Below are 44,113 nucleotides of genomic sequence, written 5' to 3' on the forward strand. Positions count from 1 at the left end.
GTGATTATGACAAGCGAAAAACAAGCTACTCCTGTAAACACTGCAAATCCAGCGTTTCCGCTATCCCGACGCTTCTCCGTCGCGCCGATGATGGACTGGACCGACCACCACTGCCGCTACTTCATGCGCAAGCTCTCAAAGCATGCCGTGCTCTACACCGAGATGGTCACCACCGGCGCCTTGCTGCATGGCGACCGTGAGCGGTTCCTGCGGCATGATGAAAGCGAGCATCCGTTGGCATTGCAGTTGGGTGGCAGTACGGCGGCGGATCTGGCTGCGTGTTCGCGTCTGGCGGAAGAGGCGGGGTATGACGAGGTCAATCTGAACGTCGGTTGCCCGAGTGACCGGGTGCAGAACAACATGATCGGTGCGTGCCTGATGGCGCATCCTGCGCTGGTGGCGGATTGCGTCAAGGCGATGCGCGATGCGGTTGGTATTCCGGTTACGGTCAAGCACCGGATCGGTATCAATGGCCGTGACAGCTACGCCGAGTTGTGTGATTTCGTCGGCAAGGTTCAGGAGGCGGGTTGCCAGAGTTTCACGGTTCACGCGCGTATCGCAATTCTCGAAGGACTGTCTCCCAAGGAAAACCGCGATATTCCGCCACTGCGTTACGACGTGGTCGCGCAGTTGAAGTCTGACTTTCCTGACCTGGAGATTGTGCTCAACGGCGGCATCAAGACGCTGGAGCAGTGCAGTGAGCATTTGCAGTCGTTCGATGGCGTCATGCTGGGGCGTGAGGCTTATCACAACCCGTATCTGTTGGCGCATGTCGATCAGCAGTTGTTCGGCAGCACGGCGCCGGTCATCAGTCGTTACGACGCGTTGGAGTCGATGCGGCCGTACATTGCGGAGCACATTGCCAGCGGCGGCAATATGCACCACGTCACCCGGCATATGCTCGGTCTGGGCCTGGGTTTCCCTGGTGCGCGACGCTTCCGGCAGTTGCTGTCGGTTGACATACACAAGGCCGAAAACCCGATGCTGTTGCTGGATCAGGCCGCGGCGTTTCTGCAGGGGCATTGATCGCATGTGCCGTGAATTGATCTGAGTTGAGCCGAATCAAAGGAAACGCTTATTCCAGTAGCGGCGTTATCGGGCTGCGGTTATGTTGAGCGCATAACCCAACAAGGAAAACGCCCATGCACAAAGTTCTGGTTCCTTTCGACGGCTCCGAGCACGCCATGCGTGCCTTGGGCTATGTCATCGAGTTGTCTGGCGAGCTCACCAAGTCGCTCGAGGTACATATCCTGAATGTGCAGGCCAGCCCCATCGATTACAGCCTTTATCTGGCTCCCGACATGATTGATGGCGTCAAGGCCGGCTTGACCAATGAAGGCAAGCGGGTGCTGGCTGATGCGGTTGCATTGTTGACTGCTGCTGGTGTGCCGTTTCAGGCCCACGTCGATCTGGGCAACGTGGCAGAACAGGTCGAGGCTGAGGTTCAGCGGCTCGGCTGCGACGCCGTGGTCATGGGCACCCGCGGGCTCGGTAACTTTGGCGGCCTGCTGCTGGGCTCCGTGGCCACGCGGGTGATCCACGAAGCATCGGTGCCGGTGACGCTGATCAAATAATCACTGCTGCGCCAGCGTTCGCGGCTGGCGCAGCAGTTCGATATTTTCCGCAGGCACCAGCTCGCGCAGCGATTTGTACAGCGCTCGGGTCTCCAGCAGGTTCCAGATGCGCAGCATGGTTTCCAGGGCATCCAGCGGCTTGCTGATGAAATCCCGCGCGCCCAGCGCCAGAGCGCGCAGGCGGGTATCGCGTGTCGCGTCGGCGGTCAGCACCATGATCGGCAGGTAGTCATTGGCCGGTATGCGCCGGTTGAGCTGCTCCAGCACCGCAAAGCCATCGAATTCGGGCATGTGCAGATCGAGCACAACCAGGTCGGGCTCGAAGCTGTTGAACAGATCCAGCGTGCGCAACGGCTCGGTGCTGCTCAGGACGTTGGTCAGCCCCTCGCGGGCAAGCAGTTGCTCCATCAGATCGAGGTTGGGCCGTTGGTCATCAATGATCAGAATGCGAAAGTCGCCGGTCATGTGGGCTCCGGTAAATACTGGTCCAGGAGGGCAAGAAACACCGGCACCTGGATGGGTTTGATCACAATGGCCGTGGCTCCGGCCTGTTTCAGTTCGCGATGGGCTTTATCACTGGTGTCGGCAGTGATCATCAGCACCGGTGTGTGAGCAGTAGCCGGCAGGCGTCGCAGACGTTGCAGCACCTCAAGCCCCTTGATGTCCGGCAGGCTGAGGTCGAGAAGAATCAGCTGTGGCGCATGCTGGCGCGCCAGATCAAGCCCCAGCTGGCCCTGCATGCTCGACAGCAACTGGATACCCGGTCTGCGTTGCAGCAGCGTTTCAATCAAGGCCATGCTCGACAGATTGTCTTCGATGCACAGCAGCTTGCCATGATAGGCCGGGCGGGCAGGCGAGCGGACATCCGGCGTTATCTCGAGAGCAGTGTCAGCTTGACGCGGCAGTTTGGCGGCGGGCGGCTGCACCCGCACAAGCGGCAGCGCGAGTATGAACCGGCAGCCCACGTCCGGTGTGTTCTGTACGGACAGCGTGCCGTGCATCATCTCCAGCATGCTTTTGCTCAGCGCCAGTCCCAGCCCGGTGCCTTCGACGCTCGGGTTGGCGTCCAGCCGCTCGAACGGCTTGAACAGCTGTCCGATACGCTCCGGCGCAATCCCGTAGCCGGTGTCCACTACGCTGACCGTCACCTGCTCGGTAGTCTGCTCGATTTCAATCCGCACCTGGCCAGCGGGCCGATTGTATTTGATCGCGTTGGACAGCAGGTTCAACAACACCTGAATCAAGCGCTGGCGATCAGCGACCACGCCGATCTCGTCAGGCAGATTCGGCAAGGGCTTCAACTCGATATTGGCGTCGGCAGCCATCGGCGAGACCAGCACCAGGGCTTCTTCAAGCACGCTCGACAGAGATACGGGCTCGAGGACCAGGGAAACATGCCCGGCTTCGATTCTGGCGATATCGAGTACTTCATTGATCAGCTTCAGCAAATGCTGGCCCGCTCGCAGAATATGACCGATTTGCGGGCGCTGGCTGGCGGGCGAGTCCATGTCCAGCAACTGGGCAAAGCCCAGAATCGAGTTCAGCGGTGTGCGCAGTTCATGACTCATGCGCGACAGGAATTCACTTTTGGCCCGGCTGGCGCGTTCGGCTTCCTCACGCGCAGTACCCAGAGCAATTTCGGCAACGCGACGATCACTGATGTCACGGGTGATCTTGGAAAAACCGCGCAGCTCGTCATTGCTGTCGTATTGCGCGGTGATCACCACACTGGCCCAGAAACGGCTGCCGTCCTTGCGTTGGCGCCAGCCTTCCTCGGTATACCGGCCGTTGACGGTGGCCTCATGCAATGCCATGTCGGGGTGTTGCGGACATTCCTGCTGCAGATAGAACACAGAAAAGTGCTGGCCGATGATCTCTTGTTCCGTGTAGCCCTTGATACGCTCGGCTCCTGCGTTCCAGGTGGTGATGTAGCCATTGCGGTCCAGCGCGAAGATGCCGTAGTCCTTGACCCCTTCGATGATCAGCCGCAAACGCTCCTCGTTGTCGCGCAGTGCGCGTTCACGTTCGGCCAGCAGCTGGCCGGCCTCGACCAGACGGGTGCCGAGCTGGCCGATCTCGTCCTTTTCAGGCGGTTGGGGCAGCAGCGGATGCCCGAGCGCCAGACGCTGGGCGTTGCGCTGCACCTGATGCACCCTGGCGACGATGCCTTTGGACAGCATCAACACGGCAAGAATGGCACCGAAGATGCCGCAGGCTGCGGCCAGCAGAGTCGATAGCAGCAGGCGCTCGCGAGTGGCTGCCGCAGCCTCGGTACGTTCGGCGAGCAGCGCGTCTTCACGCTCGCGCATGATGCCGATGCGTTCGCGCAACTGGTCGAGCACGTACTTGTTTTCGATCAGGATGCGGGCGACGGTTTCTTGATCTTGCCTATCCATCGAGCGCAGTTTTTCCAGGCCTTCGACCTTGGTGTTGATCAGCGGCTCGATGGCTTTCAGGTGTTCGCGCATCTGCTCGTCACGCACATTGGTGTTGAGCCGGGTCAGCGCCGCCTCGATCAGCGGTTGCGCGTTGAGGTAGCCGGGCAGGAAGTCTTCCCGGTGAGTCAGCAGGTAGCCACGTACGCTGGCCGCACCTTCTGCGATCTGCGTATGAAGGGTCTGAATGTCGCCTTGCACAAGCAGCACGCGCCTTACGTCCTCCTCTGCCTGAGCGGTCTGGCGCTCGGCGATATAGATCAGCACCAGCGAGAACATGAGAATCGCCAGTGGCAGCGAAATGGCCACCAGCGCCTTGCCGCGTAGCGGAAGGTCTTCCCAGCGACTGCTGGCGTTTGCGGTCATTGCCAGTCGCTCGTTGATTGGCTCACCAGCCCCAGCGCCACACCGCGTACCGCCGCCTGAGTGCGGTCCGAGGCGCCGAGTTTGCCGATGACCTTTTCCACGTGGGCCTTGGCCGTCCCGGTGGTGATGCCAAGTTTTTCGCCGATTTCCCGATTGCTGAAGCCGCCCGCCACCAGCCCGAGCACCTGGCGTTCACGCGGGGTGAGGGTTTCCGGCAGGGCTGCGCCACTGGTATTGCGTTCGGTCATGCGCCGCAGCAGGCGCGCGCTGACGGCGCTGTTCAGTGCTTCTTCACCACGCGCCACGCGTTGCAGGCCGTCGATCACTTCGTCGCGGCTGGCATCCTTGAGCAGATAGCCCACCGCGCCCGCGCTGATGGCGGCTTCCAGGTGATCGGTGCTGTCGTCCATGGTGAAAATCACCACTTTCAGATCCGGCATGCGCTGCTGGAGAATCCGCGCAGCGCCCAGCCCGTTAAGCACCGGCATACGGATGTCGAGGATGGCGATGTCCGGTTGCAGCTCCTGGCACAGATCGATGGCTTGCTGGCCGTCGGCCGCCTGACCGACCACTTCGAACTCCGGATGCCCCGCCAGCAGTGAGACGAACCCGGTACGCGTCACTTCATGATCGTCCGCCAAAACCAGTCGTACAGTGTCAGTCATGTCATTGCCTTGTCTGCGGTAAAAGGAACGATGGCGCGCAGTCGGGTGCCGTGCCCGGGCCGACTGACGCAGGTCAGACGGCCGCCGAGCAGGCTGGCGCGCTCTTGCATGGCCACCAGGCCCAGTTTCTGCACGCCTTTGTCATTGAACGGTTTTTGGGTGACGAAACCACTGCCGTTGTCTTCGAGCAGCAGTGAAATGTGCTCTTCACTCAGTTCCAGAGCCAATTCTACGTTGCTCGCAGCGGCGTGTTTGAGCACATTGTTGATGCCTTCCTGGGCAATACGGAACAGGGCGATTTCCAGGTGGCTGGGCAGGCGGGTCAGGGAGCGCGACTGCCAGTGCACCGCGATTCCGGCTTCGCGCAACCGGTCAGCTTCCTTGTCGACCGCCTGCAGCAGGCCGAAATCGTCCAGCACGCTTGGCCGCAAGCCACTGATCAGTTGGCGACCTTCGCCCACGCAGTGCTGCGCCAGCTTGAGAATGGCCTGCAGATCGGCGTCCAGCGGCTCAGGCAGATCAGGACAGCGACCGGCAAAACCCTGCAGCCGCTGGTGCAGCCCGGCCAGGGTCTGGGCCAGCCCATCATGCAGGTCGTAGGCCACGCGTTTGCGTTCGTCTTCCTGAGCGGTGAACAACTGGCGGACCAGCTCGGACATGGTCTGTTCTCTGACCACCAGCGCATCAAGCAGCCGATTGTTCTCCAGGTGTGCCGCCAGCAACGTCGCCAGCAATTGCAGCGACTCGATGTCCTCATTGTCCGGCGTATTGATGCCCACGCTGTTGGCCAGCAGCAGGGTGCCAAAAGAGCCTTCGTCGGCGCCGCGCAACGGTAACAGCAGCATGCACGGCAGGTCGGCATCGGGCCGCTCCAGCCACTGCGGGCCGATGGCCAGCGGGTCGGCAGCGGTCTCAAGTGTCGCCAGGCGTTCTGCACTGCCATGACGGGCGGTGGTCTGCACACCGGTGTCGGCGCTCCATTCCAGCAGCAGGCCATGGTCCATCGCCACGAATGCGCACGCGCGGTGCAGCACGCGCTGGCGCATGGCCTGAGGTGGCAGATGGGTCAGCTCCTGGCCGGTATCCACCAGCAGGCGAAGCCGTGCGGCACGGCTTTGCGACTGGCGATACTGGTTACGAATGGCCAGTGCGCTTGCCGGATCATGGGGGGGGCTTTGCATGGGATGCTCCAGCGAGGGTTGATGCCCGCGCGGGCATAACAGAAGTAAGGCTATTAGAACTGTATCAGGAGGTGAAGCCTATCTGCCGATCGGCATACACAGTTAACCCCGGTTGGCCGATGGCGAGCCGTGGCGGGGAGGGCAAAGTGGCACTCACTGAATCCCTGAACAGATCCCCGTAGGAGAGTAGCGATGAAAATGAAATTGACCGCCCTGGCCCTGTTGCTGGCTGTGAGTGCGCCGATGGTCCACGCCGCCGCCGAGCCTTCCGGCTATACCTACCGCATGGTGGCCGAGACCCCAAGCAACGTGAACGACAAGGAGATCGCCAGTCTGTTCGACCGCTGGAACAAGGCCCTGAAGACCGGCAGCTCGCAGACTGTGGTGTCGCTCTATGCACCGGACGCAGTTCTGCAGCCGACCGTTTCGAACAAGGTCCGGGCAACGCCTGCGGAGATCAAGGACTACTTCGATCACTTCCTGGCGCTCAAGCCGGCCGGTGAGATCAACTACCGGGAAATCCGCCGCCTGGGTCCGGATGCAGCGGTGGACAGTGGTGTCTACACGTTCACCCTGACCGCCGCTGACGGCAAGAAGAGCACAGTCCAGGCGCGCTATACCTTTCTGTACCACCGCGTCGGCAACGAGTGGAAGATTCTCAACCACCATTCCTCGGCGATGCCGGAAGTACAGCCCGAGTATCAGGTCAGCCGCTGATCTGTTATCCGCCAGGCGGAAAACAAAAAATCCGGAGCCAGTGCTCCGGATTTTTTTGCCTGTCTGAACCGCTCGCTCTCAGGCTTCGGCCTGTGCGCCATTGACCTTGCGGCAATGAATCAGCGCATCGCGAATCATGAAGTTGACCAGCGTCGGCGACACACCCAGTTCCTTGGCAATGTCCTTTTGCGGCACGCCGTGCAGGCGGTACATCTCGAATGCATAGCGAGTGCGGGGCGGCAGCTCGGTCAGGGCATCGGCAATTTTCTCCAGGCTGGAGAAGTTGATGTGCGAGATTTCCGGCGAGGCACCTTGAATCACCACGTTCAGCCCCTCGGCCTCCGGGCCGGTGTATTTCTGTTCGAGCGCCTGTTTGCGGTAATGATCGATGGCCAGGTTGCGCACGATCTGAAACAGGTAACTGAGCTGGGCCTTGAAGGTCAGCGTGGCCTGAGGTGCCGAGCGCAGTCTGAAAAAGGCATCCTGCACGACGTCTTCGGCGCGCGAGCGACAACCCACGATGCGGGCCGCAATCTTGACCAGCAGCAAGTAGTTATCGACGAAGGCCTGGAGTAAGGGTGAGTCGCACTTACTTGTGATTACGTGTTCCGTCATGGAATTCACCTTGCTGCTTCAACAATGGAGGGGAGGGCCGCATGGAGGGGCAGCACCGTCACATGGGGCGACAAATTAGCCTTAATGATAATTATTGTCAAATGCGAAATCCAATCAGTGTACTTTAAAAGGGCGCTTTCATCGTGCCTGTTCTCGCTGCGTGCATCCGCCTAATTATTTGCAGACGCCATCCGTTCTCATTGGTGACAGGCCCGACCACGGTTGCGGCCAGGGAATACCTCAGGAGAACCCCATGCGTTCCGATCACGCGCATCGCCGCCTTTACATCCGCGCCCACAGACAGGCGGTTTCGATATGAGCACGCCGGTGAGCCTGACGCTGTTCTGTCTGCCTTATTCCGGGGCCAGCGCGATGTTCTACAGCCCTTGGCGGCGCAAATTGCCGGAGTGGCTGAACGTGCGCCCGCTGGAGCTTCCCGGTCGTGGCATGCGCATGGACGAGCCCTTGCAGATCGACATCGTGCAACTGGCCAATCATCTGGCCGACGAAATCAGCGCCGAGCTGGACAAGCCCTATGCGTTGTTTGGCCACAGTCTGGGCGGGCTGCTGGCCTTTGAGCTGGCGCACGCCTTGCGCGAGCGCGGTCTGCCCGCACCGCTGGCGCTGTTCGCATCAGCGACTGCCGGTCCGGTGCGCCGCGATGTCAGCGAATACGTCGCCGCCAAGACCGATGCGCAACTGATCGACCGGCTGCGCACGCTCAAGGGCACCAGCGAAAACGTCATCGCCAATCAGGAACTCATGCAGTTGATGCTGCCGATCCTGCGCGCCGATTTTCTGCTCTGCGGCAGCTTTGTGTACGGCAGGCGCGAGCCGCTCAGCGTGCCGATCCATGTATTTGGCGGCAAACAGGACAGCATCAGCGTCGAGGAACTGCTCGACTGGCAGGAAGAGACCCGCACCGGATTCTCTCTGGACATGTTCGAGGGCCATCACTTTTATCTGGTCGACGAGCAAACACAGCTGCTCCGTCTGCTGCGGCGCTATTGCGAACAGCACCTGGCCCGCTGGCGCAACAGCACCTCACGGCAAATGAACCGGGCCGCCGGTTGACCCTGTTTGCCTCGCGCGCGGCCTCTTTGCAGGGCGCGCGTCTTTTTTGAAATTCAGATTTTATCTGGCACGCCGAATCTAGCAGGAACCCCATCATGGATGCGTTTGAACTCCCCGACACTCTGGCTCAGGCTCTTCAGCGTCGCGCCTTGCACACGCCGGATCGGCTGGCGCTGCGTTTTCTCACCGATGAGAAAGACCAGGGCCTGGTGTTGACCTACCGTGATCTGGACCTGCGCGCGCGGACCATCGCTGCTGAGCTGCAACGTCAGGCCGTGCCGGGGGATCGGGCGATTCTGCTGTTCCATAGCGGGCCGGACTATGTCGCGGCGTTCTTCGGCTGCCTGTATGCCGGGGTCATTGCCGTGCCGGCTTATCCGCCGGAATCCAACCGTCGCCATCACCAGGAGCGCCTGCTGTCGATCATCGCCGATGCCGAGCCGCGTCTGCTGCTGACCGGTTCCGATTTGCAGCCGGCCTTGCTGCAGATGGATGAGTTGACCGCCGCCGATGCGCCGCCACTGCTCTGTGTCGACACGTTGCCTGCTGCCCCGGCACGAGACTGGCAGGGCCCGCAGTTGCAGGCCGACGACATCGCATTCCTGCAATACACCTCGGGCTCGACCGCGCTGCCCAAGGGCGTGCAGGTCACGCATGGCAATCTGGTCGCCAACGAGTTACTGATCCGCCACGGCTTCGGCATCGACCTCAACCCGGACGACGTGATTGTCAGCTGGCTGCCGCTGTACCACGACATGGGCCTGATCGGCGGCTTGTTGCAGCCGATTTTCAGTGGTGTCCCGTGCATCCTGATGGCCCCCGCGTACTTCCTTGCCCGGCCATTGCGCTGGCTGGAAGCGATCAGTGAATACGGCGGCACCATCAGCGGTGGGCCTGACTTTGCCTACCAGCTGTGCAGCGCACGGGTCAGCGAGTCAGCGCTGGAGCGTCTGGACTTGAGTCGCTGGCGCGTGGCGTATTCGGGCTCCGAGCCGATTCGCGAAGACAGCCTGAGGGCATTTGCCGAGAAATTCGCCAGTTGTGGCTTCACGCCTGACAGCTTCATGGCGTCCTACGGCCTGGCCGAAGCCACGCTGTATGTGGCCGGGGGCAAGCGCGGCAAGGGTATTCCATCGCTGCGCCTGAATGCACAGGCGCTGGCGCGCAACGTCGTAGAACCGGGCGACGGTCAGCCGGTCATGAGCTGCGGCACAGGCCAGCCAGGGCATGGCGTACTGATTGCCGACCCGGCCAGCCTGCAGGTGCTCGACGAAAATCAGGTTGGCGAAGTCTGGGCCAGCGGGCCGAGCATCGCCCACGGCTATTGGCGCAACCCTGAGGCCACCGCCAAGGCATTCGTGCAGCATGCCGGGCAGACCTGGCTGCGCACCGGCGACCTGGGTTTTCAGCGTCACGGCGAGCTGTACATCACCGGTCGCTTGAAGGACATGCTGATTGTTCGTGGCCATAACCTGTACCCGCAGGACATCGAAAAGCTCATCGAGAGTGAGGTGGATGTCGTGCGCAAAGGCCGTGTGGCGGCGTTTGCCGTCACTCAGGACGGTAACGAAGGCATCGGCATTGCTGCTGAAATCAGTCGCAGCGTGCAGAAAAGCCTCACGCCCGAAGCGTTGATTAAAATCATCCGGCAGACCGTGGCCGAGGCGTTTCAGGAAGCGCCGAGTGTCGTGGTGCTGCTCAATCCGGGCGCGCTGCCCAAGACCTCCAGCGGCAAATTGCAACGCTCGGCCTGCCGCACGCGTCTGGCCGACGGCAGCCTGGACAGCTACGCGGTGTTCCCCGCGAGCGATACCACTCTTTCAGGCTGTGCCCCAAGCCGCGGCTCGGACCTGCAAGCGCAGATTGCCACAGTCTGGTGCGAGCAGTTGCAGTGTGAGCAGGTCAGTGCCGACGACCATTTCTTCCTGCTGGGCGGCAACTCGATTATCGCGACTCAGGTGGTGGCCCGCCTGCGCGAAGCGCTGGGGATCGACCTGAACCTGCGACTGCTCTTTGAAGCGCCGACGCTGGCGGCCTTCGCGGCGCAGGTCGAAGCGCTGCAGGTCGCCGCCTTGCAAGGCGACAGCCAGACGCAGAGCGCCATCGTCCGATTGCCCGGCAACGAGCATCTGCCACAGTCCATGGCCCAGAACCGCCTGTGGTTCCTCTGGCAGCTCGATCCGCACAGCAGCGCCTACAACATTCCCGGTGGGCTTCACTTGCGCGGTGAACTCGACAGCACTGCATTGCGCACCAGCTTCCAACGCCTGATCGAGCGTCATGAATCGCTGCGTACGCGCTTCTACGAACAGGGCGGTGTGGCCCTGCAACGTATCGACGCGCCCAGTGAATTCCACCTCGACACCCTCGATATCAGCGATCTGCCCAGCACCGAGCGTCAGGCACGGGCCGTGGAAATTCGCGAACAGCAGGCGCGTCTGCCGTTTGATCTGCAACATGGTCCATTGCTGCGCGTCACGTTGTTGCAACTGGACGAAGAAGAGCATCAATTGCTGGTCACGCTGCACCACATCATTGCCGATGGCTGGTCGCTGAATGTGCTGATCGACGAGTTCTCGCGCCTTTATGCCTCGGCCGTTCAGGGCCAGACCCTGGAGCTGACACCGTTACCGCTACGTTATGCCGATTACGGCCAATGGCAGCGCGAATGGCTGGCGAACGGCGAGGCCGAGCGTCAGTTGGCTTACTGGCAGCAGCAACTGGGTGATGAACAACCGGTCCTGACGCTGAACACCGACCATCCGCGTTCGGCCCGTCAGCAGCACAGCGCTTCGCGCTACAGCCTGCGCTTGACTGCCGAACTGAGCACCGCCGTGCGCAACACCGCGCAAGCCTGGCAGTCGACGTCGTTCATGTTCCTGCTGGCAGGGTTCCAGACCCTGTTGCATCGTTACAGCGGGCAAGCCGACATTCGTATCGGTGTGCCCGGCGCCAATCGGCCACGCCATGAAACCCAGGGCCTGATCGGCTTCTTCATCAACACCCTGGTGCTGCGCGCAGAGCTGGACCCGCGTCTGCCATTCTCGACCCTGCTGGCTCAGACCCGGCAGGCGGCGCTTGAAGCCCAGGCCCATCAGGACGTGCCGTTCGAGCAACTGGTCGAAGCGTTTCCGCAGGCGCGCGAGCACGGTCTGTTTCAAGTCATGTTCAACCATCAGCAACGCGACCTCGGCGCACTGCGTCGTTTGCCGGGGCTGCTGGCCGAAGAGCTGCCGTGGCACAGCCGCGAGGCCAAGTTCGATCTGCAACTGCACAGCGAGGAGGACCGCAATGGTCGCCTGACGCTGTCTTTCGATTACGCTGACGAACTGTTCGAGCACGACACCATCGTCGCCATGGCTCGGCACTATGTACGGCTGCTGGCGCAGGTCAGCCAGCAGGCACAGCTCGCGCTGGGTGATGTGCAACTGCTCAGCGCCGAGGAGCAGGAGCAACAGGCGCAATGGAGCGCCGCGCCTTGCGCAGCGGCCACGTTGTGGTTGCCTGATCTGCTGGACCGCCAGGCGCGGCAGACCCCGGAACGTATTGCGCTGGTGTGGGAGGGTGGCAGCCTCGACTTCACCGGCCTGCACACGCAGGCCAACCGCCTGGCGCATTACCTGCGCGACAAGGGCGTTGGTCCGGACATCAAGGTGGCGATCGCCGCCGAGCGTTCGCCGCAGCTGTTGATCGGGCTGCTGGCGATCCTCAAGGCGGGCGGGGCGTACGTGCCGCTGGACCCGGACTATCCGATGGATCGACTCGCCTACATGCTCCAGGACAGCGGGGTCGAACTGCTGTTGACCCAGAGCCATCTGCTGGGCGACCTGCCGAGCGCCGAAGGCGTGTGCACGGTCGCGATGGATAGGCTGCACCTGGACAACTGGCCGGTCAGCGCGCCGCGTCTGAACCTGCACGGCGACAACCTGGCGTACGTGATTTATACCTCCGGCTCGACCGGTCAGCCCAAAGGCGTCGGCAACACCCATGCGGCACTGGCCGAACGCCTGCAATGGATGCAGGACACCTACGCGCTGGATGAAAGCGACGTGCTGATGCAGAAGGCACCGATCAGCTTCGACGTCTCGGTGTGGGAGTGCTTCTGGCCACTGATCACCGGCTGCCGTCTGCTGCTGGCAGGCCCTGGTGAACACCGCGACCCGCAGCGCATCGCGCAGCTGATCAACGCGTATTCGGTCACCACGCTGCACTTCGTGCCGCCGCTGCTGCAACTGTTCATCGATGAGCCGCTGGCGCAACAGTGCAGCAGCCTGCGTCGGCTGTTCTCTGGCGGCGAAGCATTGCCCGGCGAGCTGCGCAACCGGGTGCTGGAGCAACTGCCCGGCGTACAGTTGCACAACCGCTATGGCCCGACTGAAACCGCGATCAACGTCACCCACTGGCAGTGCCGGATCAGCGACGGCCTGCGTTCGCCGATCGGCCGTCCGCTGGGCAATGTGCTGTGCCGGGTGCTGGACAGCGAACTGAATCCGCTGCCACGCGGGGTGGCCGGTGAGTTGTGCATCGGCGGCATCGGTCTGGCGCGCGGTTATCTGAAGCGTCCCGGGCTGACCGCCGAGCGCTTTGTCGCCGATCCGCTGGGGCAAGTGGGTGAGCGCCTGTACCGCACAGGGGACCTGGTACGCTGGGGCACTGATGGCGCGCTGGAATACCTTGGCCGTCTGGATCAGCAGGTCAAACTGCGCGGTTTTCGCGTCGAACCACAAGAGATCGAAGCCCGCCTGCTGGCCCAGCCAGGCGTAGGCCAGGCAGCCGTGCTGCTGCGCGAAACCGTTGCCGGGCCGCAACTGATCGGTTACTACACCGCCGAAGCAGGGCAGAGCGTCGAGGCCGAGCGGATCAAGTCGGCGCTGGCCCTGGAACTGCCGGATTACATGGTCCCGGCGCAGCTGGTGCGTCTCGACAGCATGCCCCTGAGCCCGAGCGGCAAGCTGGATCGCCGCGCCTTGCCCGAGCCGCAATGGCAGACCCGCGAGCACGTAGAGCCGCAGACCGATCTGCAAAAACAGATCGCCGCTGTCTGGCGACAGGTGCTGGGTGTGCCGCGTGTCGGCCTGCGCGATGATTTCTTCGAACTGGGCGGGCACTCGTTATTGGCCACGCAGATCATTTCCCGCGTGCGGCAGGCGTGCGACATCGACCTGCCGTTGCGGGCGCTGTTCGAAGCCAGCGAGCTGGGCGCGTTTGCCGAACAGGTTGAGTGCATTCAGCAGTCAGGCGCACGCAGCAGCCTGCAGCCGATTGCCCGTGTCGACCGCAGCCAGCCGGTGCCGCTGTCCTATTCCCAGCAGCGCATGTGGTTCCTCTGGCAAATGGAGCCGGACAGCCCGGCCTACAACGTCGGCGGCATGGCGCGCCTGAAAGGCGTGCTGAACATCGAGTGTTTCGAGGCAGCGCTGCAAGCCTTGATTCTGCGCCACGAAACCCTGCGCACCACGTTCCCGAGCGTCAACGGCGTAGCGTGCCAGAAGGTCAGCGAGCAGTCCGGCCTGTGCGTGCAATGGCAGGACTACTCGGCATTGCCCGCCGAGCTTCGTCAGCAGCGCATTCAGGCGCTGGCCGACAGTGAGGCGCACCAGCCCTTCGATCTGGAAACCGGACCGTTGCTGCGCGCGTGTCTGGTCAAGTCGAGCGACCTTGAGCATTACTTCGTCCTGACCCTGCACCACATCGTCACCGAAGGCTGGGCGATGGACATTTTCGCCCGCGAACTGGGACAGCTTTACGAGGCCTTCCTCGAAGGACGACCTTCGCCGCTGGAACCGCTGGCAGTGCACTACCTGGATTACAGCGTCTGGCAACGGCAGTGGATGGAAGCCGGTGAACGCCAGCGCCAGCTCGATTACTGGACCGCACAGCTGGGCAACGAGCACCCATTACTGGAGCTGCCTGCGGACCGGCCGCGTCCGCCGGTGCAAAGCCATCAGGGCGAACTGTATCGCTTCGACCTGAACGCCGACCTGGCCGCAAAAGTTCGTGCATTCAATGCCCGCAATGGCCTGACCCTGTTCATGACCATGACCGCCACCCTGGCGGTATTGCTCTACCGCTACAGCGGCCAGAACGACCTGCGCATCGGCGCACCGGTGGCCAACCGCATCCGTCCGGAAAGCGAAGGGCTGATCGGCGCGTTCCTCAATACCCAGGTGCTGCGCGTGCAGCTTGACGGGCAGATGAGCGTCGCCCAGTTGTTCGAACAGGTTCGCCACACGGTGATCGAAGGCCAGTCACATCAGGACCTGCCGTTCGATCATCTGGTCGAAGCCCTGCAACCGCCACGCAGCGCCGCCTACAACCCGCTGTTTCAGGTGATGTGCAACGTGCAGCGCTGGGAATTCCAGCAGAGTCGCGAACTGGCGGGCATGACCGTCGAGTACCTGGTCAACGATGCGCGGGCCACCAAGTTCGACCTCAATCTGGAAGTCACCGAGCTGGATCACCGACTGGGTTGCTGCCTGACCTACAGCACCGATCTGTTCGACGAACCGCGCATCGCGCAGATGGCCGAGCACTGGCTGAACCTGCTGCAGGCGCTGCTCGCTGATCCACAACAACGCCTGAGTGAATTGCCGCTGCTGCAGGACACAGAGCGTCAGCAACTGCTCGACAGCCTCGGCGTCGAAGCGGGTGAGCAGCGGCTCGACCAGTGCATTCATAGCCTGTTCGCCGAACAGGCACAACGGCGTGCAGACGCGCCGGCGCTGACCTTCGCCGGGCAAACCCTCAGTTACGCCGAGCTGGACGCCAAGGCCAACCAATTGGCCTGGATGCTCCGCGAGCGCGGCGTCGGCCCGCAGGTTCGCGTCGGTCTGGCGCTGCCTCGCTCGCTGGACATGGTCGTCGGCCTGCTGGCGATCATCAAGGCTGGCGGTGCCTACGTGCCGCTCGACCCGGAATACCCGCTGGAACGCCTGCACTACATGATCGAAGACAGCGGAGTCGGGCTGCTGCTGAGCGATCGTGCCCTGTTTGCCGCATTGGGTGAGTTGCCTGAGGGTGTTGCCCGCTGGTGCCTGGAAGATGATCAGCCATTGCTGGCGTCCTGCCCAACCTGTGAGCTGCCGTTCATCAACCTGCCGCAGCACCAGGCGTACCTGATCTACACCTCCGGATCGACCGGCAAACCCAAAGGCGTGGTGGTGTCCCACGGTGAAATCGCCATGCATTGCCAGGCGGTGATCCGGCGCTTCGACATGCGCCCTGACGACTGCGAGCTGCATTTCTATTCGATAAATTTCGATGCCGCCACCGAGCGCCTGCTGGTGCCCTTGCTCAGCGGTGCACGCGTGGTGCTGCGTGCTCAGGGGCAGTGGGACGCCGAAGAAATCTGCACGCTGATTCGCCAGCAGCAGGTCAATATTCTCGGCTTCACGCCCAGCTATGGCAGCCAGTTGGCGCAGTGGCTGGCAACCCAGGGCCAGACCCTGCCGGTGCGCATGTGCATCACCGGCGGCGAAGCGCTGACCGGCGAACACCTGCAACGTATCCGTGCAGTGTTCCAGCCCGAGCTGTTGTTCAATGCTTATGGCCCGACCGAAACCGTGGTCATGCCGCTGGCCAGCCTGGCCCCGCAGCAACTGGAGGAGGGCGAAGCCAGCGTGCCGATCGGTCGCGTGGTCGGCGCAAGGGTGGCGTACATTCTCGACGCCGATCTGGCGCTGGTGCCCCAGGGCGCGAGCGGTGAGCTGTACATCGGCGGAGCGGGCCTTGCGCAGGGCTATCACCAGCGCCCCGGCATGACTGCCGAACGCTTCGTGGCCGATCCATTCGCCAGCAAAGGCGGGCGTCTGTACCGCACCGGCGATCTGGTGCGCCAGCGCGCCGACGGTTTGGTGGAATACCTGGGGCGTATCGACCATCAGGTGAAGATTCGCGGCTTCCGCATCGAGCTGGGTGAAATCGAGACCCGTCTGCTGGAGCATGCAGCGATCCGCGAAGCCATTGTGCTGGCGCTGGACACGCCGTCGGGCAAGCAACTGGCGGGCTATCTGGTCAGCGATGTGGCCGGGCAGGGCGACGAGCAGCAGACGCAATTGCGTGAAGCGCTCAAATCGCACCTCAAGGCGCAACTGCCGGACTATATGGTGCCGACCCACCTGATCCTGCTCGACAGCATGCCGCTGACCGCCAACGGCAAACTCGACCGCCGCGCCTTGCCTGCACCAGACCCGGAACTCAATCGTCAACACTACGTAGCGCCCGCCAGTGAGCTGGAACAGCAGTTGGCGGCAATCTGGTGTGCGGTGCTGAACGTGGAAAAAGTCGGCCTCAACGACAACTTCTTTGAACTGGGCGGCGATTCGATCCTGTCGATTCAGGTGGTCAGCCGGGCGCGTCAGTCGGGCATTCATTTCAGCCCGCGTGATCTGTTCCAGCACCAGACCGTACAGACCCTGGCCGCCGTGGCGACCACTCGCGAATTGATTCAGGCCGAGCAGGGCCAGCTTGACGGTGCTTGCGGCCTGACGCCGATTCAGCACTGGTTTTTCGACACGCCTATCCCCGAGCGTCAGCACTGGAACCAGTCGCTGCTGCTGGAGCCGCTCAGCGCCCTGGACCCGAACCTGCTGGAGCAGGCGTTGCGTGCGCTACTCGAACAACACGATGCCCTGCGCCTGAGTTTCACCGAGCACGAGGGTACGTGGCAGGCAGAACACCGCGCAGTGACCGCCGACACCCTGTTGATTCGGGCGCGGGTCACCGACATGGCCGAATGCGCAGCCCTGTACGCCGACACCCAGCGCAGTCTCGATCTGCAAGACGGTCCGCTGCTGCGCGCCTTGCTGGTCGATGGGCCGCAGGGCCGGCAACGGTTGCTGATGGTGATTCATCACCTGGTGATCGATGGCGTGTCGTGGCGTGTGCTGCTCGACGATCTGCAAAACGCTTATCGTCAACTGCGCGACGCGGCGTCTGTGCGCTTTACGGCGAAGACCAGCGCCTTCCGCGACTGGGCCGCGCGTCTGCAGGCCTATGCAGGCAATGAATCGTTACGTGAAGAACTGCAGCTGTGGCAGCGCCAGCTGGGCGGTCCTGCGACGACTCTGCCGTGCCATAACCCGCAGGGCGGTCAGCAGAATCTGCATGCGCAGACGGTCAGCGTGCGACTGGATGCCGAACGTACCCGGCAATTGCTGCAACAGGCGCCGAGTGCCTACCGAACCCAGGTCAACGACCTGCTGCTGACCGCGCTGGCCCAGGTGGTCTGCCGTTGGAGCGGGCAGCCGTCGACGCTGATCCAGCTTGAGGGTCACGGCCGTGAAAACCTGTTCGATGACATCGACCTGACCCGCACGGTGGGCTGGTTCACCAGCGCCTATCCGCTGCGCCTGACGCCAGCGCCGGCTGCCGATTCGGCACCGGGCGACTCGATCAAGGCGATCAAGGAGCAACTGCGTCAGGTGCCGCACAAGGGGCTGGGCTATGGCGTGCTGCGCTACCTGGCCGACAGTGCCAGCAAGGCTGCCATGCAGGCGCTGCCGGTGGCGCCGATCACCTTCAACTACCTCGGCCAGTTCGATCAGAGCTTCGCTGACGACGCGCTGTTCCGTCCGCTGGAAGAGTCGCCAGGCGCGGCCCACGACCCGCAGGCGCCGCTGCCCAACGAACTGAGCATCGACAGTCAGGTGTATGGCGGCGAGTTGTTGCTGCGCTGGACCTTCAGTGCCGAGCGCTATGAACCGGCTGCCATCGAAGCGCTGGCACAGGATTACCTGGCCTGCCTGCAGGCGCTGATTGCCCATTGCCTGGCCGATGGCAGCGGCGGCCTGACGCCGTCGGACTTCCCGCTGGCTGCTCTGGATCAGGCGCAGCTCGACGCGCTGCCGGTTCCGCCAAGCCACATCGAAGACGTCTACCCACTGACCCCGATGCAGGAGGGCATGCTGCTGCACACGCTGCTTGAGCCGGGCACCGGGCTGTATTACATGCAGGACCGCTACCGCATCAACAGCGCGCTCGACCCAGAGCGTTTTGCCCAGGCCTGGCAGGCGGTGATCGCCCGTCATGAAGCGCTGCGCGCCTCGTTCTGCTGGGATATCGGCGAAACCATGTTGCAGGTCATTCACAAGCCGGGCAGCACGCCGATTGATTATCTGGACTGGCGTGACGTACCGGAGGACCAGCAGGAGCCGCGTCTGCAGGCCTTGCTCAAGTCCGAGCGCGAGGCCGGTTTCAATCTGCTTGATCAGCCGCCGTTCCACCTGCGCCTGATCCGCGTCGACGAGGCGCGCTACTGGTTCATGATGAGCAACCACCATATCCTGATCGATGCCTGGTGCCGCTCGCTGCTGATGAACGATTTCTTCGACATCTACACTGCGCTGGGCGAAGGCCGCGATGCGCAACTGGCCCCCGCACCGCGCTATCGCGACTACATCGGCTGGTTGCAACGCCGAGGACTGACGCAGGCGCGTGACTGGTGGCGAGATAACCTGCGCGGCTTCGAGCAGCCTACGCCGATCCCCAGCGACCGGCCGTTCCTGCGTGAACATGCCGGCGACAGCGGTGGCATGGTGGTGGGCGACTGCTACACCCGTCTCGATGAACGCGACGGTGCACAGCTGCGCGAACTGGCGCAGCAGCATCAACTGACCGTCAACACCTTCGCCCAGGCGGCGTGGGCGCTGACCCTGCGGCGCATGAGCGGTGAGCGCGACGTGGTGTTCGGCGTTACCGTGGCCGGGCGGCCGGTGGAACTGCCGCAGATGCAGCGCACGGTCGGCTTGTTCATCAATACCATCGCCCTGCGTGTCGGCATGCCGGCTGACGACCAGCGTTGCAGCGTTCGCCAGTGGCTCGGCCAGTTGCTGGACAGCAACATGCAACTGCGCGAGTACGAATACCTGCCGCTGGTGACCATTCAGGAAAACAGCGAGCTGCCCAAGGGCCAGCCACTGTTCGACAGCCTGTTCGTGTTCGAGAACGCGCCGGTCGAGGTCTCGGTGCTGGACCGTGCGCAAAGCCTGAATGCCACCTCGGATTCCGGTCGTACCCACACCAACTACCCGCTGACCGCAGTCTGCTATCCGGGCGATGACTTGGGTCTGCACCTGTCCTACGACCAGCGCTATTTCGACGAATCCACCGTGCAGAGGATTCTTGGTGAGTTCAAGCGCCTGCTGCTGGCGCTGGTCGAAGGCTTTCATGGCGACATGGCCGAACTGGCGCTGGTCAGTGAGCAGGAACGCGCTTTCCTGATCGACGGTTGCAACCAGAGTGACCATGCTTACCCGCTGGATAAAAGCTATGTCGAGCTGTTCGAAGCGCAGGTCGCGGCGCATCCGGAGCGCATTGCGGTCAGTTGCCTGGAGCGCCAGCTCAGCTATGCCGAGCTGAATATCGCCAGCAACCGTCTGGGCCATGCCCTGATCGAGGCCGGTGTCGGGTTCGATCAGCCGGTTGCCTTGCTGGCCGAGCGCGGTGTTGAATTGCTCGGCATGATCATCGGCAGCTTCAAGGCCGGTGCCGGTTACCTGCCGCTGGACCCGGCACTGCCGAACTCGCGTCTGAGCGGCATCATCGGCCAGAGCGCCACACCGCTGCTGGTGTGCAGCGCTGAGTGCCTGGAACAGGGCAGGGCGCTGCTCGAAGCACTGCCCGAAGGGCGCCGACCGCAGTTGCGGGTCTGGGAAGACGTGCAGCAGAGCGACTCCGCGCAGCACGATACTGGTCGCTACAGCGCGCCGGACAACCTCGCTTATGTAATCTTTACCTCAGGCTCCACCGGGCTGCCGAAGGGCGTGATGGTCGAGCAGCGCGGCATGCTCAATAACCAGTTGAGCAAGGTGCCTTACCTGAGCCTGAGCGACCGCGATTTGATCGCCCAGACCGCCTCGCAGAGTTTCGACATTTCGGTCTGGCAGTTCCTCGCCGCGCCGCTGTTCGGTGCTCGGGTGGACATCGTGCCGAACGACATCGCCCGCGATCCGCAGGCGCTGTTGGCGCATGTTCAGGCACAGCGCATCAGCGTGCTGGAAAGCGTGCCGTCGCTGATCAACGGCCTGCTCGCCGAACCGCAGGCAGCGCTCGACGGCCTGCGCTGGATGCTGCCGACCGGTGAAGCCATGCCGCCGGAACTGGCCAGCCAGTGGCTGCAACGTTACCCGCAGATCGGCCTGGTGAATGCCTATGGTCCGGCTGAATGCTCTGATGACGTGGCGTTCTTCCGGGTCGATGCGCAGTCCACTCGCAGCGCTTATCTGCCGATCGGTTCGCCGACCGACAATAATCGTCTGTACCTGCTCGATGATGCGCTGGACCTCGTGCCGCTGGGTGCGGTTGGTGAGCTGTGTGTGGCCGGGGCCGGTGTCGGTCGTGGTTATGTCGCTGATCCGCTGCGCACCGTTCCGGTGTTCGTACCGCATCCGTTCGGTGCGCCGGGCGAACGTCTGTACCGCACCGGTGACCTGGCGCGGCGCCGCAAGGACGGCGTGCTGGAGTACGTCGGCCGGGTCGATCATCAGGTGAAGATTCGTGGTTATCGCATCGAGCTGGGCGAAATCGAAACCCGTCTGCTGGAGCATCCCGCTATCCGTGAGTCAGTGGTGCTGGACGTCGACGGCCCATTGGGCAAGGTGCTGGCGGCCTACCTGGTGCCGCGCTCCGCGACGCAGGATCATGAGGCCCTGCGTGACGAGGTGAAAGGCCACCTCAAGGCCAGCCTGCCGGACTACATGGTGCCGACGCATCTGGTGCTACTGGAGGCCATGCCGCTGACCCCGAACGGCAAGCTGGACCGCAAGGCCCTGCCGGCGCCGGACGTCAGCCTGGCGCAGCAGGATTACCTGGCACCACAGACGGAAATGGAGCAGCAGCTGGCAACGATCTGGGCTGATGTGCTCAAGGTCGAGCGCGTGGGCATTACCGACAATTTCTTCGAGTTGGGCGGGCACTCGCTGCTCGCGACCCAGGTGGTGACCCGTGCGCAGAAGCGCTTGCAGCGTAACGTGCCGTTGCGGGCAATGTTCGAATTCAACACCGTTCAGGCGTTGGCGCAGCATCTGGAAAGCGTTGGAGGAGCACAGGTCGACGAGCAGAAATTCGACCGTCTGGCGGACTTGATGGCGGAACTGGAAGGGCTCTGATCAGCCTCTCGTCGGAGCGGCGGGGCTGCGGATAAAAAACTCGTTACCGGGTGTAAATCCGCAGCTCGCTGGCGCGTTTTCAAAGGACCGAACACACACCTGAGGCGGCATGCGCCGACGCCCATGCTTCAGGTTATTCAAGACTCGAATTGAGGGTTGCACAGATGTCAGTCGCTACCAGGTTTATCGATGATCAGCCGACACGGGTTGCCCCGGCTGCGGCTGAGATGCTCTACCAGTTCGACGAGTCGCCACTGCTGGCCCGGCAGAGTCGCCAGGAGTCCAACGCACGCAGCTACCCGCGGCGCATACCGCTGGCGCTCAAACGCGCCAAAGGTATTCACGTCGAGGACGTCGAAGGGCGGCGCTTCATCGATTGCCTGGCAGGCGCGGGCACCCTGGCGCTCGGGCATAACCATGCTGTGATTATCGAAGCGATCCAGCAAGTGATCACCGACGAGTTGCCGCTGCACACCCTGGACCTCACCACGCCGGTCAAGGACCAGTTCGTTCAGGACCTGTTCGGCCTGCTGCCACCAGCGCTGGCCAATGACGCGAAGATTCAGTTTTGCGGCCCGACCGGTACCGATGCGGTGGAAGCCGCGTTGAAGCTGGTGCGTACCGCTACCGGACGCAGTACGGTGTTGTCATTTCAGGGGGGTTATCACGGCATGAGCCAGGGCGCGTTGAGCCTGATGGGCAGCCTGGGGCCGAAAAAGCCGCTGGGTGCGTTGCTCGGTACAGGCGTGCAGTTTCTGCCATACCCCTACGATTACCGCTGCCCGTTCGGGCTCGGCGGCGAACAGGGCGTGCGCGCCAACCTGCATTACCTGGAAAACCTGCTCAACGACCCGGAAGCTGGCGTGCAATTGCCCGCGGCGGTCATCCTTGAAGTGGTGCAGGGCGAGGGCGGAGTGATCCCTGCTGATCTGGACTGGCTGCGCGGCGTGCGGCGTATCACCGAAAAGGCCGGCGTGGCGCTGATCGTCGATGAAATCCAGAGTGGTTTCGCGCGCACCGGCAAGATGTTTGCCTTCGAGCATGCCGGGATCATCCCGGACGTGGTGGTCATGTCCAAAGCCATCGGCGGCAGCTTGCCGTTGGCGGTTGTAGTCTATCGTTCCTGGCTGGACACCTGGCTGCCGGGCGCACACGCCGGGACGTTTCGCGGCAACCAGATGGCCATGGCTACCGGTTCTGCCGTAATGCGCTATCTTCAGGAGCACTCTATTTGCGAACACGCGACTGCCATGGGCGCGCGGCTGTCCGGGCATTTGCGTGCCTTGCAGCGTGACTTCCCGCAACTGGGCGATATTCGCGGGCGCGGGCTGATGCTCGGTGTCGAGCTGGTCGACCCGTCCGGTGCATGCGATGCACAGGGTCATCCGCCGGTATTTGCGCGTCTGGCCCCGCTGATCCAGCGTGAATGCCTCAAGCGCGGGCTGATTCTGGAGCTGGGTGGGCGACATGCCAGTGTGGTACGTTTTCTGCCACCGCTGATCATCACCGCCGAGCAGATCGACGAGGTGGCAGAGATCTTCGGTCGCGCGTTGAATGCCGCTGTCGCCCAGGTTTAATTTTTCGACGTAGTGATACGTTCAATCCCTATAGCTGCCATGAATTGGCACGGCAGCCCTGAACACACATGGAGAGCAGCAATGACTTCAGTATTCGATCGGGAAGACATCGTCTTTCAAGTTGTAGTCAACCACGAAGAACAGTATTCCATCTGGCCCGACTACAAGGCGATCCCCAACGGCTGGCGCACCGTGGGCAAAAGCGGCTTCAAGAAAGAATGCCTGGCCTACATCGAAGAAGTCTGGACCGACATGCGCCCCCTGAGCCTGCGCCAGAAAATGGAAGCGCAGACGGCTTGATTGAGCGTTATACATAAGTCCTGTGGGAGCGAGCTTGCTCGCGAAGAGGCCGGTACAGCCTTGACTATCGTGCGACGCTCCGCGTCGTCATGCCGTTTTGGACGCTCTGCGTCCTCTCGCGACCCAGAGCGTCGCGACCTGCATCTCCACGCTGGAGCGTGCGCAACGATAACTGACTATCGTGCGACGCTCCGCGTCGTCATGCCGTTCTGGACGCTCCGCGTCCTCTCGCGATCCAGAGCGTCGCGACCTGCATCCCCACGCCGGAGCGTGCGCAACGATAACTGACTATCGTGCGACGCTCCGCGTCGTCATGCCGTTCTGGACGCTCCGCGTCCTCTTTGCGACGCAGAGCGTCGAGATCTGCCGGAGCGTGAGCAACGATAACCTCACCCCTTGCCAGCCAGCACTCCGATAACACCCTGAATATCCCCCTGCAACTCCGTCAGCGGATCAGCGCCATCAATCCCCAATACCAGCAACTTGCTGTCTGCCGCTTCAATTGCAGCCTTTACCGGCTCTGGCGGCTGACGATGATCAAGCACCAGCGCCACGTCGTTATCCTTGAGGGTCGCGCTCAGTTTGCTCAATGCCTCGGGCGTCCACTGTTCGTCGGTCAACACCTGAGTGTCGATCAGCTCCAGATTCAGCCCGCTGATCAGGTAGCCGAAGCGGTCTGACAAACTCACCACACTCAAATTGTCTGCACCGGCCATTGCCGCTTCGCTGCTGGCACTCAGCTTGAGCAACTGCTGCTTGAACGCCGCCAGATTGGCCTCGATCTTCGGCTTCGCACTCGGTGCCAGGCGCACCAGGTCCGCCGCCAGCACATCGGCCATGCGCCCCATATTATTGCTCGCCAGCCACGGCTGACTGTTCAGCCCGTCAGTGCCTTGGCCCGGCTGTACGGCGATGCCTGGCAAGCTGCCGTCCACCGGACGTGCGGCGTCGATCTCGACGATACGAATATTGCTGCGCCGTGCATTGGGGTAGAGCGGGTCATCGGCCCAGATTGAGCGCAAGCCGATCACCGCGTCGGCGTTGGTGGCCAGCCCGCGCAACGCATCGGCACCACGCCCGGTGAAATACGCCGTCTGACGCGAGCCCGGCAGATTGGCCGCAGCAGCGCGTTCCAGCATCACACCACTGTCCTTGAGCAGTATTTCGCCCAGGCCATAGGTGATCGGCAGGCTGGCCAGCACTCGCACCGGTTGCGGACTGTCGGTTTTGCTGTCGGCCGCCTGCAGGCTGTTGCTGAACAGGCCGGTCATGATCAGCGCCAGAGTCAGGGTACGTAATGTAAGCATTTATCCAATATTCCCTTTCAGGCTCGGCAGCGTGCCGCGAGCGATGGCGGCGAGGGCGAAAGCCATGCCCGCCACCAGAATGATTGCCGCGCCGGACGGCACGGGCAGGTCGAATACGATGGGCAGCAGGATGCCGCACAGTGTGCTGAACGTTGCAATGGCGACCGAAATCCAGAAAAAACCCTTGAGCGACTGACTCAACAGGCGTGCCGCCGCCGCTGGAATCACCAGCAACGCACCGACCAGAATTGCACCAATGACTTTCACCGCAGCGACCGTGATCAGCGTGACCAGAATCACGAACAGGTAATCCAGCGTCTTCACCGCCACGCCGCGCACCGCAGCCAGTTGCGGGTTGAAGCTGGCCAGCATGATGCGGTTGTACAGCGGCAGGCTCAGGCCCATGACCAGCGAACCGACGATGAGCAGCACCAGCAGGTCATTGCCGTTGACGGTCAGCACCGAGCCGAACAGCACGTTTTCCAGGATGTGCACGTTGATCTTGCCAGCCAGCACCAGCAGCAGGCTCGCGCCCAGCGCCAGGGACACCGACAGGAACACACCGATCAGCGTGTCCGGTGCCAGCCCGGTGCGGTTGCGCAGGTAGTTGAGGACGATACCGAACAGCAGGCAATAGCCGAACAGCGCGCCATAAGGCCCGGTGTACGGTTCGCCGAGCAGAATGCCGATCGCTACTCCGGTCAGTGCCGCATGGCCCACGGCTTCGGAGAAAAACGCGAAGCGCTTGACCACCACCAGTGTTCCCAGCCCGCCCAGCACCGGGCCGATCAACAGGCCGGCGAGCAGGGCGTTGACCACGAAACCGTAGGCCAGCGCCTCGGGCAGATAACCGGAAGAGGCGAGGCCCTGAATGAACAGGCGAAAGGTTTCGTAATCCATTACGCGATCCTCCCGGCGCTGCTATCCATCGTGCGTGGGTGTGCGGAAAACAGTGTCAGCAGCCGTTCCGGGGTCAGCGCGGTGGCGGCCGGCTCGTCGAACAGGATGCGTCGGTTAAGCCCCGTGACCTGATCGGCCAGACGCCTGACGGCATCCAGGTCATGCTCGATCCACAGGACCGTGACTCCGCTTCGGCGCCAGTCGCTCAACAACCGCTCAAACACCTGAATACCCGCCTCATCCAGCGCCGACATCGGCTCATCCAGCACCAGCAATTGCGGCGCTGGAATCAGCCCCTGCGCCAGCAATACGCGCTGTCGTTCGCCACCGGAAAGCGCGCCCATGCGCCGTTTGCGCTTGTCCTGCATGCCGACCCGTTCCAGTGCCTCGCAAATCGCTGCCGTGTAGTGCTTCGACAAGCCCAAAAACGCCGGGCGTCGCTGACACATCGCAGCCATGAAATCGTCGACGGTCATCGGCAGGCCACGGTCGAACTCCAGCGCCTGCGGTACATAGCCAATCAGTCCTGGAGCAGCAGGCCACAGCAGGCTCAATTGGCCCTGATGCGGTGTCTGCCCAAGCAGGGTCTTGATCAGCGAGCTTTTGCCACCGCCGTTCGGGCCGACCAGTGCGTGTACGCTGCCGGCGCGCACATTGAAGTGAACCTGATCGAGAATCGTGGTGCGCCCGAGGGTCAGGCTGACCTGATTGAATTCGATGCCCGGACCCTGGCTGGCGATGTCGAGGTGCTGTGCGGCCGTCATGCGCCCGACTCCTGAATGGCCCGTACCACCGTGTCCAGGTTGCCGGCCATCTCCTTTTCGTATTTGTCGGCGGTGTATTCGCCATAGGAAATATGCGACAGCGGGTACAGCTTGACCCCGGATTCACGCTGAATGGTCTCGACGTAGGTGGACGGGAAATCCATCTCCGAGAAGATCACCTTCACGTCCAGTTCGCGCAGTTGGTCGATGGTTTTTTTCAACTGGCTCGGGCTGGGCTCGATGCCATGCGCCGGTTCAACCACGGCGGTGACTTCCAGGCCGAATTCGCGCAGCAGGTAGTCGTAGGCGGCATGTACTGTGGCCACGCGCAGGTCGGCGTTGGGTGCCTTGGTCAGTTTGGCGAGCGCATCGGCGCGCATCTGACGCAGGCGCTTGCCGTAGGCGCGGGCGTTGGCGGTGTAGGTTTTGGCATTGTCCGGGTCCAGCTTGCCCAACTCGCGGGCGATAGTGTTGACCTGCGCAATGGATGCACTGATCGACAGGAAGGTGTGCGGGTTGACCACTTTGCCGGCACCTCGCGCCGCCACCCCGGTGGCCGCCAGCAACGGCACATCGGCATTGGCCTCGATGGTCTTGATGTTCGGCGTTTCACTGGCGGCGATCATGCGGTCGGCAAAGTCGTCGTGGCCGACACCGTTGAGCACGATCACGTCCAGTGAACCGATGCGCTTTATGTCCTCGGCGCGCGGCTCATAGGCATGCGGGTTGAAGCCCGCCGGGATCAGCGGCACAACGTCGGCCTTGTCGCCGACAATATTGCTCACGTAGCTGTAGTAAGGGTGCAGGGTAATGCCGATGCGCAGGCGTTTGGCCGGTTCGGCGGCAAAGCTGGACGGCGCCAGCAGGGCGACCATCAGCCCCGTCAGCAGGACGCGCAGTAAGGGACGGCGTTTGAATGAAATAGGCATGGGCGAGCGGTCTTCTTTCAAAGGAGTGCGGAGTTTCAGTGCGGGTGCTGGCGGGTCACGCCAGCATCGAATTGCGCGACGACCTGCTTCCAGCCTGAATCGATCAAGGCCTGGTCACTGAGGTCGCTGACCGTCGGCAGCGAGACATTGCGGTTGATCCAGATGTCCGGCTGCTCGCCGGAATCGACACGCATCAGAAACGAACCGGCCACGCTCGGCGTCCGGCTCAGTCCCAGGTAGGACTGCTCGATCATCTGCCAGGCATGGTCGCCACGGCTCACCGAACTGGCATCCGTGGCGAACGGCGCAAAGCCTTCGTCGCCCAGTTGCTGCGGGGTGATCGGTGTCTGCTGCTCGCTGGCCAGCAGGCGGATTTCGTCGAGGGTCACGCGCAGGTCGGCGTAAATGCCTTGTTCCGCAGCGCTCAGGTCGCGTCGTGCGTCCAGTTGGTAGATGGCAATGCTGTGCGTTTCCCGGGTATCACGATGCAGGCTGATCACGCCTGCAGCGCAGCCAAGGATCAACAGGCACAGCACCAGCACATACAGGGTTTCATGCCCGGCGCCTGCCGGACGGACGATGTGTCGGGTTGGTGTGCTCATGGGGCCTGGATATCCGCCTGATCGATTTCCACCACGTGACCGGGACCGGCGTCGAACAGCACGTAGAACTCGGAGGCGGGGCGTTTGAAGGTCACCGTCGAGTCTTCGCCGAGCTTGCCGGGCACCAGGATGGTTTCGTCGTAGCCGATCACGTCCAGGGTCACACCCGGCGCACCACTGCCGTCGGAAAAACCGCCAGTGCAGCGGATCTGCTCGGTGTCGATCTGTTTGCATTCGCACATCGGGTTATGCGCCAGGGCGTTGCCGCTCAGGCCAAGCAGGCACAGGGCACTGGCCGTCAGCCAGCGCAGGGAAGGGCGGGCACTCATGGTTGGGCTCCTTGTTTTTTCAGCCACGCCACGGTGCTGGGCGAAGCCTGTTGCAGGGGAATGGAAGTCTGATGCACGGCGCCGTCCCAGCCTTCCATGGTGATCCACAGCTCGGCGTCGGGATCGGTGTTTTGCGCGATCTGCATGAAGGCGCTCATGCGGTAGCCGCCACCGAAGAAAATCACCCCGGCGGTGCGCAGGCTGCGCGGTTTGCCGATGCGCAGATAAGTGGCCTTGACCCGGTCGATGCAGGCGTTGCACAGCGCTGCGTTGAAACTTTTCATGTAGCCCGAAGGGCCGGACAGTCGCGGCGCTTCGTGGCGGTCCTCTGCCAGACGCAGGCTCCACGGGCCGACCTGAATTTCGCCGACCTCGCGCTGGCCGAGGCCCTGATCACCGCGGTCCAGCGCGTTGTCGGAGAAGTACTTGGGCATGAAACCCAGCGGGATCAGCACCAGCAGCACGTTGATGTGGAAGCGCCACTTATGCCAGAAACGGCTCAGTGACGATGCAGGTTGTGCAACAGCGGCGGCCTTGCTCACAGACTGTTCTCCGGGGTGCGGGTCGCCAGCGGCGAGGGCGTGGTGTTTCGTGGGGGTGCAGCGGCCGTTGCCGGGCGGGTTCGGGCTTCACGCTTGAGGGCGTTGAGCGTCGCCAGGGCAGTACGTTTGCTCCAGATCAACAGGCCGCTGAGCACCATCATGCTCAGCAGCAGGCCGAAGAATGCCCAGATCAGCTTGATCCAGATGCCGCCGAAATCGCCGGTGTGCAGGGGGCGCATGGACTCGGTGACGAACTCCAGCTTGTTGCGGTCCGACAGCAGGTGTGACGCGGCAATCTCGCCGCTGTACGGGTTGATTTCGGCGGTCTGGAACATCAATGGATACCAGCTGCGTCCACCCACCTGCATGTTGCTGTAGGCATTGAACGGCGGCGTGATGAAGCTGGCTTCCAGGCCCGGAATCCGCTCCTTGGCGATTTCCACGGCGCGCTCCAGGCTGATGGTTGGCGCAGGACTGCCGTCGGCAGTCAGCGGCACGGCGCTGTGCGGAATGATCGACGCGACCTGGGATTTGCTGGAAATACTGATCTGGTTGTCGCCCAGAATCGCCTGGATCAGAAACCATGTGCCGGTAATGGAAATCACCGCAATGAACCAGATCGACCAGACGCCGCTGAGGCGATGCAGGTCGCCCCAGAAAATCCGTGGACCCTGGCTGAAACGCACGGGTTTGAAAAAGCCGCGCCAGAATTTCTTGTAGACCACCAGCCCGGTCACCAGCGACGCCAGCAATGGCAGGCCGAGAATCGACACCAGATACCAGCCCCACGAATAACCGTTGGTAAACGGCACCAGCCACCAGCCGTGCAGCGCGCGGGTGAAGCGGCGGAAGTCGAACGACGGGGTAATGCCCTGAATCACCCCGGTATAAGGGTTGACGTAAGCCGGGACCGAACGCCCGTCGGGGTAGGTGATGAACACGCTCAAGGCGAAGTAGTCGCCGTCCGGCTGCATGATGGTGCCGACGATCAGGTCCGGTTCGTTGCGTTCGATGGTGGCGCGAATCTGTTCGAAGTTCAGGCGCGGGGCATCGTCGGAAGGGCGGTTGTCACGCATCTCCGGGTTGGCCAGCCACATGATTTCCTTGCTGACCACGGCCAGCGTGCCGGTCACACAGACGATCAGCACGAAGAACCAGATCGGCAGGGCCAGCCAGCTGTGGACGAGAAACCAGATTTTTGAACGGGACTTCTTCGACATGGATAAACAATCTCGATTCGCGATGTGGCGCGGACGTCAGGTGAGCGCTCTTTTTAGTACGCGCGGGCGTATAAGGCCTCGCATTCAGTTAAAGACGAATGAGGGCCAGATTCCTGTAAGAGCTTTTTGCGTTTTAAATGCAAAAAAATGTTTCAGCGTGGGCGAACGCCTTCGCATGCCGCATGAATGGGGTGGTACGGCTAATTTTTCAGCGGCGCAGTACGTTCAATCTGGACATTGGTGTTGCGCCAGGCCGCAGGGGCTCGGGCGCTTTTGCCATCAAGGGAGAGACATCATGAGTCATGCGTTGAGTTTGGATATCCGGCCGCTGCTGGCAGGGGCGGGCAGCTTGCCGATGCTGGTACAGGCACCCGAGCCCGGTCTGGACTTGATGGAAGCGCTGGACGAACTCAAGCCTCTGGTCGCCGGGCACTTGTACAGCGCTGGCGGGATTCTGTTTCGCGGCTTCGAGGTGGGCGGCGCAGAGGCATTTCGCGAGTTCGCCGCCGGTTTCGGCGATCCGCTGCTCAATTACGAGTTCGGCTCTACGCCGCGCAGCAACGTCACCAAAGGCGTGTACACCTCGACCGAGTACCCGGCGCACCAGAGCATACCGCTGCACAACGAGCAGGCCTACACGCTGGAATGGCCGATGAAGATCTGGTTCTACAGCATGATCGCGGCGCAGACAGGTGGCGAAACACCGATCGCCGACAGCCGCGAAATCTACCGACGCATTCCGGCGCGCATTCGCGAGCGCTTTGTCGAAAAGAAACTGATGTACGTGCGTAACTACGGCAACGGGCTCGATGTGGAATGGAGTCAGGTATTCAATACCGAAGATGAGTCCGTGGTCGAAGCCTACTGCCGGGCGCACAACATCGAGTGCGAATGGAAAGACGACGGCGAACTGCGCACCCGCCAGATCTGCCAGGCAATATCGCGCCACCCGGTCACACACGACACCGTCTGGTTCAACCAGGCGCACCTGTTCCACATCTCCAACCTGCAGCCGGAAGTGCGCGAAACCCTGCTCGACGTAGTGGACGAAGAAGACCTGCCGCGCAACGTCTATTACGGCGACGGCTCGCCCCTCGAAGAAACCCTGCTGGACGAAATTCGCGGCGTACTCGACGAATGCACCGTCAGCTTCCCATGGCTGGAAAACGACGTACTGATGCTCGACAACATGCTCACCGCCCATTCCCGCGCACCCTTCACCGGCAAACGCAAAGTGGTGGTGGCCATGGCACAGGGGCATTCGGATAAGTAAACGCCTTTGCCTGCTTTGGCCCCATCAAAGTAGGTCGCCGAGGGGCGAAAAGGTGACCTGAGTCGAACCTCAGTCTACCTGAGGTCACAGAGCCGCTGTGTGATGCAGAGCGTGGGGACGATAGTCACAGAGTGCGCAATGGCCTCTTCGCGAGCCAGCTCGCTCCCACAACATGGCATGTGGCATTACCACGCGTGAGCGTGCATAACGATGGTTGTCCGGCTTGTGATTATCATGCCTGCGCTCCGCGTAGGCATGCAGTTCTGGACGCTCTGCGTCCTCTCTTCAGTGCGCGGTGCAAGGCAGAGCCTCACCCCCGAGAAACCTTTCTAAATATTTCCTCGCCAATTCGTTCTTGTTGATACGACCCCGCCCGACGGTCAGCCCCACTCAGCAAGGATCGACCCATGAACCCCGAACACGCCCAGAAACTCGCTCGCCGCTTTGTCGAGTTACCCCTTGAAAAACGCCGCCTGTTCCTCGATGGCATGCGCAAGGAGAACATGGATTTCTCGCTGTTCCCGATCCCTTCCTGTGCCGGGCTGGCCGAGCGTGACGGTCTGTCCTATGCCCAGCAACGTATGTGGTTTCTCTGGCAACTGGACCCGCACAGCGCGGCCTACAACCTGCCGATGTCGGTATGCCTGAACGGTCCTTTGGAGCTGCCTTTGCTGGAGCGGGCCTTCAGTGCGCTGGTCGAGCGACATGAAAGCCTGCGCACCACCTTCGGCCAGGAGGGCGACCGGGCGTTTCAGCGTGTCGCGCCGCCATCGCCAGTGAGCATCCGCCTGACCGACCTGAGCGCTTTGCCGCCCGGGCAGGGCTGGGCCAGTGCGCGTCAGGCCATCGCCGAACAGGCCGCGCAAACCTTCGATCTGCAGCGCGGGCCGCTGTTCACCGTGCAGGTGCTGCGTCTGGCCGAACAGGAGCACCTGCTGCTGCTCAACCTGCACCACATGATCACCGATGGCTGGTCGATGAACGTGCTGATCGACGAATGGCTGCGCGGCTACGACGCGCTGCTGGCCGGTAAACCGCTACCTTTTCAGCCGCTGCTTGTGCAGTACCGCGATTACGCGGTCTGGCAACGCAGCTGGCTGGAAGCCGGTGAGCAGGAGCGTCAGCTGGACTACTGGCGCAGCCACCTGGGCGACGAGCATCCGCTGCTGGAGCTGCCCACCGACCGTCCCTATCCGGCCTTGCCCAGCCACGACGGCGCTCGCCTGGAACTGGCACTGGAGCCCGAGCTGCTGCGCAACCTGAAAAGCCTCGCGCAACGCCAGGGCGTGACCCTGTTCGTGGTGCTGCTGGCGACCTTCAAAAGCCTGCTGCATCGCTACAGCGGGCAGACCGATATCCGTGTCGGCGGCCTGATCGCCAACCGCACCCGTAGCGAAACCGAAGGGCTGGTCGGCTGCTTCATCAATACTCAGGTACTGCGCAGTGCAGTGACGGCGCAGACCCGCTTCGTCGACCTGTTGAATATCGTCCGCGATGCCTCGACCGGTGCCCAGGCGCATCAGGAGTTGCCATTCGACGCCATCATCGACGCCCTGCAGCCGGAGCGCAGTCAGAGCCATAACCCTTTATTTCAGGTGATGTTCAATCACCAGCCGGTGGTGGCTGACCTGCTCGACAAGCAGTTGAGCGGCGGCCTGCGCGTGGCCAATCTGCCTGCCGAACAACAGGCACTGGCGCAACGCTCGCACGCCGCCGCCAGCGACCTGATGCTGGCCACCAGCGGTGAAGGCGAGCAACTGCATGCCGCCTTCACCTACGCCACCGACATTTTTGACGAGTCGACCATCGCTCGTCTGGCCGGGCACTGGCGCAACCTGTTGGCCTCGGTGTGTGCCGATCCGCTGCAGACCATCGCCGAGCTGTCGATGCTCTCGGCCGACGAGTGCACGCAACTGCTGGATGTCGACAGCGCCACCGAAGCCGACACCACAACCCCCGCGCATCGCCAGTTCGAAGCACAAGTGCAGCGCACGCCGCAGGCCCCGGCATTGATCCTCGCCGGTGAAGGCCAAGCGCCCAGCCTGAGTTACACCGAACTGAATGAGCGCAGCAACCGTCTGGCCTGGCAACTGCGTGAGCAAGGTGTCGGCGCGGACGTGCTGGTCGGCGTGGCGCTGGGTCGTTCGCTGGACATGCCCGTGGCGCTGCTCGCCGTGCTCAAGGCTGGAGGCGCCTATGTGCCGCTGGACCTGAACGCGCCGAGCGAACGCTTGCGTCATGTGTTGGCGGACAGTGGCGTGAAACTGATGCTGACCCACAGCGATCAGCTGACCAGGCTGCCTGAACCGGCTGACATTCAATGCCTGTGCATCGATCGAATGAACAGCGAAACCGCCAGCGTGCAAAACCTCGATGGCCCGATCGATCCGGCCAGTCTGGCCTACGTGATTTACACCTCGGGGTCGACCGGGCGGCCCAAAGGCGTGGCGATCAGTCATGCGGCGCTGGCCGAGTTCGTCACCCTGGGGGCGGACTACAGTGACCTGCGCGAAAGCGACCGGGTCCTGCAATTCGCCACCCACAGCTTCGATGGCTTCGTCGAGCAGTTCTACCCACCGTTGTGTCGCGGTGCGGCCGTTGTCCTGCGTGACGAACGCCTGTGGGACAGTGCCACCTTCCATCAGACCATCGTCGAGCACGGCGTGACCCTCGCCGACTTGCCAGCGGCCTACTGGCTGACGCTGGTTCAGGACTTCGCCGCCAGCCCGCCCGCGCATTACGGCGCGCTACGCCAGGTGCATGTCGGCGGCGAAGCCATGGCCGTCGAGGGTCTGCGCCTGTGGCAAAAGGCCGGGCTGGGACATGTACGACTGCTCAATACCTATGGCCCGACCGAAGCCACCGTGGTGTCGAGCATTCATGATTGCAGCACGCTGACCCCGCAGCAGGTGTCCTGGCGCGGCGTGCCGATCGGTCAGGCGCTGGCAGGACGACGCCTGTACGTTCTCGACGATCAACTGAACCTGCTGCCGCAAGGTGCGGTGGGCGAGCTGTACATCGGCGGTCCTGGTCTGGCGCGGGGTTATCACGCCCAGCCCGGCCTGAGCGCCGAACGTTTCGTCGCCGATCCGTTTGTCAGCGGTGAGCGCCTGTACCGTACCGGCGACCGCGCCCGACTGCGCGCCGATGGCGCTGTCGAGTACATCGGCCGGGTCGATCATCAAGTAAAAGTTCGCGGTTTCCGTATCGAGCTGGGCGAGGTCGAATCGCGCCTGCAGCAATGCACGGGCGTGCGCGAGGCTGTGGTGCTGGCCGTCGAACTGGCGGGCGGCACGCAGCTGGTCGCCTACGCCGTGCCGGACGTTGCCGCCACCACAGAGGCCAAACAGTCGGCCCTGCGCCAAAGCATCCGCATCCAGCTGCAAGCCTGCCTGCCGGATTACATGGTGCCGACGCACATGCTGCTGTTGCCCGAATTGCTCCTGACGCCCAGCGGCAAGCTGGACCGCAAGGCATTGCCAGCCCCCGACGCAAGCCAGTTGCAGGCGCGTTATCGGGCGCCGCGCAGCGAGGTGGAAATCTGCCTGGCGGCCATCTGGCAGGACGTCCTGCATGCGCCTCAGGTGGGTCTGGACGATCACTTTTTCGAACTGGGCGGGCATTCGCTGCTCGCCGCGCAAGTCATCGCCCGGATCAAGACGCAGTTGGGCATCAGCCTGCCGCTGCGCACTCTGTTTGAAAAACCGCTGCTCAGTGAGCTCGCCGGCGAAGTGGCAGCGCTGACCGACAACAGCACGGACAACGACTGGAGCGACATGGACCAGTTCATGGATTCACTGGAGGAATTCGGCGCATGACCGGGACCACTGCTGCACGCATCGCGAAACGTTTTGTCGGCCTGTCGCTGGAGCAACGCCAGCAGTTCCTCGCCCGGTTGCGCCAGGAAGGCAAGGATTTCAGCCTGTTGCCGGTACCGCTCAGTCGGCATGATGTCAGCGCCATTCCGCTGTCCTTCGCTCAGCAACGCCTGCTGTTCCTCTGGCAGCTCGATCCCTCGAGCGACGCCTACAAGATGACCACCGGCCTGCGTCTGCACGGCACGTTGAACGAGTCGGCGTTGCGTCGTGCGTTCGATCACCTGATCGAGCGCCACGAGGTGCTGCGCACGGTGTTTCACACTGATAGCGATCAGGCGCAGCAAGTACTGTTGCACGACCAGACAATCGCGTTGGAGTGTATCGATCTGGCCGGTTTGACCGATGTCGAACTGCGCGATGCCGAGCTGGCGCTGCGAGTGGCCACCGTCACGGGCCAACCGTTTGATCTGCGCACGGGGCCGCTGTTGCGCGCGCACCTGTTTCGCCTCGCGGACGATGAACATGTGCTGGTCGTGAGCATGCACCACATCGTCTCCGACGGCTGGTCGATGGACGTGATGATTCAGGAGTTCGTGCACTGCTATCAGGCGTACTGCGAAGGCCGTGAGCCCGCGCTGCCCGAACTACCGCTGCAATACGCCGATTATGCGATCTGGCAGCGCAGCTGGCTGGAGGCGGGCGAGGGCGCACGTCAGCTGGACTACTGGCGTAAGCAGTTGGGCGAAGAGCAACCGCTGCTGGACGCCGCACCGGATTTCCCGCGTCCGGCCACGCAGAGCTACCAGGGGGAGCACCTGCGCTTCGATTTCGGTGTTGACCTGTCGCAGCGGCTCAACGCCTTTGCGCGAACGCAGGGCATGACCCTGTTCATGCTGGTGCTGGCCGGCTTTTCGCTGTTTCTGTCGCGCAAGGCCGGGCAGCGCGATATCCGCATCGGCGTGCCGAATGCCAACCGCGGTCGTGCAGAAACCGAAGGGTTGATCGGCTTCTTCATCAATACTCAGGTTTTGCGCTGCCAAGTGGACGAACGCCTGAGCTACCTTGACCTGCTGGCGCAGATTCGCGACACCTCGTTCGGTGCGCAGGCGCATCAGGACGTGCCCTTCGAGCAACTGGTCGATCAACTGGCGCCCGAGCGCAGCCTGGGTCACAACCCGCTGTTCCAGGCCAAGTTCAACCAGAACGTGGTCCTCAAGCAGAAAACTGCGCTGAGGCTGGCCGGGCTGGAGGTCAGTGAGTATGCCTTCGACAAACAGGGCGCGCATTTCGACCTGGCGCTGGACATCACTGACGACGGCACACTGATCCACGGCGACATGGCCTACGCCAGCGACCTGTATCGACGCTCGACCGTCGAAGGCTTCATTCCTGAACTGCTCGCGCTGTTCGAAACCCTGCTCGACGCGCCGCAGGCACCGCTGTTCAGCCTGGGAGCACTCGCGGTCGAGCCAAGGCGCGACGCTCGCGAACCCGCACCGCACATGCTGCAACTCTGGGACCGACAGGTCGAACGGCAACCTCATGCCCAGGCAGCCCGCTGCCTGGAGCGCACGCTGACCACGCTGCAACTGGAGCAGGCCGCCAATCAGCTGGCTCATCATCTGATCCGCATGGGCATCAGCGAGGGCAAGCCGGTCGCAGTATTGATGGAGCGTTCGCTGGACTGGCTGACGGCCGTGCTGGCGATTTTCAAGGCCGGCGGCGTGTACATGCCGCTGGACGTCAAAGCCCCCGATGCGCGACTGCAACAGATGCTGGTCAATGCGCAGGCCGGGGTGCTGCTGTGTGCCGAGGGTGATGTGCGGCAGACGTCACTGGGTGTTGCCGGTTGTCAGGGCCTGACCTGGACGCCTGCGCTGTGGCAGGACCTGCCTGTCAGTCGCCCTGACACCCGGCCTTCAGCCGATTCGGCGGCCTACGTGATTCATACCTCCGGCTCGACCGGCCAGCCAAAAGGGGTGCTGGTCAGCCAGGGTGCGCTGGCCAGTTACCTGCGCGGCTTGCTGGAACAGCTGCAACTGGCCCCCGAGGCAAGCATGGCGCTGGTCTCGACCATCGCCGCCGACCTCGGCCATACCGTGCTGTTCGGCGCGCTGTGTTCGGGACGCACGCTGCATGTGTTGACCGAGGCGCTGGGTTTTGATCCGGATGCCTTCGCGGCCTACATGGCCGAGCATCAGGTGGGCGTGCTGAAAATCGTCCCCGGTCATTTGGCCGCGCTGTTGCAGGCCGGCCAGCCAGCCGACGTACTGCCGCAGCATGCGCTGATTGTCGGCGGCGAAGCCTGCTCGCCCGTGCTGATCGAGCAGGTGCGTCAGCTCAAGCCGGGTTGCCGGGTGATCAACCACTACGGGCCGAGCGAAACCACCGTTGGTGTGCTGACTTATGAGGTGCTGATGTCGCTCCCACAGGATGCATGTGTATCCACTGGGGTGAACGTTGGCGACCCTCTGCGCAGCGTGCCAGTCGGCACATCGTTGCCAGGGGCCAGTGCTTATGTGCTGGACGACGTGTTGAACCCTGTGGGCACTCAGGTTGCCGGCGAGCTGTACATCGGCGGCGACAGCGTGGCGCTGGGCTATATCGGCCAGCCCGCGCTGACCGCCGAGCGCTTCGTGCCGGACCCGTTCGCGAAGGATGGCACGCGCGTCTACCGCAGCGGCGACCGCATGCGCCGCACTCATCAGGGCCTGCTGGAATTCATCGGCCGGGCTGACGATCAGGTCAAAGTGCGCGGCTATCGCGTCGAGCCGGCAGAGGTCGCGCGGGTATTGCTGGGCCTGGCTTCGGTGGCGCAGGTCAGCGTACTGGCGTTGCCCATCGATGACGATGATACCCGGCTGCAATTGGTGGCCTACTGCGTGGCGGCAGGCGGGGCTGACCTGAGTGTCGACAGCTTGCGCGAGCAACTGGCTGCGCGCTTGCCGGACTACATGGTGCCCGCGCAGATCATGCTGCTGGACAGTCTGCCACTGACCGCCAACGGCAAGCTCGACAAGCGCGCCTTGCCCAAGCCTGGCGTGGTCAAACAGCGCTACACCGCGCCAGTCGGCGAGATCGAGGAAAAGCTCGCCGCCGTGTGGGCGGATGTCCTCAAGCTGGAACAGGTCGGCAGCACCGACAACTTCTTCGAGCTGGGCGGCGATTCGATCCTCAGTTTGCAGATCATCGCCCGCGCCAAGCGTCAGGGCATCAAGCTCAGCCCCAAGCAACTGTTCGAAAAACAGACCATCGGCCAACTGGCCTCGGTGGCGAAACTGATTCAAAAGAAGCCCGCCTCCGTGGCGGAGCAGATCAGCGGTTCGTTGCCGTTGCTGCCGATTCAGGCGCGTTTCTTCGAGCTGGACATCCCCGAGCGTCAGCACTGGAATCAGGCGCTGATGCTCAAGCCCCTGCAAACGCTGGAGGCCTCTTGTCTTCAGTCGGCATTGACGGCGTTGGTCGAACAGCACGACGCGTTGCGTTTGGGTTTCTCTCAACAGGACGGCCAATGGCAGGCCACCTTCGGCATGCAGAACACTCGTGAGCTGCTCTGGACCCATGAGCTGGACAGCATCGAGCGTTTGTCTGAGCTGGCCGATGAAGCGCAACGTAGCCTGGACCTGAAAAACGGGCCGCTACTGCGTGCCGTGCTGATCAACCTGCCACAGGGCGAACAGCGCCTGCTGCTGGTGATTCATCATCTGCTGGTGGACGGTGTGTCATGGCGGGTGTTGCTGGAAGACCTGCAACAGGCTTACATCGCCCTGGCAGCAGGTCAGCCAGCGCTGCTGCCGGCGAAAACCAGTTCGCTGAAAAGCTGGGCCGAGCACTTGCAGGCCTACGCGCAAAGCCCGGCGCTGGAGCAGGAGTTGGGCTACTGGCAGGCGCAATTGCAAGACGTCAGCGACGCCTTGCCGTGTGATCATCCGCATGGCGGCCAGCGACAGCAGCACGCGCTGTCGGTGGTCACGCAACTCAATGGCGATCTGACCCGGCAACTGCTGCAGGACGCCCCGGCGGCCTACCGCACGCAGATCAATGACCTGCTGCTGACCGCGCTGGCGCGGGTGGTCAGTCGCTGGACCGCGCAACCCCATGCACTGATTCGTCTCGAAGGCCATGGTCGCGAAGACCTGTTCGACGCACTGGACCTGAGCCGCACGGTGGGTTGGTTCAGCAATGTGTACCCGGTCAGGCTCACCCCACAGGCCTCGCTGGCCGATTCGATCATGACCATCAAAGAGCAACTGCGCGCAGTGCCCGACAAGGGCATCGGTTACGGCGCGTTGCGTTACCTGGGCCGCGAATCGGCGCGGCAGACCCTGCAAGCCTTGCCGCTGGGCAGCATCGTGTTCAATTACCTGGGGCAGTTCGACGGCAGCTTCGACGCACCGCAGGCACTGTTCACACCCTCCGCCGACAGCAGCGGTGCCTCACAGAGTGCCGCTGCGCCGCTGGCTGCGCCGATCAGCATCAACGGTCAGGTCTATGCCGGTGAGCTGCGGCTGAGCTGGACCTTCAGTGGCGCGGTGTTCGAGCGCGACACCATGCAGCGCCTGGCCGATGAGTACACCGCCGAATTGCAACAGCTGATTGCCCATTGCACCACCGAAGGCGTGGCGGGGGTGACCCCGTCGGACTTCCCGCTGGCGTGCCTCAGTCAGTCGCAGTTAAGCCGTTTGCCGATACCTGCCGGGCAGATCGAAGACCTCTACCCGCTGGCACCGATGCAGCAGGGCATGCTGTTCCACACCTTGTTCGAGCAGGAGGCGGGCAATTACATCAATCAGATGCGCATTGAGGTCAGCGGCCTGGACGTGCCGCGTTTCCGCGCCGCCTGGCAGGCCACGCTGGATGCCCATGAGGTGCTGCGCAGTGCTTTCATCAGCCATCTGCAGCCAGCGCTGCAAGTGGTCTTGCGTGATGTGCGCATGCCTTTTGTCGAGCTGGATGCCCGGACGCAGTCGTCCGGCTGGATCGACCAATGGGCCGATGCCGACCGCCGGCAGGGTTTCGAGCTGGTCCACGGGCCGTTGCTGCGCCTGGCCGTATTGCGCACCGGCGAGCGGAGCCATCAGCTGATTTACACCAGCCATCACATCCTCATGGATGGCTGGAGCAGCTCGCGCCTGCTCGGTGAAGTGCTGCAACGCTATAGCGGCCAGACACAGCCGAGGCAGGTCAGCCGCTATCGCGATTACATCGAATGGTTGCAGCGCCAGGATGCCGGGCTCAGCGAGCGTTTCTGGACCGATCAACTCGCCAGACTCGATGAGCCCACGCGTCTGGTTCAGGCCTTCAAGGCGCCTGAGAACGGCCAGGGGCACGGTGATTACCTGCACTTGATCGACGCCGAGAATACCCGTCAACTGAGCGAGTTTGCCCGTGAGCAGCGCGTGACCCTCAATACGCTGGTGCAATCGGCCTGGCTGCTGGTGCTGCAACGCTATACGGGGCAGTCCAGCGTCACCTTCGGCGCAACCGTGGCCGGGCGTCCGGCTGATCTGCCGGGTGTCGAGGAGCAGCTCGGGCTGTTCATCAATACCCTGCCGGTGATCGCCAGCCCGCGTGCCGAGCAACGGGTGGCGGAGTGGGTGCAACAGGTGCAGGCGCAGAACATCGCCTTGCGCGAGCATGAACACACGCCGCTGTACGAGATTCAGCGTTGGGCCCGCAGCGCTGGCGAGGCGCTGTTCGACACCATTCTGGTGTTCGAAAACTACCCGGTGTCCGAAGCCCTGCAACAGGCTGCGCCGCCCGGGCTGGTGTTCGGCGGCCTGCGTACGCAGGAGCAAACGCATTATCCGCTGACCCTGGTGGTCAATCTCGGCGAAACCCTGTCGCTGCGCTTCAGCTACGCCCGCGAGGCGTTCAGTGAGCAACACATGGCGCAGTTGTCGGCGCATTTCCAGCAGGTCCTGCAGGCGCTGACGCATGACGCACAGACGGCGCTTGGCGAACTGGCGCTGTTGAGCGACCGTGAGCAGCAGCATGTTCTGCGCGAGTGGAACGCCACAGCTGCAGACTTCCCCAGTGAAGCCTGCCTGCACAGCCTGATCGAAGCCCAGGTATGCGCCACGCCGGACGCTCCGGCGCTGATTTTCGCTACTGAACAACTGAGCTACGCGCAACTCAACGCCCGCGCCAATCAGCTTGCGCATCGCCTGCGTGAGTCGGGCGTTGGCCCGGACGTATTGGTGGGTATCTGCGTCGAGCGCAGCCTGGAACTGGTGATCGGTCTGCTGGCGATCGTCAAGGCTGGTGGCGCCTACGTGCCGCTGGACCCGGACTACCCCGAGGATCGTCTGGCCTACATGATGCAGGACAGCGACATCGGTTTGCTGTTGACCCAGACGGCGCTATTGGAACGCTTGCCGGTTCCGCGTCAGGTGCAGAGCCTGTGCCTGGATCAGGACGGCGACTGGCTTGCCGGTTACAGCACCGCCAACCCGGTCAACCTCAGCCATCCATTGAGCCTGGCTTACGTGATTTACACTTCGGGCTCGACCGGCAAGCCCAAGGGCGCGGGCAATAGCCATCGTGCTTTGGTCAACCGCTTGCACTGGATGCAGAAGGCTTACGCGCTGGATGGCAGCGACGCTGTTCTGCAAAAGACACCGTTCAGTTTCGACGTGTCGGTCTGGGAGTTCTTCTGGCCGCTGATGACCGGCGCACGTCTGGCCGTGGCGCTGCCGGGGGATCACCGCGACCCCGAGCGGCTGGTGCAGACCATCCGTGAGCATCAGGTCACGACCCTGCATTTCGTGCCGTCGATGCTGCAGGCGTTCATGACTCATCCCCAGGTGGAAAGCTGTGACACGCTGCGCCGAGTGGTATGCAGCGGTGAAGCACTGCCTGCCGAGCTGGCCGCTCAGGTGCTCAAGCGCTTGCCGCAGGCCGGTTTGTACAACCTGTACGGTCCGACCGAAGCGGCCATCGACGTGACCCACTGGACGTGCACCACAGACGACATCCTCAGCGTGCCGATCGGACAGCCGATCGACAACCTGAAAACCCATATCCTCGACGACGGCCTGTTACCTGCTGCACAGGGCGTGGCGGCGGAGTTGTACCTGGGTGGCGTCGGTCTGGCGCGTGGTTATCACAACCGTGCAGCACTGACGGCCGAGCGTTTCGTGCCGGACCCGTTCGACGAGCAGGGCGGCGGCAGGCTGTACCGCACCGGCGATCTGGCGCGTTATCGCGACGCAGGTGTCATCGACTACGCCGGGCGTATCGACCATCAGGTGAAGATTCGCGGCTTGCGCATCGAGCTGGGCGAAATCGAAGCGCGTCTGCATGAGCATGCCGCCGTGCGCGAAGCCACGGTGATCGACATCGACGGGGCGTCCGGCAAGCAATTGGTCGCTTATGTGGTGCCGACCGATGCCGCTGAGGCGCCGGACGTTCTGCGCGAGCGTCTGCAGGTTCATCTCAAGGCTCATGTGCCGGATTACATGGTGCCGGGCTACTTCGTATTTATCGATTCGATGCCACTGACCGCCAATGGCAAGCTGGATCGCAGAGCACTGCCTAAGCCGGACGTGGCCCGCTCACAGCAGGGTTACGTGGCGCCGCGCACTGCATTCGAGCAGCGTCTTGCTGAGTTGTGGGAGCAGGTGTTGCACGTCGAACGGGTCGGGCTCAACGACAACTTTTTTGCCTTGGGCGGGCACTCGCTGCTGGCGGTTTCACTGGCGGGCAGGATTCGCGAGACGTTCGATATCTCCATCAAGCTGCATGACTTGCTGTTGCTGCAGACCCTGGGCGAGCTGGCTGATTTCATGCGTGCCGATGAAGCCAGGGTCAAATCGGCGGTCATCGCCATGAACGCCAATGGCTCGACGCATGCGCCACTGTTCTGCCTGCCGCCGGGCGGTGGTGGCACGTATTCGTATTACCCGCTGGCGGGCAAATTGGGCGACAGCCGACGGGTTTACGGGTTGGTCAACAAGGCCTATGTGGTGCCGGGCTGGTTCGATACGTCGTGGCCGGACATGGTCGATTACTACGTCGAGCTGATCCGCACGACCCAGCCACACGGGCCTTACAACCTGCTGGGTTGGTCGATGGGTGGCGCGCTGGCCATTGAGGTCGCGCATGTGCTGGAGCGCGCTGGCGAAGTGGTGAGCTTTCTCGGGCTGGTCGACACCCAGCTACCGACATCGGCTGGCATGGAATGGGTCGAAGAGGACCCGCACGTCACCACGCAGCAGCAGGGCGAAAACTACTACCGCGGCCTGATCAAGAGCCTGCAGGCCTTTGTACCGGGCTTGCAGGAGCAGACCATTGTTGACCTGATCGAAACGGCCCGGCAGTCGGTGACCGGGGAGAGTGAAGTGATTGATCGAGTGATCGAGCAGATCGCGCTGCAACACGCAATGAACGTCGACAACCTGCGCAGCATGTTCCAGGACATTGCGGTGCAGGACGAAATCGAAACCGGTTACACATTGCTGGAAGCCAACGCGAAACTCAGCCAGGCGTTTACCTTGAAGACTCTCAATGTAAAGGCCGATTGCTGGTGGGCAGGGCAAAGCCGCAAGCCGGGGCAGATTGCCAAGGCTGAAGCAGTGCTGCTGGAACAGTGCTCGGTCAACGGACTGCGCAGCTCGACGACGATCGATCAACGACACGACAACCTGGTGATCGCTGAAGCATTTCTGCAGGGGCTTGCCGAGCGGTTGGTGTGACGCAGAGCGTCACGAACGGCATTCCCACGCGGAGCGTGAGGAACGATAGGTGTCCGGGCTGGAGTGCGAGGAGCGATGGGTGTCTTGGCTGGCGCGTACGGGACGATAGGGTCAGGGCTTGAG

Annotated in this window: 23 protein-coding genes; 10 read left to right on the top strand and 13 right to left on the bottom strand. The window is 62.7% G+C overall.

The genetic code is table 11. From position 1 onward, the window contains the following. The first annotated feature begins 6 nt into the window (after positions 1-6). Together dusA and BT119_RS01575 are read left to right on the top strand one after the other, a co-directional pair. Positions 7-1,026, top strand: coding sequence for a tRNA dihydrouridine(20/20a) synthase DusA (gene dusA, locus BT119_RS01570; RefSeq protein ID WP_072364919.1), 1,020 nt, complete (start codon positions 7-9; stop codon positions 1,024-1,026). A gap of 116 nt (positions 1,027-1,142) precedes the next feature. Beyond that, positions 1,143-1,574: a universal stress protein gene (locus BT119_RS01575; protein WP_003371651.1), complete on the top strand. Its 432-nt coding sequence runs from the start codon at positions 1,143-1,145 to the stop codon at positions 1,572-1,574. On the opposite strand, the gene BT119_RS01580 is transcribed toward BT119_RS01575, so the two are convergent. From BT119_RS01580 to BT119_RS01595, 4 genes are read right to left on the bottom strand one after another with little or no spacing between them, the layout of a single operon-like run. After that, positions 1,575-2,039, bottom strand: coding sequence for a response regulator (locus tag BT119_RS01580; protein WP_003406975.1), 465 nt, complete (start codon positions 2,037-2,039; stop codon positions 1,575-1,577). After that, entirely contained in the window at positions 2,036-4,375 is a 2,340-nt protein-coding gene (locus BT119_RS01585) for an ATP-binding protein (RefSeq protein WP_003436593.1), read from the bottom strand. The genes BT119_RS01580 and BT119_RS01585 overlap by 4 nt, the downstream gene beginning before the upstream one ends. Further along, positions 4,372-5,040 carry a response regulator gene (locus BT119_RS01590; protein ID WP_003371654.1) on the bottom strand — a complete coding sequence of 223 codons (669 nt, stop codon included), beginning with the start codon at positions 5,038-5,040 and terminating at the stop codon, positions 4,372-4,374. Before BT119_RS01590 ends, BT119_RS01585 begins: the two co-directional genes overlap by 4 nt. Next, the gene (locus BT119_RS01595; RefSeq protein WP_072364599.1) at positions 5,037-6,221 is read right to left on the bottom strand and encodes a sensor histidine kinase; all 1,185 of its coding nucleotides are present in this window, start codon (positions 6,219-6,221) and stop codon (positions 5,037-5,039) included. The genes BT119_RS01590 and BT119_RS01595 overlap by 4 nt, the downstream gene beginning before the upstream one ends. A 192-nt stretch (positions 6,222-6,413) precedes the next feature. On the opposite strand from BT119_RS01595, the gene BT119_RS01600 reads away from it, so the two are divergent. Further along, positions 6,414-6,938: an SgcJ/EcaC family oxidoreductase gene (locus BT119_RS01600; RefSeq protein WP_003371658.1), complete on the top strand. Its 525-nt coding sequence runs from the start codon at positions 6,414-6,416 to the stop codon at positions 6,936-6,938. Between the two features lie 78 nt (positions 6,939-7,016). On the opposite strand, the gene BT119_RS01605 is transcribed toward BT119_RS01600, so the two are convergent. Further along, positions 7,017-7,553, bottom strand: a complete 537-nt coding sequence (locus tag BT119_RS01605; protein WP_003319375.1) for an RNA polymerase factor sigma-70 — start codon at positions 7,551-7,553, stop codon at positions 7,017-7,019. 315 nt (positions 7,554-7,868) lie between these two features. Between BT119_RS01605 and BT119_RS01610 the strand changes: the two genes are divergently transcribed. The 4 genes from BT119_RS01610 to BT119_RS01625 all read left to right on the top strand — a co-directional run bounded on the left by BT119_RS01610 (position 7,869) and on the right by BT119_RS01625 (position 23,610). Next, positions 7,869-8,627: a thioesterase II family protein gene (locus BT119_RS01610; RefSeq protein ID WP_003371661.1), complete on the top strand. Its 759-nt coding sequence runs from the start codon at positions 7,869-7,871 to the stop codon at positions 8,625-8,627. A 95-nt stretch (positions 8,628-8,722) separates the two neighbouring features. Next, complete coding sequence (locus BT119_RS01615; protein WP_072364601.1) at positions 8,723-21,733, top strand: non-ribosomal peptide synthetase; 13,011 nt, start codon at positions 8,723-8,725, stop codon at positions 21,731-21,733. Between the two features lie 164 nt (positions 21,734-21,897). Continuing rightward, complete coding sequence (locus tag BT119_RS01620) at positions 21,898-23,310, top strand: aspartate aminotransferase family protein (RefSeq protein WP_072364603.1); 1,413 nt, start codon at positions 21,898-21,900, stop codon at positions 23,308-23,310. An 81-nt stretch (positions 23,311-23,391) separates the two neighbouring features. Then, positions 23,392-23,610 carry an MbtH family protein gene (locus BT119_RS01625; protein WP_003304661.1) on the top strand — a complete coding sequence of 73 codons (219 nt, stop codon included), beginning with the start codon at positions 23,392-23,394 and terminating at the stop codon, positions 23,608-23,610. A 389-nt stretch (positions 23,611-23,999) separates the two neighbouring features. Here the strand turns inward: BT119_RS01625 and BT119_RS01635 are convergent, their stop codons facing one another. From BT119_RS01635 to BT119_RS01670, 8 genes are read right to left on the bottom strand one after another with little or no spacing between them, the layout of a single operon-like run. After that, positions 24,000-24,917, bottom strand: coding sequence for a metal ABC transporter substrate-binding protein (locus BT119_RS01635; protein ID WP_054081117.1), 918 nt, complete (start codon positions 24,915-24,917; stop codon positions 24,000-24,002). After that, the gene (locus BT119_RS01640; protein WP_003348835.1) at positions 24,918-25,817 is read right to left on the bottom strand and encodes a metal ABC transporter permease; all 900 of its coding nucleotides are present in this window, start codon (positions 25,815-25,817) and stop codon (positions 24,918-24,920) included. After that, positions 25,817-26,581 carry a metal ABC transporter ATP-binding protein gene (locus tag BT119_RS01645; RefSeq protein ID WP_054081116.1) on the bottom strand — a complete coding sequence of 255 codons (765 nt, stop codon included), beginning with the start codon at positions 26,579-26,581 and terminating at the stop codon, positions 25,817-25,819. The genes BT119_RS01640 and BT119_RS01645 overlap by 1 nt, the downstream gene beginning before the upstream one ends. Beyond that, the gene (locus BT119_RS01650; protein WP_054081115.1) at positions 26,578-27,510 is read right to left on the bottom strand and encodes a metal ABC transporter substrate-binding protein; all 933 of its coding nucleotides are present in this window, start codon (positions 27,508-27,510) and stop codon (positions 26,578-26,580) included. The genes BT119_RS01645 and BT119_RS01650 overlap by 4 nt, the downstream gene beginning before the upstream one ends. 35 nt (positions 27,511-27,545) lie before the next feature. Beyond that, complete coding sequence (locus BT119_RS01655; protein ID WP_003436579.1) at positions 27,546-28,112, bottom strand: DUF6162 family protein; 567 nt, start codon at positions 28,110-28,112, stop codon at positions 27,546-27,548. After that, positions 28,109-28,441 carry a hypothetical protein gene (locus BT119_RS01660; RefSeq protein ID WP_003318855.1) on the bottom strand — a complete coding sequence of 111 codons (333 nt, stop codon included), beginning with the start codon at positions 28,439-28,441 and terminating at the stop codon, positions 28,109-28,111. Before BT119_RS01660 ends, BT119_RS01655 begins: the two co-directional genes overlap by 4 nt. Further along, complete coding sequence (locus BT119_RS01665) at positions 28,438-28,983, bottom strand: thiamine pyrophosphate-binding protein (RefSeq protein ID WP_072364606.1); 546 nt, start codon at positions 28,981-28,983, stop codon at positions 28,438-28,440. Before BT119_RS01665 ends, BT119_RS01660 begins: the two co-directional genes overlap by 4 nt. Continuing rightward, on the bottom strand, positions 28,980-30,203 hold the full coding sequence (locus BT119_RS01670; protein ID WP_003436572.1) for a PepSY-associated TM helix domain-containing protein: 1,224 nt from the start codon (positions 30,201-30,203) through the stop codon (positions 28,980-28,982). Before BT119_RS01670 ends, BT119_RS01665 begins: the two co-directional genes overlap by 4 nt. A 295-nt stretch (positions 30,204-30,498) precedes the next feature. Here BT119_RS01670 and BT119_RS01675 point away from each other — a divergent pair, with 295 nt between their 5' ends. The 3 genes from BT119_RS01675 to BT119_RS01685 all read left to right on the top strand — a co-directional run bounded on the left by BT119_RS01675 (position 30,499) and on the right by BT119_RS01685 (position 43,990). Beyond that, positions 30,499-31,476 carry a TauD/TfdA family dioxygenase gene (locus BT119_RS01675; RefSeq protein ID WP_054081114.1) on the top strand — a complete coding sequence of 326 codons (978 nt, stop codon included), beginning with the start codon at positions 30,499-30,501 and terminating at the stop codon, positions 31,474-31,476. A gap of 407 nt (positions 31,477-31,883) precedes the next feature. Next, positions 31,884-35,294 carry a non-ribosomal peptide synthetase gene (locus BT119_RS01680; protein ID WP_072364608.1) on the top strand — a complete coding sequence of 1,137 codons (3,411 nt, stop codon included), beginning with the start codon at positions 31,884-31,886 and terminating at the stop codon, positions 35,292-35,294. Next, entirely contained in the window at positions 35,291-43,990 is an 8,700-nt protein-coding gene (locus tag BT119_RS01685) for a non-ribosomal peptide synthetase (protein WP_072364610.1), read from the top strand. Before BT119_RS01680 ends, BT119_RS01685 begins: the two co-directional genes overlap by 4 nt. Positions 43,991-44,113: the final 123 nt, after the last annotated feature.

The organism is Pseudomonas sp. NFACC10-1 (assembly GCF_900119195.1).
GTDB classification, from domain to species: Bacteria; Pseudomonadota; Gammaproteobacteria; order Pseudomonadales; family Pseudomonadaceae; genus Aquipseudomonas; species Aquipseudomonas cerasi.

What these genes read in the sequence shown, in the direction of transcription:
- BT119_RS01615 (WP_072364601.1), top strand. Translation starts at nt 8,723, where the DNA reads ATGGATGCGTTTGAACTCCCCGACACTCTGGCTCAGGCTCTTCAGCGT.
- BT119_RS01675 (WP_054081114.1), top strand. Translation starts at nt 30,499, where the DNA reads ATGAGTCATGCGTTGAGTTTGGATATCCGGCCGCTGCTGGCAGGGGCG.
- BT119_RS01680 (WP_072364608.1), top strand. Translation starts at nt 31,884, where the DNA reads ATGAACCCCGAACACGCCCAGAAACTCGCTCGCCGCTTTGTCGAGTTA.
- BT119_RS01575 (WP_003371651.1), top strand. Translation starts at nt 1,143, where the DNA reads ATGCACAAAGTTCTGGTTCCTTTCGACGGCTCCGAGCACGCCATGCGT.
- BT119_RS01620 (WP_072364603.1), top strand. Translation starts at nt 21,898, where the DNA reads ATGTCAGTCGCTACCAGGTTTATCGATGATCAGCCGACACGGGTTGCC.
- BT119_RS01685 (WP_072364610.1), top strand. Translation starts at nt 35,291, where the DNA reads ATGACCGGGACCACTGCTGCACGCATCGCGAAACGTTTTGTCGGCCTG.
- BT119_RS01595 (WP_072364599.1), bottom strand. Translation starts at nt 6,221, where the DNA reads ATGCAAAGCCCCCCCCATGATCCGGCAAGCGCACTGGCCATTCGTAAC.
- BT119_RS01590 (WP_003371654.1), bottom strand. Translation starts at nt 5,040, where the DNA reads ATGACTGACACTGTACGACTGGTTTTGGCGGACGATCATGAAGTGACG.
- BT119_RS01625 (WP_003304661.1), top strand. Translation starts at nt 23,392, where the DNA reads ATGACTTCAGTATTCGATCGGGAAGACATCGTCTTTCAAGTTGTAGTC.
- BT119_RS01640 (WP_003348835.1), bottom strand. Translation starts at nt 25,817, where the DNA reads ATGGATTACGAAACCTTTCGCCTGTTCATTCAGGGCCTCGCCTCTTCC.
- BT119_RS01635 (WP_054081117.1), bottom strand. Translation starts at nt 24,917, where the DNA reads ATGCTTACATTACGTACCCTGACTCTGGCGCTGATCATGACCGGCCTG.
- BT119_RS01600 (WP_003371658.1), top strand. Translation starts at nt 6,414, where the DNA reads ATGAAAATGAAATTGACCGCCCTGGCCCTGTTGCTGGCTGTGAGTGCG.
- dusA (WP_072364919.1), top strand. Translation starts at nt 7, where the DNA reads ATGACAAGCGAAAAACAAGCTACTCCTGTAAACACTGCAAATCCAGCG.
- BT119_RS01610 (WP_003371661.1), top strand. Translation starts at nt 7,869, where the DNA reads ATGAGCACGCCGGTGAGCCTGACGCTGTTCTGTCTGCCTTATTCCGGG.
- BT119_RS01580 (WP_003406975.1), bottom strand. Translation starts at nt 2,039, where the DNA reads ATGACCGGCGACTTTCGCATTCTGATCATTGATGACCAACGGCCCAAC.
- BT119_RS01605 (WP_003319375.1), bottom strand. Translation starts at nt 7,553, where the DNA reads ATGACGGAACACGTAATCACAAGTAAGTGCGACTCACCCTTACTCCAG.
- BT119_RS01650 (WP_054081115.1), bottom strand. Translation starts at nt 27,510, where the DNA reads ATGCCTATTTCATTCAAACGCCGTCCCTTACTGCGCGTCCTGCTGACG.
- BT119_RS01660 (WP_003318855.1), bottom strand. Translation starts at nt 28,441, where the DNA reads ATGAGTGCCCGCCCTTCCCTGCGCTGGCTGACGGCCAGTGCCCTGTGC.
- BT119_RS01645 (WP_054081116.1), bottom strand. Translation starts at nt 26,581, where the DNA reads ATGACGGCCGCACAGCACCTCGACATCGCCAGCCAGGGTCCGGGCATC.
- BT119_RS01585 (WP_003436593.1), bottom strand. Translation starts at nt 4,375, where the DNA reads ATGACCGCAAACGCCAGCAGTCGCTGGGAAGACCTTCCGCTACGCGGC.
- BT119_RS01655 (WP_003436579.1), bottom strand. Translation starts at nt 28,112, where the DNA reads ATGAGCACACCAACCCGACACATCGTCCGTCCGGCAGGCGCCGGGCAT.
- BT119_RS01670 (WP_003436572.1), bottom strand. Translation starts at nt 30,203, where the DNA reads ATGTCGAAGAAGTCCCGTTCAAAAATCTGGTTTCTCGTCCACAGCTGG.